Source organism: Stenotrophomonas sp. SAU14A_NAIMI4_8, assembly GCF_003086695.1.
Taxonomy (GTDB): domain Bacteria; phylum Pseudomonadota; class Gammaproteobacteria; order Xanthomonadales; family Xanthomonadaceae; genus Stenotrophomonas.
The window spans coordinates 3,654,224-3,711,894 of the sequence record NZ_CP025999.1 but is presented as its reverse complement, the minus strand read 5'-3'; the positions used below and the strand labels follow the sequence as shown (position 1 = coordinate 3,711,894).

General features: G+C 68.9%; 38 protein-coding genes (2 of these 38 running past the window's edge). 23 read left to right on the top strand and 15 right to left on the bottom strand.

Features of this window, described 5'->3' with window-relative positions:
- The 6 genes from C1930_RS16745 to C1930_RS16720 form a co-directional block, all read left to right on the top strand.
- Nucleotides 1-136, top strand: the 3' portion of a protein-coding gene (locus C1930_RS16745; RefSeq protein WP_108754128.1) for an S-(hydroxymethyl)glutathione dehydrogenase/class III alcohol dehydrogenase. Its footprint begins 974 nt before the window's first position; only the last 136 of its 1,110 coding nucleotides appear in the window; its start codon lies beyond the left edge, outside the window; it ends in the stop codon at nt 134-136.
- A gap of 48 nt (nt 137-184) precedes the next feature.
- The gene (gene fghA / locus C1930_RS16740) at nt 185-1,015 is read left to right on the top strand and encodes an S-formylglutathione hydrolase (RefSeq protein ID WP_108757139.1); all 831 of its coding nucleotides are present in this window, start codon (nt 185-187) and stop codon (nt 1,013-1,015) included.
- A 224-nt stretch (nt 1,016-1,239) separates the two neighbouring features.
- Nucleotides 1,240-2,670, top strand: coding sequence for a GGDEF domain-containing protein (locus C1930_RS16735; protein WP_108754126.1), 1,431 nt, complete (start codon nt 1,240-1,242; stop codon nt 2,668-2,670).
- A gap of 272 nt (nt 2,671-2,942) precedes the next feature.
- Complete coding sequence (locus C1930_RS16730) at nt 2,943-3,542, top strand: ECF-type sigma factor (protein ID WP_108772231.1); 600 nt, start codon at nt 2,943-2,945, stop codon at nt 3,540-3,542.
- Between the two features lie 8 nt (nt 3,543-3,550).
- Nucleotides 3,551-6,367 carry a serine/threonine-protein kinase gene (locus C1930_RS16725; protein ID WP_108772230.1) on the top strand — a complete coding sequence of 939 codons (2,817 nt, stop codon included), beginning with the start codon at nt 3,551-3,553 and terminating at the stop codon, nt 6,365-6,367.
- Between the two features lie 148 nt (nt 6,368-6,515).
- The gene (locus C1930_RS16720) at nt 6,516-21,158 is read left to right on the top strand and encodes an ESPR-type extended signal peptide-containing protein (RefSeq protein WP_108772229.1); all 14,643 of its coding nucleotides are present in this window, start codon (nt 6,516-6,518) and stop codon (nt 21,156-21,158) included.
- A 291-nt stretch (nt 21,159-21,449) separates the two neighbouring features.
- Here the strand turns inward: C1930_RS16720 and C1930_RS16715 are convergent, their stop codons facing one another.
- Nucleotides 21,450-21,890: a universal stress protein gene (locus C1930_RS16715; RefSeq protein WP_108772228.1), complete on the bottom strand. Its 441-nt coding sequence runs from the start codon at nt 21,888-21,890 to the stop codon at nt 21,450-21,452.
- A gap of 142 nt (nt 21,891-22,032) precedes the next feature.
- Here C1930_RS16715 and C1930_RS16710 point away from each other — a divergent pair, with 142 nt between their 5' ends.
- The 4 genes from C1930_RS16710 (at nt 22,033) to C1930_RS16695 (ending at nt 27,183) form a co-directional block, all read left to right on the top strand.
- Entirely contained in the window at nt 22,033-22,941 is a 909-nt protein-coding gene (locus tag C1930_RS16710; protein ID WP_108754876.1) for a LysR family transcriptional regulator, read from the top strand.
- A gap of 259 nt (nt 22,942-23,200) precedes the next feature.
- Nucleotides 23,201-24,715: an MFS transporter gene (locus C1930_RS16705; protein WP_108772227.1), complete on the top strand. Its 1,515-nt coding sequence runs from the start codon at nt 23,201-23,203 to the stop codon at nt 24,713-24,715.
- A 21-nt stretch (nt 24,716-24,736) separates the two neighbouring features.
- Nucleotides 24,737-25,774: an HlyD family secretion protein gene (locus C1930_RS16700; RefSeq protein ID WP_108772226.1), complete on the top strand. Its 1,038-nt coding sequence runs from the start codon at nt 24,737-24,739 to the stop codon at nt 25,772-25,774.
- Nucleotides 25,771-27,183, top strand: a complete 1,413-nt coding sequence (locus C1930_RS16695) for an efflux transporter outer membrane subunit (RefSeq protein ID WP_108772225.1) — start codon at nt 25,771-25,773, stop codon at nt 27,181-27,183. Before C1930_RS16700 ends, C1930_RS16695 begins: the two co-directional genes overlap by 4 nt.
- A gap of 152 nt (nt 27,184-27,335) precedes the next feature.
- On the opposite strand, the gene C1930_RS16690 is transcribed toward C1930_RS16695, so the two are convergent.
- From C1930_RS16690 to C1930_RS16670, 5 genes are all read right to left on the bottom strand, one after another.
- Nucleotides 27,336-27,674, bottom strand: coding sequence for a hypothetical protein (locus tag C1930_RS16690; RefSeq protein WP_108757130.1), 339 nt, complete (start codon nt 27,672-27,674; stop codon nt 27,336-27,338).
- 68 nt (nt 27,675-27,742) lie between these two features.
- Complete coding sequence (locus C1930_RS16685) at nt 27,743-28,684, bottom strand: DegV family protein (RefSeq protein ID WP_108750563.1); 942 nt, start codon at nt 28,682-28,684, stop codon at nt 27,743-27,745.
- A 93-nt stretch (nt 28,685-28,777) separates the two neighbouring features.
- Nucleotides 28,778-29,410, bottom strand: coding sequence for a 2-hydroxychromene-2-carboxylate isomerase (locus C1930_RS16680; protein WP_108757129.1), 633 nt, complete (start codon nt 29,408-29,410; stop codon nt 28,778-28,780).
- Between the two features lie 18 nt (nt 29,411-29,428).
- The gene (locus C1930_RS16675; RefSeq protein ID WP_108757128.1) at nt 29,429-30,691 is read right to left on the bottom strand and encodes an amidohydrolase family protein; all 1,263 of its coding nucleotides are present in this window, start codon (nt 30,689-30,691) and stop codon (nt 29,429-29,431) included.
- On the bottom strand, nt 30,691-32,100 hold the full coding sequence (locus tag C1930_RS16670; protein WP_108772224.1) for an amidohydrolase: 1,410 nt from the start codon (nt 32,098-32,100) through the stop codon (nt 30,691-30,693). The genes C1930_RS16675 and C1930_RS16670 overlap by 1 nt, the downstream gene beginning before the upstream one ends.
- Nucleotides 32,101-32,365: 265 nt before the next feature.
- Here C1930_RS16670 and C1930_RS16665 point away from each other — a divergent pair, with 265 nt between their 5' ends.
- The 3 genes from C1930_RS16665 (at nt 32,366) to C1930_RS16655 (ending at nt 37,232) form a co-directional block, all read left to right on the top strand.
- Nucleotides 32,366-35,752, top strand: a complete 3,387-nt coding sequence (locus tag C1930_RS16665) for an autotransporter serine protease (protein ID WP_108772223.1) — start codon at nt 32,366-32,368, stop codon at nt 35,750-35,752.
- Between the two features lie 119 nt (nt 35,753-35,871).
- Nucleotides 35,872-36,648, top strand: coding sequence for an AMP nucleosidase (locus tag C1930_RS16660; RefSeq protein ID WP_108754113.1), 777 nt, complete (start codon nt 35,872-35,874; stop codon nt 36,646-36,648).
- A gap of 44 nt (nt 36,649-36,692) precedes the next feature.
- A complete protein-coding gene (locus C1930_RS16655) occupies nt 36,693-37,232 on the top strand; it encodes a DUF924 family protein (protein WP_108750569.1) in 540 nt (179 codons plus the stop codon).
- A 110-nt stretch (nt 37,233-37,342) separates the two neighbouring features.
- On the opposite strand, the gene grxD is transcribed toward C1930_RS16655, so the two are convergent.
- A complete protein-coding gene (grxD, locus tag C1930_RS16650) occupies nt 37,343-38,269 on the bottom strand; it encodes a Grx4 family monothiol glutaredoxin (protein ID WP_108754112.1) in 927 nt (308 codons plus the stop codon).
- Nucleotides 38,270-38,328: 59 nt separating this feature from the next.
- On the opposite strand from grxD, the gene C1930_RS16645 reads away from it, so the two are divergent.
- Nucleotides 38,329-39,108, top strand: coding sequence for a polysaccharide deacetylase family protein (locus tag C1930_RS16645; RefSeq protein WP_108772222.1), 780 nt, complete (start codon nt 38,329-38,331; stop codon nt 39,106-39,108).
- A 102-nt stretch (nt 39,109-39,210) separates the two neighbouring features.
- On the opposite strand, the gene C1930_RS16640 is transcribed toward C1930_RS16645, so the two are convergent.
- From C1930_RS16640 to C1930_RS16630, 3 genes are read right to left on the bottom strand one after another with little or no spacing between them, the layout of a single operon-like run.
- A complete protein-coding gene (locus C1930_RS16640; RefSeq protein WP_108772221.1) occupies nt 39,211-39,921 on the bottom strand; it encodes a methyltransferase domain-containing protein in 711 nt (236 codons plus the stop codon).
- Between the two features lie 4 nt (nt 39,922-39,925).
- Nucleotides 39,926-40,543 carry an SGNH/GDSL hydrolase family protein gene (locus C1930_RS16635; RefSeq protein WP_108772220.1) on the bottom strand — a complete coding sequence of 206 codons (618 nt, stop codon included), beginning with the start codon at nt 40,541-40,543 and terminating at the stop codon, nt 39,926-39,928.
- Between the two features lie 3 nt (nt 40,544-40,546).
- On the bottom strand, nt 40,547-41,821 hold the full coding sequence (locus C1930_RS16630) for a pyridoxal phosphate-dependent aminotransferase (protein WP_108772219.1): 1,275 nt from the start codon (nt 41,819-41,821) through the stop codon (nt 40,547-40,549).
- 111 nt (nt 41,822-41,932) lie between these two features.
- Here C1930_RS16630 and rsgA point away from each other — a divergent pair, with 111 nt between their 5' ends.
- The 4 genes from rsgA (at nt 41,933) to C1930_RS16610 (ending at nt 48,365) form a co-directional block, all read left to right on the top strand.
- A complete protein-coding gene (rsgA, locus tag C1930_RS16625) occupies nt 41,933-43,033 on the top strand; it encodes a ribosome small subunit-dependent GTPase A (protein ID WP_199912370.1) in 1,101 nt (366 codons plus the stop codon).
- A gap of 193 nt (nt 43,034-43,226) precedes the next feature.
- Nucleotides 43,227-44,480 carry a flavohemoglobin expression-modulating QEGLA motif protein gene (locus C1930_RS16620; RefSeq protein ID WP_108757121.1) on the top strand — a complete coding sequence of 418 codons (1,254 nt, stop codon included), beginning with the start codon at nt 43,227-43,229 and terminating at the stop codon, nt 44,478-44,480.
- Nucleotides 44,481-44,925: 445 nt separating this feature from the next.
- Nucleotides 44,926-47,217 carry a TonB-dependent receptor gene (locus C1930_RS16615; RefSeq protein WP_108772217.1) on the top strand — a complete coding sequence of 764 codons (2,292 nt, stop codon included), beginning with the start codon at nt 44,926-44,928 and terminating at the stop codon, nt 47,215-47,217.
- A gap of 152 nt (nt 47,218-47,369) precedes the next feature.
- A complete protein-coding gene (locus tag C1930_RS16610) occupies nt 47,370-48,365 on the top strand; it encodes a DUF4274 domain-containing protein (protein WP_108772216.1) in 996 nt (331 codons plus the stop codon).
- Nucleotides 48,366-48,472: 107 nt separating this feature from the next.
- Here C1930_RS16610 and phbB read toward each other — a convergent pair whose 3' ends face one another.
- The 3 genes from phbB to C1930_RS16595 are packed head-to-tail and all read right to left on the bottom strand — an operon-like array spanning nt 48,473 to nt 51,761.
- On the bottom strand, nt 48,473-49,213 hold the full coding sequence (phbB, locus tag C1930_RS16605; protein ID WP_108757118.1) for an acetoacetyl-CoA reductase: 741 nt from the start codon (nt 49,211-49,213) through the stop codon (nt 48,473-48,475).
- Between the two features lie 25 nt (nt 49,214-49,238).
- Nucleotides 49,239-50,567: a CitMHS family transporter gene (locus C1930_RS16600; protein WP_108754875.1), complete on the bottom strand. Its 1,329-nt coding sequence runs from the start codon at nt 50,565-50,567 to the stop codon at nt 49,239-49,241.
- Between the two features lie 57 nt (nt 50,568-50,624).
- Nucleotides 50,625-51,761 (bottom strand): porin, encoded by a 1,137-nt coding sequence (locus C1930_RS16595; protein ID WP_108754874.1) that lies wholly within the window; start codon nt 51,759-51,761, stop codon nt 50,625-50,627.
- Nucleotides 51,762-52,033: 272 nt separating this feature from the next.
- Here C1930_RS16595 and C1930_RS16590 point away from each other — a divergent pair, with 272 nt between their 5' ends.
- From C1930_RS16590 to C1930_RS16570, 5 genes are read left to right on the top strand one after another with little or no spacing between them, the layout of a single operon-like run.
- Nucleotides 52,034-52,723: a response regulator transcription factor gene (locus C1930_RS16590; RefSeq protein ID WP_108751623.1), complete on the top strand. Its 690-nt coding sequence runs from the start codon at nt 52,034-52,036 to the stop codon at nt 52,721-52,723.
- Complete coding sequence (locus tag C1930_RS16585; RefSeq protein ID WP_108772215.1) at nt 52,716-54,101, top strand: sensor histidine kinase; 1,386 nt, start codon at nt 52,716-52,718, stop codon at nt 54,099-54,101. Before C1930_RS16590 ends, C1930_RS16585 begins: the two co-directional genes overlap by 8 nt.
- Nucleotides 54,098-55,153 carry an ABC transporter substrate-binding protein gene (locus tag C1930_RS16580; protein WP_108757116.1) on the top strand — a complete coding sequence of 352 codons (1,056 nt, stop codon included), beginning with the start codon at nt 54,098-54,100 and terminating at the stop codon, nt 55,151-55,153. Before C1930_RS16585 ends, C1930_RS16580 begins: the two co-directional genes overlap by 4 nt.
- A gap of 60 nt (nt 55,154-55,213) precedes the next feature.
- The gene (locus tag C1930_RS16575; RefSeq protein WP_108754101.1) at nt 55,214-55,861 is read left to right on the top strand and encodes a response regulator transcription factor; all 648 of its coding nucleotides are present in this window, start codon (nt 55,214-55,216) and stop codon (nt 55,859-55,861) included.
- Nucleotides 55,862-55,864: 3 nt separating this feature from the next.
- Complete coding sequence (locus tag C1930_RS16570) at nt 55,865-56,317, top strand: DUF695 domain-containing protein (protein WP_108757115.1); 453 nt, start codon at nt 55,865-55,867, stop codon at nt 56,315-56,317.
- A 131-nt stretch (nt 56,318-56,448) separates the two neighbouring features.
- Here the strand turns inward: C1930_RS16570 and C1930_RS16565 are convergent, their stop codons facing one another.
- On the bottom strand, nt 56,449-57,285 hold the full coding sequence (locus C1930_RS16565; protein WP_199912369.1) for an ankyrin repeat domain-containing protein: 837 nt from the start codon (nt 57,283-57,285) through the stop codon (nt 56,449-56,451).
- Nucleotides 57,286-57,349: 64 nt separating this feature from the next.
- Nucleotides 57,350-57,671, bottom strand: the 3' portion of a protein-coding gene (locus C1930_RS16560; RefSeq protein ID WP_108757114.1) for a PAS-domain containing protein. The gene runs 2,327 nt beyond the window's last position; only the last 322 of its 2,649 coding nucleotides appear in the window; the start codon falls outside the window, past its right edge — the gene reads right to left on this strand; its stop codon occupies nt 57,350-57,352.

Here is a 57,671-nt window from a genome sequence, read left to right as displayed (position 1 = left end):
CATGGTGGAAGACGCGATGAAGGGCGATATCGAACTGGCCCCGTTCGTCACCCACACCATGGACCTGGACAAGATCAACGAAGCCTTCGACCTGATGCACGAAGGCAAGTCGATCCGTTCGGTCGTCCACTACTGAACCACGCCAGGCGGCAGGCCGCGCGCCTGCCGCCACCGGGAGCACTCCATGGAACGCATTGAACACCGTGCCTGTTTCGGCGGCTGGCAGGATGTCTATCGCCACACGTCCACCACGCTGGGCTGCGACATGCAGTTCGCCGTGTACCTGCCGCCGCAGGCGGCCACGCAGAAACTGCCGGTGCTGTACTGGCTGAGCGGCCTGACCTGCACCGAACAGAACGTGATCACCAAGGCTGGCGCGCAGCGTTACGCCGCCGAACACGGGGTGATCCTGGTGGCCCCCGATACCAGCCCGCGCGGTGACGACGTGGCCGATGCCGAAGGCTACGACCTGGGCAAGGGCGCAGGCTTCTATCTCAACGCCACCGAACAGCCATGGGCACGGCACTACCGCATGCACGACTACGTGGTGCAGGAGCTGCCGGCGCTGATCGAGGCGCACTTCCCGGCGACCGATGCGCGTGCCATCAGCGGCCATTCGATGGGGGGCCATGGCGCGCTGGTGCTGGCGCTGCGCAATCCCGGCCGCTACCGCAGCGTGTCGGCGTTTTCGCCGATCGTGGCACCCAGCCAGGTGCCGTGGGGCGAAAAGGCCTTCACCGCCTATCTGGGCGACGACCGTGCGGCCTGGGCGCAGTGGGATGCCACCGCGCTGATCGCCGGTGCCAGCGAGCGCCTGCCGCTGCTGGTGGACCAGGGCGATGCCGATGAGTTCCTGCAGACCCAGTTGCAGCCGCAGCGCCTGCAGCAGGCATGCGAAGCGGTGGGCCACCCGCTGACCCTGCGCCTGCAGCCGGGCTACGACCATAGCTATTACTTCATCGCCAGCTTCATTGGCGAGCACATCGCGCACCACGCCAAGGCACTGCGCGGCTGAGGCGAATGCGGCGGGGGAGATAAGAACGCGGCGGTGCTGAGGCGTAGAGTCGAGCTTGCTCGACTGGCGTGGAAAATCAGTCGAGCAAGCTCGACTCTACCGAAGCGGGGCTGTCGAGCGCGCTCGACTCCACCCGGTGCGGCCGGGTTTTCGGCAGTCGATCACGCCCCGCTGGCGGGGCAACGCGCTATGGTGCGCACAGACGGCTTGCCGATGGGGGATCCATGCCGGTAGTGCTTGCGCTGCTGTACGTGCTCTGCCACGGGGTGGTCGTGGCGTTCTGGCCGGGGCCGGCCGGGGAAGGTTCGTTCGTGTTCCTGACCGCCGCGCCGGTGCTGGCGGCGATGGCCTGCCTGTGGCGCGCGCGGCGTGACCGGGCGGCGCTGGGCTGGCGGGCCACCGCATTGGCGCTGCTGCTGTGGGCCGGCGGCATGGCGGTGAACATGGCCGATGCGATCGGTGCCGGGCGTGCCGATCTGACCCCGCGGGTCAGCCTGCTGCTGTATGTGATCTATGGCGTGCCGCTGGTGTTCATCCTGGCCCGCGCCCGCCGCGAGCGCTGGACCATCAGCACCATCGACGGCCTGATGGCGGCGCTGCTGGGCGTGCTGTTCTTCGTGCACACCCTGTCCTTCGCCGACCGCATCAACGTCGATGACACGGCCATGGCCAACATGCGCCGCATGTTCGACATCCAGAACCTGTGCATTGCTGCGTTCGCCTGCGTGCGCTGGCTGGCCGGCGACGTGCCCGAACGGCGCAGCTTCTTCCGCGCGCTGGCGCTGTATGCGCTGCTCTATCTGGGCGTGGCGTACTACATCAACCATTTCACCGCCGAACAGTCCTTCGGTGCCTACAACGACCTGCTGATCGACGTGCCGTTCCTGCTGCTGGCGGTGCTGGCCCTGCGCCAGGCGCCGGCCCCCGGCGGCGTGCTGCACCCGCGCCTGTCGCGGCTGGTCCAGGCCGGTGGACCGATGATCCTGCCGCTGCTGCTGCTGGTGGTCGGGGCGCTGGTGGTGGACCACGCGCGCCCGCTGGCGCTGGCCGGCTTCGTGGTCGCTACGCTGGGTTTCAGCCTGCGCAGCACCCTGCTGCAGATCGACCTGCTGGAAGCGCAGGCACGGCTGGACCAGCTGGCGCGGCAGGACGGCCTGACCGGCGTAGCCAATCGCCGCCAGTTCGATGCGGCGCTGACCAGCGAGTGGAACCGGGCCCGCCGCAGTGGCACCGAAGTGGGCCTGCTGCTGGTGGACATCGACCATTTCAAAGCGTTCAACGACCAGCACGGGCACCCCGCTGGCGACCGCTGCCTGCAGGCCGTGGCCGCGGTGCTGCAGGCCACCGCCAACCGCGCGGCCGACACCGTGGCGCGCTATGGCGGCGAGGAATTCGCGGTGATCGTGCCCGGTACCAGCGTGGAGGGCGTGCTGGCGCTGGCCGAGCGCCTGCGCGTGGCAGTGCAGGCGCTGCAGCTGCCGGAAGGGCGGGTCAGCATCAGCGTGGGGGTGGGGTTCGCCCATCCGCCGGTGATGGCCACGGCCGAACAGTTGCTGGCCCACGCCGATGCGGGTCTGTACGCGGCCAAGCGGGGCGGCCGCAACCAGGTGGCTGCGCTGCCGTCCGGGCCGATGGGCTTCAGCTTCGCCCGGTAGTGGCCAACCAAGGTTGGCACCTACCAGGGCGGGGCATGAACCCGGTAGTGGCCAACCTTGGTTGGCCGCCTTTCCCGGAAGTGCCAACCAAGGTTGGCACCTACCAGGGCAGGCTGGTCAACCGCCGCGTATTGATGGCCGTTTACCAAGGCAGGGCATGAACCCGGTAGTGGGTGAAGGCCGGGCGCCTGTGGGATACTGCCGCCGAATGTGCGGATGATCACATTCGGGCGGGGAGCCCGGATCACCACTGGCGGAATGGGGAAAGGACGATGGCCACGGTGTTCACCGAGGAGCCGGCGCGGCCGGCGGCCGATGCCACGGTACTGCTGCAGCGCTGGCGACGCGGCGACGCGGCCGCGCTGGATGCACTGATGGAACTGCTGTACGGCACGCTGCGGGCGATGGCGGCGGCGCGCGTATCGGCGCGCGGCGGTGATCGCACCCTGCGCCCCACCGCATTGGTGAACGAAGCGCTGCTGCGCCTGCTCGACAGCCGTGCCGACCCGCAGGACCGCCAGCACTTCCTGGCACTGGCCGCGCTGAAGATGCGCGGCGTGGTGGCCGACCATGCGCGCGCGCTGGGCGCGGTCAAGCGCGGTGGCGGCCAGGTTGCGCTGACCCTGTCGGCGGTCGATCACGAAGCGCTGCCGGCGATGACCCTGCAGCAGGATCTGTTCGCGCTGGACCAGGCGTTGCTGCAACTGGAAACCCAGGACCCGCGCGCGGCCCGCGCGGTGCAGTGCATGTACTTCGCCGGCATGGACCGTGAGGCCATCGCCGAAGTGCTGGAGATTTCCGTGCCCACGGTCGACCGTGACCTGCGCTTTGCCCGTGCCTGGCTCAACAGCCAGCTGGGCAGCACGGCCTGAGCACGGCCATGCAGCAGGCCGCGCACTGGGGGCAACTGCGTGAACTGTTCGATGCGGTGTGTGAGCTGCCGCGGGAACAGTGGGGCCCGGCATTGGCGGCGCGCAGCAGCAATGCCGCGTTGATTGCCGAGGTCACCCGGCTGCTGCACGCACAGACCGATGAGCTGATGCGGGTGCGTGCGCCGCTGGAGCGGCTGGCCGAAGACATCGCGCGGCCGGAAGTGCAGGTGGGCGATTGCCTGGGCCCGTGGCGGCTGACCGCACTGCTGGCCGAAGGCGGCATGGGTGCGGTGTTCAGCGCCGAACGTGCCGATGCCCTGTACCGCCGCACGGTGGCGGTGAAGGTGCTGCCCAGCCCGATGGCACCAGCGCTGCGCGCGCACCTGCTGGCCGAGCAGCAGATCCTGGCCGACCTGCAGCACCCGGGCGTTGCGCGCCTGTACGACGCAGGCGAAACGCCGTCGGGTAATCCATACCTGGTGATGGAGCACGTGGCCGGCCTGCCGCTTGACCGCTATCTGCAGGCGCACGCGCCGCCGCTGCGGCAACGTCTGGCGCTGTTCGTGCAGATCTGCCGCATCGTGCAGTTCGCCCACGCACAGCTGGTGGTGCACTGTGACCTGAAGCCGTCCAACGTGCTGGTGGATGACCAGGGCCGGCCGGTGCTGCTGGACTTCGGCGTGGCGCGACTGCTGGGGCAACCGACCGACGAGTCGGCCGACGACGGGCTGCCACGCTACGTCACCCCGGCCTACGCCAGCCCCGAGTTGCTGGGCGGCCAGCGTGTGGGCGTGGCCAGCGATGTGTTCAGCCTGGGTGCCATGCTGGCGGAAACAAGCAGTGGGCAACGCGTGCTGCGCCCGTTGCAGGGCGAGCCGGTGGCGGTGCCTCTACCCAGCGCGCTGGCCCGCACGGCACGCGAACGGCGCGCGCTGCGCGGCCCGTTGGATGCGATCGTGGCACGGGCCTGCGCGATGGTGCCCGAACAACGCTACGCCACCGTGGAAGCGCTGGCCGACGATGTGGAGCGCTATCTGGCATTCCGCCCGGTGCGCGCCGGGCACAGCGGCGCACTGCAGCAGACGCGCTTGTTCCTGCGCCGCAACTGGCGCAGCAGCGTGGCCGCCGCCGGCGTGGTGCTGGTGGTGGCAGGGCTGCTGGTCAGGCTGGACATGGCCGGGCGCGAATCGGCGCGCAACGCCGATATCGCCAACCGCACCAGCGATTTCCTGGTGGCGTCCTTCGATGTGCTGGACCCGGGCACCCGTGGCGGCGCGGCCACCTCGGAACTGAGTGCGCGCGAGCTGCTGGACCAGAGCGTACGCCGCCTGCAGGCCACGCCTACGATGCAGCCGGTGCTGCGTGCGCGGCTGCAGGTGGTGCTGGGCCGCGCCTACATGAATCTGGGCCAGCCGCAGCAGGCCGAGACGCTGTTGCAACAGGGCGCGCAGGCGCTGGCGGCGGCCGGCGCGGCCGATCTGCGCGATGCCGCGCTGGCCTATGCCGACCTGGCCACCCTGCAGGACCAGGCGCGGCAGCGCGACGCAGCCGCGCGCAGCGCCAGCCAGGCCGCTGCGCTGCTGGCCACGGCCACGGCGCCCGATGCGTTGGCACGCGCGCGGGTACTGGCCGTGCAGGCGCAGGTGCGCAGCCGAAGTGCAGGCGGCACCCAGCCGGCCGTGGCCATGTTCACCCAAGCGCTGGGCATGCTGGATGACCAGCACACGCTGGATGCGCGCCGGGTGCGTTCCAGCCTTCGCCGGCAGCTGGCCAGCGTGCAGGCCGCGACCGGCGCATTGCTGGCCGCCGAGCAAACCCTGCGTGCGGCGATCAACGACGATGGTGGCGTCGGTGGTGAAGGCATCGATTACCAGAAGGACCTGCAGCTGCTGTCGCAGGTGCTGTTCGACCAGGGCCGCATCGATCCTGCGCTGCAGGTGATGGAACGCAACCTGGAACTGACCCGGCACATCTACGGTGAACAGAGCAGTTTCACCGCCAGCGCCGAAAGCGCACTGGCCGGGCAGTACCTGGATCTCGGGCGCTACGAAAGCTCGGACCGCCACTTCCGCCACAGCCTGCAGATCAGCGCGGCGATCGACGGCGTGGACAGTTTCGCCTACGCCCGCAAGCTGTTTGCGCACGGCATCATGAAGGAAGCCTACGGCGATACGGCGGCAGCCGAGGCGCTGTACCGGCAGGCGCTGGACCGCCACCAGCGCTTGCTGGGTGCCGACCAGGGCGAAACGCTGGACGTGGAAATGGTGCTGGCGCGGCTGCTGATGCGGGTGGGCCAGCTGCAGGCATCCGACGCGCTGCTGCAGCGCGTGGGCCGGGTCTGGCGGCGCCAGTCCGACCCGGCCAGCCCGGACCGGCAGTCACTGCGCCTGGTGGAAATCGAGTGGATGACCCGCAGTGGCAACCTGGTGGCCGCACGCACCGCGCTGGATGCGTTCCGCGCGCAGCATCCTTCACCGTCGTCGTCGCTGGCGCTGCGCCAGACCATGCAGGAGGCCCTGTTGGCCCAGCGCAGCGGCGCGGCCGATGCGGCCGAACGTGCCGGGGAAGTCGTGCGCGAGTTCTCGCGGCTGTACGGCGCCGATTCGGTGGCCACGGCCAAGTGGCGCATTCCCTACGCCGAAACCCTGACTGACGCGGGCCACATCGCGCAGGCGCGCGCCGAGGTGAAGCGGGCCCAGCCCCGCCTGGGCGAAATCTACGCGGGGTCTGAGTTCAATACGCGCATGCATGCGCTGGCCCAGCGCTGGGCCCAGGGCACGACGGCTGTCGCCCCGCCGCCGGTCGGGGAGAGCGCTGCCCCCTGACGGCCCCCTGTTCACAAACGAAAGTATGAACCATTCATAATTTTCGCAATTTTGTGTGATGGGAATCCCGTTTCTTTTCCGGTTGCTCTGGTGAGACCCCGCGTATGCCCCGCGGTCGGGTCGCTTTCACTCGCCTCCGGATGCTCCCATGAACAAGATCTACAAGCTGGTTTTCAACGCTGCCCTCGGCGTTGTCCAGGTCGTTTCCGAAACTGCCCGCAAGCCCGGCCGCCTGTCGGCAGGGGGCGCTGCCGTCGGCCTGCGCCGTGACGTGCTGGCCATGGCGCTGGCGTTGGGTCTGGGGCTGCTGCCGGGGCTGGCGCTGGCGGCCAACTATTCGATCCGCAATCCGGATGGCAGCTATTCCACGGTCGACCTGATCCTGACCAGCGAAGTGGCCGGCGAAACCAATGACGATGGCGATGTGATCGCCTCGCGCAAGGTGGGCGTGATCGCCACCGATGGCAGCAACGATTACCTGGTGCGCGACATCAAGGGCCTGGGCAGCAGCGTGCTGATCGCCAGTTCCGGCACCGGCGTGGAAACCGATGGCACCGGACAGGCGCAGTCGGTGACGGTGGTGGGCTACCGGCTGGCCGGCAGCCCCGGCACCACCACCCGCGATGTGGTGTTCAACAGCAGCAGCGGCCGCTGGGAAAACAGCAACGGCGATGCGGTGACCATCCTGGCCATGGTTTACGGCAGCACGTCCACCGACGACGAGGGCAACCTGACGGTGACCGAGAACGGCACCGTGGACGTGGCCACGCGCATGCTGGCCGATGGCGATGGCCCCGACCCCACCGACAGCTACGGCAGCGGCACGCTGGTGAAGGTGACGCGGGTGGGCAGCAAGGGCAGCAAGGGCCGCACCGGTGCCCTGTTCGTACCGGCCAAGGCCGGTGGCAACGGCGGCCGTGGGCCCGACATCACCCTGGGCCCGGGCCAGGATTCCAAGCTGCAGATCAACGACACGGTCACCATCAGCAATGGCAACCCCGGCATCCTGATCACCAGCACCGGCGGCAATGGCGGCAACGGCGGCAGCATCTATCTGTCCACCTCCAAGGCCAAGCCCGGCGGTGATGGTGGCTCGGGCGGCAACGTGGATGTCACCGTGGCCGGTTCCGGCAGGATCATCACCACGGCGTCCGGCGGCACGCCGGCGCCGGGCATCGCGGTGCAGAGCCGCTCCGGCCAGGGTGGCGATGGTGGCAATTCCTACGCCGGTGGTGGCGCCGGCGGTGGCGGTGGCACCAAGCAGGGCGGTGACGTGTCACTGACCAGTTCGGTGAACGTGGAAACCCATGGCGCCGATTCGGCCGCGCTGCTGGTGCAGTCGCTGGGCGGCGGTGGTGGCAGCGGCGGCAATTCCTATGGCCTGTTCCCCACGGCGGGCGCCAGCGGTGGTGCCGGTGGCCACGGCGGCAAGGTGACGGTGAACAACAGCGGCACGCTGGTGACCGACGGCGCCGGTTCGGCGGGCATCAACGCGCAATCGATCGGTGGCACCGGCGGCAACGGCGGCACCACCGTGGCGCTGGTGGTGCTGGGCAGTGACAGCAGTTCGATTGGTGGCAACGGCGGCGCGGTGGAGGTGTTCAACAGCGGGGCGATCAGCACCGGCGGCACGGGGTCCGATGGCATTTCCGCGCAGTCGATCGGCGGCGGCGGTGGCCGCGCTGGTACCCAGATCGGTCTGGTCACCCTGGGTGGCAGCAGTGGCGCCGGCGGCAACGGTGGTGCGGTCGCGGTCGACAACGACGGCAACATCACCACCCGTGGCGCCGATGCCAACGGCATCCTGGCGCAGTCGATCGGCGGCGGCGGTGGCAAGGCGGGGTTGAGTGCGGCGCTGGCCGCGCTGGGGTCGTCCGGTGGCGATGCCGGTACCGGCGGCACCGTGCGCGTGGACAACAGCGGGCGCATCCTGACCCTGGGCGAGCGCGCGATGGGCATCCTGGCGCAATCGATCGGTGGTGGTGGCGGCACCGGCGGCAGCAGCCTGGGCGTGTTCGCGCTGGGCGGCGATGGCGGCAAGGGCGGCAATGCCGGCGATGTCAGCGTGACCCACAGCGGCAGCATCGAAACCCACGGCACGTCCGCCGATGGCATCCTGGCGCAGTCCATTGGTGGCGGTGGCGGCAACGGCGGCGGCGCCAGCGCGGTGGCACCGTTCATTGCGTTTGCCTTCGGTGGCAGTGGTGACAACGGCGGCACTGCCGGCAAGGTCTCCACCACGCTGGTGGATGGCGGCAGCATCCTGACCCAGGGCAGCAACGCGGCCGGCGTGCGCCTGCAGTCGATCGGCGGCGGCGGTGGCAACGGCGGCAGCGCTACCGCGGTGTCGGTGGGCGTTGTCGTACCGATCAGCCTCAGTGCTTCCTACGGCGGTTCCGGCGCGGCGGGCGGCAATGGCGGCGTGGTGGAACTGCAGGGCAACGCCGATGTCACCACCCATGGCAACAACGCCGATGGCCTGTACGTGGCCTCGATTGGTGGCGGTGGCGGCAGCGGTGGCAACGCGCTCGGTGTTGCATTGACCGGCGGCAACGCCTTCGCGGTGAGTTTGAACAGCAGCAAGGGCGGCAGCGGTGCCGGTGGCGGCGACGGCGGCACGGTCACCGTCGACAGCGGCGGCACGCGCGGTTCGATCTGGACCGCGGGCGATTTTTCCAACGGTCTGGTGGCGCAGAGCATCGGCGGCGGTGGTGGCTCCGGGGGGGATGCCATCGGCGTGACCGGTGCGGCCAGCGGCGGCATTTCGCTCACCGTGTCGTCCACCCTGGGCGGTACCGGCGGTGCCGGCGGCAAAGGCGGTGATGTCGATGTCACCTACAGCGGGGACATCACCACCGGCGGCACCAGCACGCTCAACACCGATGCCAGCGGGCAGGGTGCAGTGGGCGCGCTGATCCAATCCGTGGGTGGCGGCGGTGGCAGTGGTGGCAGCGTGGTGTCGGTGGCTGCCGGCCTGGGCGCTACCGCCATCAACATCGGCCAGAGCCTGGGCGGCAGCGGCGGTGATGGTGGCAACGGTGGCCGCGTAGATGCCGTACTGGACAGCAGCATCTGGACCGGCGGCGACGATGCGGTGGGTGCGCTGATCCAATCGGTGGGCGGCGGTGGCGGCAACAGCGGCAACAAGATCGACGTGGGCGTGGCGGTGGCGGGCGGCACCGCGCAGTTGTCGCTGGGCATCGGCGCGACCGGCCTGAGCAGCACCGGCGGCAATGGCAGCAACGGCGGCATCGTCACTGGCGACTACCGCGGTGAAGTGACCACGCTGGGGCAGCGCGCCAGTGGCGTGGTGATGCAGTCGATCGGCGGCGGTGGCGGCAACGGTGGTTTCACCGTGGATGCCGACGTGTCGGTGAGCGCAGCGCTTTCGCTGCAGGGCACGCTGTCCATCGGTGCATCCGGGGGCGAGGGCGGCAATGGTGGCGCGGTCACCGGTGCGGTGGATGCCACGGTGATCACCGCCGGCGACCAGGCCACCGGCGTGCTGCTGCAGTCGGTGGGCGGTGGCGGTGGCAGCGGTGGCTTCGATGTGGCCGTGGGCCTGCAGACCGCGGTGATTTCCGGTGCCACTGTCGGCGCCACCATGGGGCTGGGCGGTGACGGTGGCGACGGCGGGGATGGCGGCGCGGTCAGTGGCCAGTTCGCCGGCAGCGCATCGACGCTGGGCGCGCAGTCCGATGCCTACGTGGTGCAGTCGCTGGGCGGCGGTGGCGGCAACGGTGGTTTCGCCGTGGCCGGTGGTCTGGCGATCAGCAATGGCGCAGCGGCGCAGGCCGCCATCGGCATCGGCGGCAGTGGCGGCAAGGGCGGCAATGGCAGCAGCGCGCATGCGGAACTGGACGGCCTGCTGCAGACCTTCGGGGCACAGTCCACCGGCATGCTGGTGCAGTCGGTGGGCGGTGGCGGCGGCAACGGTGCCTTCAGCGTGGGGGGCGCCCTGACCATCGGCAGCACTGGTGCAGGTTCGGCATCGGTGGGCATCGGTGGCAACGGCGGTGACGGCGGTACCGCGGGCGCGGTCAGCGCCACCTTCAACGACAGCACGGTGCTGACCGAAGGTGCCGGCTCGGGCGGCGTGGTGCTGCAGTCGATCGGCGGCGGTGGTGGCAACGGTGGTTTCAGCGTGGGCGGTGGGGTCACCGTCAGCACGGTGGCGGTGAGTGCGTCGGTGGGCCTGGGCGGCACGGGCGGCTCGGGCGGCGTGGCCGGCAGCGTACGTGCCGATGCCACTGATCTGCAGGTGCAGACCTTGGGTGACGGTGCTACCGGCATGCTGCTGCAGTCGGTCGGTGGTGGTGGCGGCAACGGCGGCTTCGTGGTGGCCGGGGGCATCAGTGCCGGTGCGGCATCGGGCGCAGTGTCGGTCGGTATTGGCGGCAATGGTGGCGATGGCGGGCGCGCCGGCGCGGTAACCGCCGATCTGCGCGGCGGTTCGGTCTACACCGTGGGCGACAACGCCTCGGCACTGGTGCTGCAGTCCATCGGCGGCGGCGGTGGCAACGGCGGCTTCAACATCAGCGGTTCGCTGGCCGCCGGCATGGGCAGTGCTGCGGTCAGCGTCGGCCTGGGTGGCAACGGTGGCAGCGGCAACACCGGTGGGCGCGTTATCGGCTACGTCGATCAGGACGTGCAGACCGACGGCGATGATTCCACCGGGGTGCTGGCGCAGTCGGTAGGCGGTGGCGGCGGTAACGGCGGCTTCAACGTGGCGGCCGGCATCAGTGCGTCGGCCAGTGGCGGTGCGGCGGTGTCGGTGGGCCTGGGGGGCAGTGGCGGCAGTGGTGGCAATGCGTCCACCGTGCAGCTGGAAAAGCACGGCAGCGTGCTGACCCGCGGTGATCGTGCCGACGCCGTGGTGGCGCAGTCCATTGGTGGCGGTGGCGGCAACGGGGGCTTCAATGTGACCGGCAGCCTGGCCGCCAGCGGTGGCGGTGCCGGCAGCGTGTCGGTGGGCCTGGGCGGCACCGGTGGCACCGGCGGTACCGGCGCCGCGGTGGGCCTGACCCAGGTCGGTCGTGTTGCCACCGAAGGCGGGCAGTCGCTGGGTCTGCTGGCGCAGTCGATCGGCGGCGGCGGCGGCAACGGTGGCTTCAACGTCAGTGGTGCATTGACCGCCAGCGGCGGTGCCGGCGGTTCGGTGTCGGTGGGCCTGGGGGGCAGCGGTGGCGACGGCGGCAGCGCCGGCGCGGTGACCGTGGACAGTACCGGCCTGGTGTCCACCGAAGGCGACGGCAGCCATGGTGCGCTGGCGCAATCGCTGGGCGGTGGTGGCGGCAACGGCGCCTTCAACATCAGCGGTGGGCTGACTGCCACCGGCAGTGCCGGTGGCTCGGTCACCGTGGGCCTGGGCGGCAACGGCGGCCAAGGGGGCAGCGCCGGCAACGTGCGCGCCACGTTGCAAGCGGCTGCGCCGGACGGTTCGGCCGACGACGGCCGGGTGCTGGCCACGCTGGGCGACGGTGCCTCGGGTCTGGTCGCGCAGTCGATCGGCGGCGGCGGTGGCAACGGTGGCTTCAGCGTGCAGGGCGCGCTGACCGCCAGTGGCGGTACCTCCGGTTCGGTCAGCGTGGGCCTGGGCGGCAACGGCGGTGACGGCGGCAGTGCTGGTGCGGTGGACGGCAGCACCGTGGGCCTGGTCACCACCGCAGGCAATGACAGCCATGGCGTGCTGTTGCAGTCGCTGGGTGGTGGCGGTGGCAACGGCGGCTTCAACGTGAGTGGCAGCCTGACCGCGACGGCGGGCTCGGGCGGTTCGATCAGCGTGGGGTTGGGCGGCAACGGCGGCCAAGGGGGCCTGGCTGGCAACGTGACCGGCAGTGTGCGCGCGCTGGCACAGAAAGAGGGCTATGCGGTGATCACCGAAGGCGACGACGCCATGGGAGTGGTGGCGCAGTCCATTGGTGGCGGCGGTGGCAACGGCGGCTTCGTGGTCGGTGGCGCGCTGACCGCCTCGGCCGGCAATTCCGGTGCCATCGGCGTGGGTGTGGGCGGGCGTGGTGGCAGCGGCAATACCGCAGGCGATGTGCACGTGGACGTGGAAGGCCATGTGCAGACCGCCGGTGATGGCGCGCAGGGCATCCTGCAGCAGTCCATCGGCGGCGGCGGTGGCAACGGCGGCATGACCATCGCCGGTGCACTCAACGCCAGCGCCTCCAACGGCGGCAGCATCGCCATCGGCGTGGGCGGCAGTGGCGGCAGCGGTGGCGATGGCGGCGCCGTGAGCGGCAGCCTGGTCGGCAACGTGGTGACCGCCGGTAGCGATGCCGGTGCGGTGACCTACCAGAGCCTGGGCGGTGGCGGCGGCAACGGCGGCATGACCATCGCCGGCAGCCTGGCCGCGTCGGGCAACGGCAGCGGCAATGTCAGCGCCAGCATCGGCATCGGGGGCAGCGGCGGCACCGGCGGTACCGGCGGTGATGTGCAGGCCGATCTGGACGGCACGCTTTCCACGTTGGGCGACGGTGCGTGGGGCGGTCTGTTCCAGTCGATCGGTGGCGGCGGTGGCAATGGCGGCATGACCATCGCCGGTGCGCTGACCGTGGCCGCCTCGGCACAGAATCAGTTGGCGGTGAGCGTGGGTATCGGCGGCAGCGGTGGCAGCGGCGGCACGGCCGGCGATGTGCAGGTGAACCACACCGGCAATGTGAGTACGTCGGGCAACGATGCGCAGGGCATGGTGCTGCAGTCGCTGGGTGGCGGTGGCGGCAATGGCGGGCTGACCGTGAGCGGTGCCGGCGGCATCAACCTGGGCGATGGCTCGCGCAATCTGGCGGTGTCGGTGGGCGTGGGCGGCAACGGCGGCAGCGGTGGCAGCGCCGGCGATGTCAGCGGCACGCTGGAAGGGGACTACTTCACCGCGGGGAATGGATCGACGGCCGTGCTGGCGCAGAGCCTGGGCGGCGGTGGCGGCAACGGTGGCATCACCGTGGCCGGCAGCATCAGTGCCAGCCTGGGCGACAACGGCGTGGCCAGCATCGGCATCGGTGGCACCGGCGGCAGTGGCAATACCGCCGGCGATGTCAGTCTGCTGCGCCAGGGCAGCACCGTGACCGAAGGTGAGCGCGCAGACGCCATCGTCGCGCAGTCCATCGGCGGTGGTGGCGGCAACGGCGGCATGACCATTGCCGGTGCGCTCAGTCTGGGCGACAGCCGCAACGGCAGCGTGGTGGTGGGCGTGGGCGGCAAGGGCGGCAGCGGTGCCACGGCCGGGGATGTGAGCGTGGATGTGCTCGGCACGGTGGCCGCGCTGGGTGGACTGGGCGACGTGCTCACGCTCGGCAACGGCAGCGCCTTCCAGGTCGATGCCAGCGATCTGTCCAAGGGTTCCAGCGGCATCGTCGCGCAGTCCATCGGCGGTGGTGGCGGCAATGGTGGCATCAACATCCAGGGCGGCCTGGCGGTCGATCCGACGGCGGTGTTCGGCGGTGGCAGCAGCGGCGGTGGCAGTGGCGGATCGTCCGGCGGTGGCAGCGGCAACAGCTCCACCAGCGTCGGCATCGTGCTGGGCATCGGCGGCAATGGTGGTACCGGTGGCCATGCCGGCAAGGTGGCGGTGAACGTGGGCCCGGAAGACACCGACACACCGGTGGTGGTCGCCATCGGTGATGAGCAGTCGGCCATCCTGGCGCAATCCATCGGTGGCGGTGGCGGCAACGGTGGCATCAACATCGGTGCAGCGGTCAGCACCGGCAGCAGCATCACCGTGGGTCTGGGCGGCAACGGTGCCGATGCCGGCCGCGGCAACGATGTGCAGGTCGATGCCAGCGCCGATGTGTTCGCCTTCGGCGATCACGCACGCGGCATCCTGGCGCAGTCGATCGGTGGCGGCGGTGGCGCCGGTGGCATCAACATCAGCGCGGCACTCAGCAAGCCCTCGTCGCAGAACAGCGCTTCGCTGGTGGTGGGGCTGGGCGGGTCCGGCGGTACCGGCAACACCAGTGGCGTGGTGGACGTGACCCACATGGGCAGTATCAACGTGGTGGGCAGCCATGCCAGCGCACTGCTGGCGCAGTCGATCGGCGGTGGTGGCGGTGCCGGTGGGCAGAACATTTCCGCCTCTGCCAGCCAGGGCGCGCAGCGCCTGGCGGTGTCGGCCGGCATTGGCGGCGACGGCGCCGAGGGCGGCGATGCCGGTGCGGTGTACGTGCAAAGTGGCGGCGGCGACATGTTCGTCAATGCCAATGGGGCCGACGAGGTGGCGCAGGGCGGCACCGGCATCCTGGCGCAGTCGATCGGTGGCGGTGGTGGTGCCGGCGGTGGCAGCATCAGCGGTCTGTATTCGTCGGCGCAGGTGCCGATCAGCATCGGTATCGGCGGCACCGGTGGCAGCGGCGGCAATGCCGGCGCCGTCAGCGTGCTGCGGGGTGATGCGGCGGCCTGGGGCAGCGGCACGACGCCGGCGCTGAACCTGTTCGTGGGCGGCGACCATGCCACCGGCATCCTGGCGCAGTCGATCGGCGGTGGCGGCGGCAACGGTGGCGGCACCCTGGTGCTGGAAAAGCATTCCGACAGTTCGGGTTCCGGCTCAGGTTCGGGCTCGGGTTCGGGCAGCGGCACGGGCACTGGAAATGGCAGCGGCAACCAGCAGCGCACCACGGTGGCGGCCAGCCTGCAGATCGGCGGCGGTGGCGCCGGTGCCGGCAGTGGCGCCGCGGTGGAGGTGACCAGCATCGGCAACATCATCACCGACGGCCTGGCGTCGTCGGCCATCGTGGCGCAGTCGATTGGCGGTGGCGGCGGCAACGCCGGCCAGAACGTGCGCAAGGCCAGTGGCCTGGATGATGTGGATGTGGGCCTGAAGGTCGCGCTGGGCGGTGCGGCCGGTGCGGCCGGCACCGGGGGCGATGTGACGGTGCGCAGCCAGGGCAATCTGCTGACTGCGGGTGCATCGGCTTACGCGATCCTGGCGCAGTCGATCGGTGGCGGTGGCGGCAACGCGGCGGTGGACAACACCGGCGATGCGGCGGGCCAGAACAGCCTGGCCTTCACCCTGGGCCGCCAGGGCGGCGGAGGCGGCAGCGCCGGTACCGTGCAGGTAGCGCTGGAACAGGGCGTGCTGCAGACCGCCGGTGACGGTGCAACGGCGGTGCTGGCGCAGTCCATCGGTGGTGGCGGCGGTACCTCCAGCAGCACGTCGGTGGCCGTGGCGGTGGCCGGGTCCAGTGGCAGTTCCGGCGGCAGCTCGGGCGGCGGCACGGGTTCTGGAACGGGCACGGGCACGGGCACGGGCGGCAGCAGCAACAGCGCCGATGAACCCGATGCACTGGCGCTGGATATCAGCCTGGGCGTGGCCGGTGGCAAGGGCGCCGCCGGCGGCGCGGTGGTGGTCAGCAGCGTGGCCGATTCGCAGATCCTGACCAGCGGCGACGACGCGCGCGGCATCGTCACGCAGTCGGTGGGCGGCGGCGGTGGCACCGGCGGCAGTGCGGCCAGCAAGGGCGGCACCGCGACCGTGGCAGTGAACCTGGCACTGGGCGGTGCCGGCGGTGAAGCCGCCACCGGCGGCCGCGTCGACCTGGACCTGGGCGGCGTGATCGAGACCCGTGGCGACCGCGCCGACGGCGTGCTGGCGCAGTCCATCGGCGGTGGTGGTGGTCTGGCGGGTTCGGCTTCGGCGACCTCCACGTTCAAGCAGGGCGGCACGGGCAGCGGCCAGGGCAGCGGCAGCGGTGGAAGTACCGGCGGCAGCAACAACAGCAGCGGCTCTGGCACCAGCGACGCGGCCACCAGTGTGGCGCTGAACCTGGCCCTGGGCGGGCAGGGCGGCGACGGTGCGACCGGCGGTGATGTGAGCGTGGCCCACGGTGGCACGGTGATCACCTGGGGCGACGACGCGGTGGGCATCAATGCCCAGTCCGTCGGCGGCGGTGGCGGTGTGGGCGGCCAGAGTTCGGCCAAGGGTGAAGCGTCGGCCAGCAGCGCACTGACCCTGGTGATGGGCAACATCGCGCTGTCCGGCGCGGGCGGCACCGGTGCATCCGGTGGCGCGGTAAGCGTGGAAAACAGCGGTCGCGTACAGACGGCGGGCGCGCGCTCGGTGGGTATCGGCGCATTGTCGGTCGGCGGTGGCGGCGGCAGTGGCGGGGTGGCATCCAGCGAATCGAAGGTGGACACCGACAAGGACGAGACCGGTTCAACCACGGTGTCGTTGCAGCTGGCGCTGGGTGGCAGCGGCGGTGATGGCGGTGTCGGCGGCGACGTGGCCGTGTTCAACGTGGCCACGGCCGGCCGTGACGATGCACCGGTGGTATTGACCCTGGGTGACAGCGCGCACGGCATTCACGCGCGCTCGATCGGCGGCGGTGGCGGTGATGCCGCGATGGCGTCCAGCCGCAGCGCGCAGAGCGGGGGCGGCACGGCGGTATCGCTGGACCTGGCATTGGGCGGCAGCGGTGGCACCGGCAACACCGGCGGCAACGTGCAGGTGCGCAACGAGGGTTACGTGATCACCGGCGGTGACACCGCCCATGGCGTGTTCGCGCAGTCCATCGGTGGCGGTGGCGGCAGTGCCGGGGTGACCGTGGCCGACGCGGCCAGTGCCGGTGAAGGCAGCATGGGCCTGGCACTGGCGCTGGGCGGCGAAGGAGGCAGCGGCGCCGCCGCCGGCAACGTGCAGGTGGACAACAGCGGTTGGATCAGCACCGTTGGCGCACGAGCATTCGCGATCTTCGCCCAGTCGGTGGGCGGTGGTGGCGGCGATACCGCACTGACCCTGGCCAACCGCAACGAGGTGGACAGTGGTGATGAGGATGCCGACAGCAGCACGGGCAACAGCAACAACAGCCAGGCGCAGCAGGGCAGTGGCGCGCTGCAGTTGAACCTGGCACTGGGCGGCAGCGCCGGCGACGGCGGTACCGGTGGCAATGTGAGCGTGAGCAACCGGGTGCAGGCCGGCGTGGCCGACAGCGGGGTGATAAGCACCACGGGTGAGGGCGCACACGGCATCTTCGCCCAATCCATCGGCGGCGGCGGCGGCAGCGCGTCGCTCACCGTGGCCAGCGTGGCCAATGCCGTGGAAGGTGCGACGTCGCTGAACCTGGCGCTGGGCGGGCAGGCTGGCAGCGGCAACCGCGCCGGCAGCGTGGAGGTGATCAATGACGGCCTGGTGCAGACCCGTGGTGACGCGGCCTACGGCATCCTGGCGCAATCCATCGGCGGCGGTGGTGGTGATGGCGGCCAGTCGGTGGCCATGACCGCAGCGGCGCTGCAGGGCGGTGCGGTGGATGCCAGTGTGCTGGCCGGTCTGTCCGGTGCAGCGAATCTGTTCGCAGGCAACAGCGGCGACTACTTCATGGCCGTGGGTGGCCACGGCGGTGATGGCGGCGACGGCGGCGATGTGCGGGTGGTCAACAACGGCCGCATCGTTACCTTCGGCGCCGATGCCGATGGCATCGTGGCGCAGTCGATCGGTGGCGGCGGCGGCAACAGCCGCCTGGGCTTCGGCAGCATCGATGGCGGTGGCGGCCTGTCGCTGGCCGGGGTGCTGCTCAGCCAGCTGGGCGGCAGCAACCTGGACGGTGGCGGCAAGGCCGGCACGGTCTCCGTGGAAAACAATGGCAGCATCAGCGTGTCGGGTGCCGGTGCGGTGGCCGTGCGCACGCAGGCCATCAACGGTGGCGGCGGCGTGCTCGACCAGACGTTCACCGGTGTGGATCTGTCTGCGGCAGCGGCGGATGCGGGAACTGGCAGCAGCGCAGCGTCCGGCATCGGCAGTGTGCTGGGCAGCCTGCTGGGCAGCCGGGATGCCACCAACACCAGCGGCGGTGATGTGGATGCCGGATCGAAGGGCGACTACGCCATCGCCGGTGACTTCTCGCTGGGCGAACTGACCCAGTCGATCGGTGGCGGTGGTGGCAGCAGCCTGACCCGCGTGCTGGGCGGTACCGACAGCGTCGCGCCGCGCGTGGCGTTCACTGCGGCCAGCGCCGGCAATGGCCTGTCGCAGGCCCTCGCGCAGGCGCAGCCGACGGCACCGGCGCTGGTGTTCGCCGCCAGCCTGGGTGCAATCGGCGGCAGCAACAACAACGGTGGTGCACTGCGCCTGAGCCACGACGGCATGATGCTGCTGGAAGGCAGCCAGGGCGTGCTGGCCCTGCACCAGTCCATTGGTGGCGGCGGTGGCGAAATCCGCGCGCAGCTGGAAGGCGGCGGTAGCGCCGTGCAGCTGCAGTTGCAGATGGGCGCCAGCGGCGCGCAGGACAGCCGGGGTGGCGCGCTGGCGTACACGCAGCGCGGGGATGTGGCCGTGGCCGGGCAGGACACGCAGGGGCTGCTGCTGCAGAGCATCGGTGGCGGTGGTGGCGTGGCGCGGGTGAGCCTGGATGCACCGGGTGCGGCGCAGGCGCAGGCGCGATTGGGGGCCGACGGCGGTGCCGGACTGGATGCCGGAGCCGTGGACATGCAGGTGGCCGGCAATGTGCTGGACCTGTCGGCCAATTCGGTCGCCCTGCTGGCGCAGTCGATCGGCGCCGGTGGTGGCATGGCCCTGTTGTCGCAGGGCATCGGCGCCGATGTGCAGTTCGGCGCACGCAATGGCGCGCAGGGCGATGGCGCTGCGGTCAGCATGGATGTGCAGGGCAGTGTGGTCACCACCGGCGACAACAGCTTGGGCGTGGTGGCGCAGTCCATCGGCGGCGGCGGTGGTCTGCTGATGCAGTCCGCTGACACTGCCGCCATCGGGCTTTCCGCCGACAACCAGGGCGATGCCGGTGCGGTCAGCGTGCAGGTGCAGGGCGATGTGCTGGGCCTGGGCGCGCGCAGCGTGGGCGTGCTGGCGCAATCCATTGCCGGCGGCGGTGGCTGGGTGGCCGGGGTGGGCTCGGCGGCTGCGGGCGGGCAGGGCAGCGCAGCCGCGGTGCGCGTGGCGGTGAGCGGCGATGTGCTGCAGAGCGGCACCGACGCGGTGGGCGTGCAGGCTGCCAGCCTGGGCCGCGATGGCCGCGGCAACATCGACGTCGCCCTGGCCGGTGCCGTGCGCGGTGGCAGCGGTGCCGGCGCGGGCGTGGTGATCGAAGGCGGCGCCGACAACCACATCGTGGTCGAGCGTTCGCTGTCGTCGGTGTCGACGCTGGCTGCGTTGGCCGGTGAAGGCAACGACCTGTTGCAGAACCAAGGCAGCCTGTACGGCAATGTCGACCTGGGCAACGGCAGCAATCGGCTGTTGAACGAAGCCGGCGCACGCCTGGTCACCTATGACCGCCTAGCCATCGGCCAGGGCAGTGGCGTGGCCGCGCTGACCAGCGCAACGTCGGGCACGTTGGTGAACCGTGGCGATCTGCATTTCGGCCTGGCCGCACCGCAGTTCCCGATCGATCTGGCCGCCGGTGCGGTGCATGCCAACGTGGATGATGCAGCGGCCGCAGCGGACAACCTGCTGCTGGGCGCACGGGTGATCAGCCAGGTCGCCCTGACCGGCAACTTCGTGCAGGAGAGTAGCGGTGCGCTGTACATGGATGTGGCGTTCGGTTCGCCAGCGTCTGATCGCCTGATCGCAACCGGCTCGGTTGCGCTGGCCGGCACCGGCTACTTCACCCTGGCCTCGTTGTCGAACGCACAGTGGTTGCCGATCCTGTCGGCCGCGCAGGGCAGCCGCGATGATGGCTTCCAGATGCAGGACACGCTGGCGCTGACCTTCAAGGCCAGCTACCGCGCCGATGGCGTGCACCTGTCCTACGATCCGCACTTCCAGCAGGCGTGGCTGCGCGACAACCAGAATGCGCTGGCGGCGCACATGAACAGCGCACTGCTGACTGGCAGCAGCGATGGCATTGGTCGCCTGATGGCCCTGCTGGGCAACTACAAGGCCGGTGATGAAGCTGCCTACCGGCAGGTGTTCGACCTGATCAACGCCGATGGCCTGGGCTCTACGCTGTACAACCAGGTGCAGGTGCAGCGCGGGTTTACCGGCAGCCTGTTCGGGTGTGGCCGTACGCTGGAAGACGGCCGCTGCGTGTGGGGCGGCATCAGCAGCTACGATGCGCACCGCGATCGCACCGCTGCCGATCTGCCGATTTCGCTGTCAGGCAGCTACGCGCGCTTCGGCATCGATGGCACCCTGCAGGGACCCTGGTCGATTTCCACCGCGTTCGAGTTCGACCACTTCTCGCAGATCAGCGTGGACGATGGCCAGACCCGCAGTCGCGGTCGTGGCGTGAACCTGGGCGTGGGCTTCGAGCACGATGTGGACAACGTGCAGAGCCGCCTGAGCCTGGCCGCTGGCTGGTCGTGGTATGACACCACACGGTTGTCGCCGGTGTTCGACGACAACGCACAGGCCACATCGTCACCGCGCACCGGCTACGTGAGCCTGGGCGCAGGCATCGGCACGCGCCTGGGCAGTGGCGGCTGGTCGCTGCAGCCGCGGGTGGACGCGCGCTACACCCTGCTGCACCACGACGGCCTGCGCGAACAGGGCATGGGAGACATCGGCTATCGCGCGGGTGCCCACAACCAGAGCCTGTTCTCCGTGGTGCCCAGCGTGAAGCTGGGTTACGAGCAGGCAGTTGCGAAGAGCCGTTTCGGTGTGTCCACCCAGGTGGCCTACGAAGTGTCCACGCGCACTGCAGTGAACCTGCCGGTGTCGCTGATCGGGGCCAATGCCGATGCCAGCGCCGCCGACATCCAGATTCCGATTGCCAGCCCGGCACTGAACTGGCGTTCGCGCCTGTACTACGGCAACGAGCGGGTGACGGTGGGCATGCAATACGGCGTGCAGCACGGCAGCCGCGTGGGGGGCGAAGTGTATGGCGTGGACCTGCGGGTGAAGTTCTGAGGTAGTGGCCAACCTTGGTTCGCCGTCTACCAGCGCAGCGCATGAACCCGGTAGTGGCCAACCTTGGTTGGCCGCCGTTCCCGGAAGTGCCAACCAAGGTTGGCACCTACCAGAGCCGGGCATGAACCCACGAACGCCAACCAAGGTTGGCACCTACCAGAGCGGTGCATGAAACCGGTAGTGGCCAACCTTGGTTGGCCGTCGTTCCGATGAGTGCCAACCAAGGTTGGCACCTACCAGAGCCGGGCATGAACCCGTCAACCAAGGTTGGCACCTACCAGAGCGGGCCGGTCAACCGCCGCGCGTTTCCACCAGCACCGGGCACGGTGCGTGGTCCAGCGTCCACTGCGCGACCGAGCTGTCGAGCAGGCGCTGCAGCCGCGACAGGTGGCGATGGCCGATGACGATCAGATCGGCGCCCAGCTCGCGGGCCTGGGCGCTGATCACTTCGCCCGGGTCCCCGGCCGGCAGCAGCGAGCGCGCATCCACGCCGCGTTCGCGCAGCTGCGCCGTGGCGTCCTGCAGCAGGCCTTCGGCCTTGGCCCGCTGGCGGGCGGCCGCCGGGTACTCGCGGCGGTCGGCGTCGCTGGCGTCAGCGGGCAGGGCGAACTCGGGATCGAGCACACACAGCAGGTGTACAAGGCTGCGCGGCCCGGCGACGTGGGCGACCAGGTCCAGCAGCGGGTCGTGCTGGCGGCCGCCATCGAGGGCGACCAGCAGGGTGGTGAACATGGGGAGGACTCCTTGGCAGGCGGTGATGGTCGCCCATGCCGCAGCGCGCACCCATGCCGTGCGGCGCAGGCAATGCGTGCAGTGGATGCAATCGACTTCGGGCTGGAGTGTCGTAGAGTCATTCCAATTGTTGGAGACCGCCATGCCCCTGCCCGACCTGAACCTGCTGCTGGCCCTGGACGTCCTGCTGGACGAAGGCAGTGTCGCCGGGGCTGCGCGGCGCATGAACCTGAGCGCGCCGGCGATGAGCCGCACCCTGGGGCGGATCCGCGAGGCGCTGGGCGACCCGGTGCTGGTGCGCGCCGGCCGCGGGCTGGCGCCGACCCCGCGCGCACTGGAGCTGCGCGAGCAGGTGCGTGATGTGATCGAGCAGGCGCACCGGGTGTTCAACGACGGTCGCGAAGTGGACATGCTGACCCTGGAGCACACCTTCAGCATCCGCGCCAACGACGTGTTCATCGGCAGCTACGGCGGCCGCCTGCGCGAGGTGTTCCGTCAGCAGGCACCCGGTTGCACCCTGCGCTTCATGCCCGAAGGCGATACCGACGATGACGCGATGGTGCAGGGGCGGATCGACCTGTACATCAGTACCGCCGGCAAGCACACGCAGGAAACCAAGGTGCAGAACCTGTTCACCACGGCATTGCTCGGCGCGGCGCGCGAGGATCATCCGCTGTTCGACGGGGATATCACCGCCGAACGGTTTGCCGCCTGCGATCACATTGCCGTCTCGCGGCGTGGCATCGCCCATGGGCCGATCGATGACGAACTGGCGCAGATGGGCCTGCGCCGACGGGTGGCGATGGTCATTCCCACCTTCCATGGCGCGATCTTTGCGGCGGCCGCTTCGGACCTGGTGCTGCCGCAGATGCCGAGCGTGATGCTCGATCGCATCACCTACATGGGGCTGCCACTGCGCATGTTCCCGCTGCCGGTGTCGGTACGCACCGTGGCCCTGGTGCAGGCCTGGCACCCGCGCATGGACAACGACCCGGCGCACCGCTGGCTGCGCCGCGCGATCAAGAGCATGTGCGACGCCGACGCCCCGTAGAGTCGAGCTTGCTCGACTGCTTTGCCTGATCCCGCGCACGGCAGTCGAGCAAGCTCGACTCTACCAGGCACCGGCCCATCGATCCGGTCGATCAACGCATCATCCAACACTCTTGTATTCGTGCGTTGCACGCACGACTGGCATCGCACCCACGCCATTTTTCGCAGCAGTAGGCCTGCCTAGACTGCGCTCCCCACCTTCACGGAGCGCACGCCATGTCGCTTCACCTGCCGTGCGCTGCACGGATCGAGCCGCGCCGATGAGCGCGGTCACCTTGCCCAGCACGCCTGCCGCGCCCGTTCCCGCCGCCTTCGATCGCCGCATCGTGGTGGGCCTGTGCGGCGTACTGCTGGTCGTGCTGCTGTCGGGCTTCAACGAAAACGTCACCAAGGTCGCGCTGGCCGACATCCGCGGTGCGATGGGTTTCAGCGTGGATGAAGGCAATTGGATCACCGGCATCTACAGCGCCATGTCGGTCAGTGCGATGGCGTTCGCACCCTGGTGCGCGGTGACCTTCTCGTTGCGCCGCTTCGGCTTGGTGATGATCGCGGCCTTCATGCTGCTGTGCGTGTTGTGCCCGCTGGCGCCGAATCTGCCCTCGTTCCTGCTGCTGCGTGCGCTGCAGGGCCTGGCCGGCGGTGCGCTGCCGCCGCTGCTGATGAGCGTGGCGCTGCGCTTCCTGCCGCCGGGCATCAAGCTGTACGGCCTGGCCGGCTATGCGCTCACTGCAACGTTCGGGCCCAGCATGGGCACGCCCTTGGCGGCGCTGTGGGTCGAGCATGCGGGGTGGCAGTTCGCGTTCTGGCAGATCGTGCCGTTCTGCGTGGCCGGCATGCTGATGGTGGGCTGGGGCTTGCCGCAGGACCCGCTGCGGCTGGAACGCTTTGCCCAGTTCAACGGCGTGGGCCTGGCCCTTGGGTTTCCGGCGCTGGTGATGCTGGTGCTGGGGCTGACCCAGGGCGCGCGCCTGGGCTGGTTCGATTCGCCGCTGATCACCGCGTTGCTGGGCGGCGGCGCGGGCCTGCTGGTGCTGTTCTTCGTCAACGAATGGTTCCACCCGCTGCCATTCTTCAAGCTGCAGTTGCTGGCCCATCGCAACCTCAGCTATGCGCTGGTGACCTGCATGGGCGTGCTGTTCGTGCTGCTGGCGGTGATCTCCATCCCGTCTGGCTTCCTGGCCAGTGTGCAGGGCTACCGTCCGCTGCAGACTGCACCTATGTTGCTGTGGGTGGCGCTGCCACAGGCGCTCGCATTGCCCCTGGTGGCCACCCTGATGAACCAGCGTGCGGTGGATTGCCGCTGGGTGCAGGCGGCCGGACTGCTGCTGCTGGCAGTGGCGTGCCTGCTGGGCGCGCAGCTGGATGTGCAATGGAACCGCGACAACTTCCTGTGGGTGCAGCTGCTGCAGGTAGTGGCGCAGCCGATGGCGGTGCTGCCGTTGCTGCTGCTGGCCACCACCGGCCTGGCGCCGCAGGACGGCCCGTATGCCTCGGCCTGGTTCAACACCGTCAAAGGCTTCTCTGCAGTGTTCGCCGGGGGCGTGCTCGATGCGGTCGGGCAGTCTCGGCGCCACTTCCATTCCACCGCGCTGGTCGACCACCTGGGCAACCAGCCGTGGCTGCCGGCCGGTGCCGATCTGCCCGCGCGCCTGCATGCCCAAGTGCAGGCGCTGACCTCGGCGGACCTGTACTGGCTGGTCGCACTGGTGGCCCTGGGCTGCCTGCCGCTGCTGCCGTGCGCCACCCGCGTCCATCCGCCACGTGCCGTGGCCTGACCCCTTTTGCAAGGAACCCCCATGACCGTCAACAAGACAACCCTCAACGCCGGCCTGGCCCTGGGCGTGCTGGCCTTGGCCATCGGCGGCTGGCTGCTGCTGCGCGATGGCCGCTACCAGCGCACCGACAACGCCTATGTCAATGCGGATTTCACCGTGGTTGCGCCGAAAGTGGCCGGCTTCGTCAGCAGCGTCGAGGTGCAGGACAACCAGACAGTGAAAGCCGGCGACGTGCTGGCCCGCATCGACGACCGCGACTACCAGGTGGCGCTGCAGGCCGCACGCGCCGACCTGGCCAATGCGCGTGCACAGCTGGCCAATGCCCAGGCGGCGCTGGCCCAGCAGGGCTCGCTGATCGAACAGGCGCGGGCCAGCGTGGACGTCAGCCAATCCGAACTGACCCTGGCCCGTGCCGATCAGCAGCGCTACCGTGCACTGGCCAGTGACGGCGCCGGTACGGTGCAGAACGCGCAGCAGGCGGAGTCAAAGCAGGCCGTGGCCCGTGCCCACCTGCAGCAGGGCCAGGCCGCGTTGAGCACCGCCCGCCAACGCACCGACATCCTGGCCGCGGGCGTGCAGGCCGCGCAGGCGGCAGTGCAGCGTGCCGAAGCGGCGCAGGCACGTGCCGAGCTGGACCTTTCGCATACCGAACTGAGGGCGCCGATTGATGGCGTGGTCGGCCGGCGTGCGGTACGCGTGGGTGCCTACCTGACCCCGGGGACCGCGGTGGCGGCCGTGGTGCCGCTGCAGCGTGCCTTCGTGGTCGCCAATTTCCAGGAAACGCAGATGACCCGCATGCACGCGGGGCAGCCGGTGGAACTGACCGTGGATGTGTTTCCCAGCACCTCGCTGCGTGGACACGTCGACAGCATCGCACCCGCCACCGGCGTGACGTTCGCTGCGGTCGCGCCGGAGAACGCCACCGGCAACTTCACCAAGGTGGTGCAGCGCATTCCGGTGAAGATCGTGCTGGAACCGGGCCAGCCGCTGTTGGACCAGCTGCGTGCCGGGATGTCCGTGGAAGCCCGCGTGGACCTGCAGGGCGGGGAGGGCGCATGAGCGCGCGGAATGTGAAGCAGGCCCTGGCCAGCGCGTCGCTGTGCGTGGCACTGGCGGCCTGCACGATGGGCCCGGATTTCGTACGCCCGCAGGCTGCGCTGCCGGCACAGTGGCAGGGCGATGCGGTGGCCACCACGGCCATCGACGATGACGCAGCCTGGTGGGCCGGTTTCGATGATCCGCTGCTGGGGCAGCTGGCCCAGCAGGTGCTGCAGTCCAACCTGGATCAGCAGCTGGCCGCCAATCGCGTGCAGCAGAGCCGGGCGGCACGTGGCATCAGTGCCGCCGATCGCCTGCCGTCGGTGGCGGCCACGGCCAGCGGCGTGCGCGCGCGCAACAGCGAAGTGGGCCTGAGCGATCCTTCCGGTAATGCCGGGCGCGATGACTACGGCCTGTTTCAGGCCGGCATCGGCCTGAGCTGGGAACTGGATCTATGGGGCCGCGTGCGCCGCCAGGTGGAGGCGGCCGACGCGCGCGTGCAGATGGCCGAAGAAGATGCGCATGCGGTGCGCATCGCGCTGTTGGCTGAAACCGCACGCAGCTACCTGCAGTTGCGCGCGACTTCGCAGTTGCTGGCGATCACCGAGCACAACCTGGGCATTGCCGCCGACATTCAGCGGCTGACCGAAGCACGCCAGCGGCAAGGCGTCGCCACGACCCTGCAGGTGTCGAGTGCGGCAGCACAGGTTGCCGCACTGCAGGCGCGCATCGCCCCGCTGCGGCACCGCCAGTCACAGCTGCGCAATGCACTGGCATTGCTGCTGGCCAGGCCGCCGCAGGCGCTGGATACCCTGCTGCAGGACGCGCGTGCCGACTGGCCGGCATTGCCTGCCGTTGCGGTGGGCCTGCCCAGTGAACTGGCCGAACGCCGCCCGGACATCCGCCGTGCCGAAGCGGCGTTGCATGCGGCCACGGCGAACATCGGCGTGGCCAAGGCCAGCTTCCTGCCGCGTATCACCTTGAACGGCGATGCCGGGTTCCAGGCAAAACAGCTTGATGACCTGGACGGATGGGATGCCCACCGCTTCAGCATCGGCCCGTCGATCAGCCTACCGATCTTCCAGGGCGGGCGGTTGCAGGCCAATCTGGCGCTCAGCCGCCTGCAGCAACAGCAATCGGCGCTGCAGTTCCAGCGCACGGTGCTGCAGGCCTGGCATGAAGTGGGCGATGCCATCGATGGCTACGCCGCCGAACAGCAGCGCAGCACGCAGCTGCAGGTGGCGGTGGCGCAGAGCGAAACCGCGCTGGGTGCCGCGCGCCGCCAGTACCAGGCCGGCGTGGTGGATATGCTGGATGTGTTGAGTACCCAGCGCATCGCGCTGGACAACCAGGCTGCGCTGGCCAACAGCCAGGCCACGGCCGCCATCGCCCGGGTGGAGCTGTACCGCGCGCTGGGCGGTGGCTGGTAGCGCGTGGCCAGAGCCGGGCATGAACCCGGTAGTGGCCAACCTTGGTTGGCCGTCGTTTCCGATGAGTGCCAACCAAGGTTGGCACCTACCAGAGCGGTGCATGAACCCGGAAGTGCCAACCAAGGTTGGCACCTACCAGAGCGGCGCGCTGCTTAGCGCACGTCGCGCAGTTCCCAATGGTGGCCGGCCAGCAGGCGCAGGCGCTGCTTGAACACATCGCTGTCGATGCGGGTGGTCGCCACCAGGTTGATGCGCAGGTCCTTCTGTTCGCCGGTCACCGTGGCGTCCGGGTCGGTCACGCCCCACTGCGGCTCCACCGCATCGGGATCCGGCTGCTTGGCCTTCCAGCGTTCGAACAGGGTGCCCGTGCGCAGCGCGTCCTGCAGTTCTTCGGCGAAACCGCCGGCGCTCTGCGAGTGGAAGGACAGGTCGGGGTCGTTGCCGCGGGCCTTGGACGGGTCGGGCAGGCTGATGTGGTACTGCGCAGGCATGAGGGTTCTCCTTCAGAGGTGGCAAGGCTGGCACAGTGGCGGTGCAATGCGCGTGTAGGCGCGGCCCGTCAATCGAAGGCGTGCGGGCCGTCGGCGAAGCCCACCGTCACCGCGCCCTTGCCCACGTTCACCATGCCGGTCAGGCTCATCACCGCTTCGTACACGGCCACGCCGTGCGCGGCACAGGTTTCCTTCAGCGCCGCATAGCCGGGCAGGGCACGCAGTTCGTCCAGTTCACCGCCGTAGCTCACGCACACCGTGGGGGTCATCAGGCCGGCACGCACGCGCTTGCCGACCACGCCGAACAGCTTCTGCACCGCATTGTCGAAGCCCTTGATCTTGGCCACCGGGCCGGTTTCGCCGCGGTACCCGTGCAGCACCGGCTTGATGTCCAGTGCGCTGCCCAGCGCGGCGCTGATCAGGCCCACGCTGCGGTCGCCCTTGTGCCGGGCGCGTGCGCGCATGTAGTACAGATCGCGGGTGACCATGTAGCCATGCACGTTGCCAGCCAGCGCTTCCAGCCGCTCGCGGATCTGCTGCACGCTGGCGCCGCTGTCGCGCAGGCGCACCGCTTCGATGGCGGTGACCGCCTGCGCGGCGAACAGGTTCTGGGTGTCCAGCACGCGCAGCGCGAACGGCGAATTGAAGCCCGCCGCCTGCCGCACCGGTTTGTAGTCGTTGAGGATGGCGAAGCTGGCCTGCAGCGCGTTGTCGTGGATCGGGCTGCGGGTCTTGGTGATGGTCATGCAGAACACGTGGTCGTAATCGATCACCAGCTGCTGCAGGAACAGATCGCGGATCTGGTTCACGCTGAAGGGAATGGTTTCCGCTTCGGCACCGTGCTCGGCCACGTGCGCGTGCAGGAAGCTGAGCGTGGCCTGCTCATCACGGTGGTCGGCCAGCACCGCTTCGCCAATGCGCACGGTGATCGGCAGCAGCACGATGTTGTGCGCGGCAATGAAGTCCTGCGGCAGATCGCAGGCCGAATCGACGACGATTCCGATGCGCATCCGGCTCCCCCTCCAGGGCGGTTGTAGGTTCGGAAAGTGTGAAAACTATCTCAAAACCAAGCCGGGCGCGCGAGGGAATTACGCCATGCCTGTTCAGCGATTGCGCTGTACCGCCACTGGAAGCGTTATCACGTGCTGCCATTCCGGCTGCTGCAGCAGGCCGGGGTCGGCCAGCACCGCGGCCATCATCGGATGCGCGTCGTTGCCCCAGAACAGTTCGCCGTCGATGGACAGGGTCGGCACGCCGAACACGCCGGCGTCGATGGCCGCGTCGGTGTTGCGGCGCAGCTGTTCCTTGATGGCCGGGTCAGCCAGGGCGGCTTCCACGTCATCCACGCCCAGCCGCTGCGCCGGTTCGCGCAGGGCCTGGGCGCTGTCGGCGCTGTTGCCGTCGCGCCAGATCCAGTCGAACAGCACATCCACCGCCTGCGCGCTGCCACCGGCGGCCAGGCACAGGCGCAGCACGGCCAGCGGGTTGAACGGATGCCCCGGCGGAAAGCGCAGCGGCGTGCCTTCGGCCTGCGCGGTCCACAGCAGCTGGCGGTAGATGAAGCGGCGCTTGGCCGGAATCTCGGCCGGCCCCAGGTTGCCCAGGTGGTGCAGGATCGCGCCGAAGGCAATCGGCACCGGCTGGATGCGGGTGAACTGCGGCAACTGCTTCAGCTTCTGCCAATGCAGGTAGGAATAGGGCGAAACGAAGTCGAAGTACCAGCGCAGGGTGGCCATCGGCGTTATCTCGGTCGGTCAGGGCGGGGTGGTGCGCTGCAGGTAGCGGTCACGCAGTTCGGTCTGGCGCGAGCGCATGGGCATGGCGCGGCCGCCCAGCCAGACCTGCTCGGCATAGTGGGCCACATCCAGCGGGTCGCCTTCCCACAGCACCAGGTCGGCGCGCTTGCCCGGTTCGATGCTGCCGATCTGGTCGGCCACGCCCAGCACCTGCGCCGGTACCCGGGTCAGGCCGGCCAGGCCATCGGCCCAGGGCAGGCCGTTGGCCACCGCATTGCCGGCCAGCTGGCGCATCTTGCGCGCGTTGTGCGAAGCGTCTTCGCGCTGGGCGAAGGCCACCGGCACGCCGGCACGCTGCAGGCGCGCGGCGTTTTCCAGGCTGGCGCCGATCTGGTCGAAGGTGCTGGGCAGGTTGCCCAGCGCATCCACGAACACCGGCACCTGCGCAGCGGCCAGTTCCGGCGCCAGCTGCCAGGCTTCGGCACCGCCGGCAATGGCGATCTTCACCTTCTCGCGCGCGGCCCAGCGCAGCAGTTGGCGGATGTCGGCGGCGCGGTCCACCTCCACCACGATGCGGCCCTGGCCCCCCAGGTAGCGGGCCAGCGTGCGCCGCCCGGCCGGGGTCAGCAGCGCATGCGGTGAATCGGCCGGGACCTGGCCGCGGGCCTCGTCCACCATCTGCTGCAGCAGCATCCACTGGGCGGCACGCGACTGCCCGGTCAACTCGGCTGCGGCCGCACCCAGGCGCAGGTACAAGGCACGTGGGCCGATCGGGTCGGCACTGCCGTCCAACCGCACCACGCCGCCCTGGCCGGCCACGAAGCCACCGCCGGTATGCGCGCCCAGCGCGGTGAAGCCGATGCCATCCAGGCGTGCCACCGGCACCAGCACCGAGGCCGGGTTGTAGGCCAGGGTGACGTCGAATTCCGGGCGCAGCGGCTGCTCGCCGATCTTCAATGTGCTGTCCACCGTGCTCGATTCACCGGACACTTCCTCGATGCCGATCTCGGTGATGCCGCCGAACAGGGCCGGGGTCAGTGGGCGACCATTGGCCTCCACCACCGTTACCCCGGCCGGCGCGGCCAAGCCCGGCCCGACCGCGCGGATCAGCCCGCCCTGTACCAGCACGTCGCTGTTCTGCAGGCTGCCGCGCGCGCCGGCGGTATGCACCGTGGCATTGCGCACCAGCAGGTCCTGCGCCGACGCCGTACCGGCCAGCAGCAGCAACAGCGCGGCGGTAGCGCCGGGCCATGGCCGGCGGCGTTTGTTCAACATGCCCATCAGCGCACCTCCTGGCCAAGCTGGAAATCAGAACGCGGCGTGGCCTCGGGCACGCTGCGGTCATACAAGCGCCGCCCATCGATGAACACCTTTTCGGCCAGGGCATAGGAACTGAAGGGGTTGCCATTCCACACCACCACATCGGCCATCTTGCCGGCCTCCAGGGTGCCGGTCTGGCCCTCGATGCCCAGTGCCTTGGCCGCGTTGGCGGTCATCCAGGTGATCGCCCGTTCGGGTGCGATCGCCGGCATCTGCGCGCGCCGCGCGGCGGCGATCACTTTGGCCGCTTCCTGGTTCAAGCGCTGGATGCCTTCGGGGGAATCGGAATGGACGATGGCGCAGCTGTTCTGCGGCCGGTCCACCAGCGCGATGTTCTCGGCAATGCCATCGAAGGCTTCCATCTTGAAGCCCCACCAGTCGGCCCACAGCGCGCCGCAGACGCCGTCGGCGGCCAGGCGGTCGGCCAGCTTGTAGGCTTCCACGCCGTGGTGGAAGGCGGCGACCTTGAAGCCGAATTCCTTGGCCAGGTCGAGCATGGTGGCCATTTCGTCGGCGCGATAGCAGTGGATGTGCACGCGGATGTCGCCCTGGATCGCCCCGGCCAGCGTGTCCAGCTTCAGATCGCGCTTGCCGCCGGCATCACCGGCGCTGTCGCCCTTGTCGCTGCCGAACCAGCCCTTGCGCTTGGCCGGCTTCGGGCTGTTCTTGGCGATGTAGTCGGCGGCATCGATGAAGGCGGCGCGGTAGCCGGCCACGTTGCCCATGCGGGTGCCGGGGGCCACGCCCTTGCCGCCGCCGTAGACGCGCTTGGGGTTTTCGCCGCAGGCCATCTTCAGGCCCCACGGCGCACCGGGGAATTTCATCGCCTGGTAGGTGGTGGCGGGCACGTTCTTCAGCACCACGCCGCGCCCGCCCACCAGATTGGCCGAACCGGGCAGCACCTGCATGCTGGTCACGCCACCGGCCAGCGCGGCCTGGAAGCCGGGGTCCTGCGGCCACACCGAATGCTCGGCCCAGACGTTGGCGGTAACCGGTGCGGTCATCTCGTTTCCATCGCTGTGCGCGCCCACGCCGGGGCTGGGGTAGACGCCCAGGTGCGAATGCACGTCGATCAGGCCGGGGGTGACCCACTTGCCCTGCGCATCGATGCGGGTGACGCCCGCATCGGCCTGCAGCTGCGGGCCGACCGCCACGATGCGGCCATCGCGCAGCAGCACGTCGGCATTGTCCAGGCGCTGGCCGGTGCCGGTCAGCACGGTGGCGTTATGGATCAGCACCGGCGCGCCCGACTGGGCCCGGTAGGTGCTGGGGTAGGGGTCGGCCACGAAGCGCGACGCACCCACGGCCGGCGCCGAAGTCAACGAAACCAGCGCCAACCCTAGAGCAGCGCGCAACACCATCGAAGCCATGCAGATTCCCCAAACCCCCACGTGAATCCAGCGACGCTATCCGTCGTCGGTGCCACTTGCCAAGTGACGTTGGGCAGGGGCCGAGAAGAGCGGGGTAGGAATTTCCCTATACAGAAATTGTGAATCAAGCATTAATTTTTTGTGATGCCTGCCGCTACCACCCGGTGGGTTAGCGCGCGCTGATCCGCCGCGAGGGTGTTCTTTCCACTGCTCCATGACGGAGCTGCACCTGAAACATTCCATGGAATCAAGGACGTAACTGCAGATGACTGTCTCCCCGTCGTACCGTTCCACCGCTTCCCGCCGCTCCATCCTCCCCTCTCCCCTGGCTTCGGCCATCGTTGGCTCGCTGCTGATGGCCGCCGCCCTGCCGGCCCTGGCCCAGGACAGCAACGCAGACGCGCTGTTGCGTTACCAAGCGCAGCGCAGCCTGCAGGCCGCGTTTGCCGCCCCGGTCCTGACCGCTTCGCCGTCGCTGAAAATCACTGCCGCCGATGTGGAAGTCGATCCGGAACCCATCATGGGCACGCCGGGTGATGCCGCCAGCTGGCGCACCACCGAATTCAACAGCGACTGGGGCCTGCAGGCGATCAACGCCGATGTGGCCTACGCACGCGGCCTGACCGGCACCGGCATCCGCCTGGGCGTGTTCGACAGCGGCACCGGCCTGGACCACGACGAGTTCGCCGGCAAGGATCACCGCAGCATCCACTTGGCCGATGTGCTGGCCGATGGCAGCCTGTGCGCACGCGAAGTACTGGATGGCCCGGATGCCTGCTTCGCCAGCGACGGTGACCAGGTGGCCGTGTCCTACCAGGTGCTCGACCCGGACTACGCTGCGCTGCTGGAACGAAACGGCTTCTACGAAGGCCTGAGCTACAACGTGCACGGCACCCACGTGTCGGGCACCATCGCCGCCAACCGCGATGGCAATGGCACCCACGGCGTGGCCTTCGGCGCCGATCTGAGCGTGGCCCGCCTGTTCTCCAACAGCGCCACCTACCTGTCGGTGGTGAACATCGGCGGCAACCTGTACCTGGACGAGCAGACCATCGCCGCCATCCAGGCTGATGATTCGATCTACCCGCAGCTGTACGCGCAGATGAACGAACAGGGCGTGCGCGCGATCAACCACAGCTGGGGCCTGGCCAACGAGCCGACCACCGCTGAAGACCTGGACCTGTACCAGTCGCACCCGGTGTTCGCCGCCAGTCTGGCGGCGATGGCCGAAGGTTCGCGCAGCAGCGGCCTGATCCAGGTCTGGGCCGCCGGCAACACCGATGCGCCCAACACCTCGCCGGAAGAAGCACCGATCGCTGGCATGTATGCCTCGCTGCCGCGTGCCATCGCCGACATCGAGCCGTACTGGCTGGCCGTGGTCAACGTCAATGAAGACCTGGAGCTGAGCAACCGCTCGATGCGCTGTGGCCTGGCGGCGAACTGGTGCCTTGCCGCGCCGGGTTCGAACATCAACTCGACCGTGTACGGTCCGGATTCGGTGATCGAAGGCGATTTCTACGATGACAACGGCAACCTGGTGGTGGACATCATCAGCCAGACCCCGTCGTCCGATTACCAGGAACTGAGCGGCACCTCCATGGCCGCCCCGCACGTCACCGGCGCGCTGGGCCTGCTGTTCGAGCGCTTCCCGTACCTGGACAGCGCGCAGGTGCGCGACGTGCTGCTGACCACCGCCACCGACCTGGGCGCCGAAGGCGTGGACGATGTCTACGGCTGGGGCCTGATGAACCTGGCCAAGGCCGTGGAAGGCTACGGCTCGCTGCGCGTGGACACCGACGTGGTAATGAACCAGAAGGCCGGCGGCCTGAAGGTGTGGGAAGGCGATGCATGGGACGACTGGACCAATGACATCGGCGGCCCGGGCAAGCTGACCAAGAGCGGCATCGGCTGGCTGCGCCTGAGCGGCGACAACAGCTTCAATGGCGCGGTGGTGCGCGAAGGCGTGCTGGAACTGGACGGCGTGAACACGCTGACCAGCGCCGTGGACGTGACCGGCGGTACCTTCCTGCTCAACGGCACCCTGCAGAACACCGCGCTGAACAGCCTGGGCGGCAACAGCCGCATCACCACCACCGGCGTGCTGGACGGCTCGGACCTGACCGTCACCGGCGGCGTGGTGTCGTTCAACGGCGTGCAGACCGGCGGCAGCACCTTCGTCGGTGAAAAGGGCACGCTGAAGGGCGTGGGCCAGCTGGGTGACACCACCGTGGCCGGCATCATCGCCCCGGGCAACTCCATCGGTACGCTCACCATCAACGGTGACTACGTGCAGACCGCCACCGGCGTGTACCAGGCCGAAGTGGCCCCGGGCAGCCGCAGCGACCAGCTGCACGTGACCGGTACCGCCACCCTGGGCGGCACCCTGGTGGCGCTGCCGGAACCGGGCATCTACTACCTGGGCGAGCAGTTCAACTTCATCCAGGCCGACGGCGGCGTGAACGGTCAGTTCGCCACCACCGATTTCAGCGCCTTCTCGCCCTTCATGCAGTTCAGCCTGGCCTACACCGCCGCTGGCGCGCGCATTGAAGTGACCCGCGGCAACGCGCTGGCCACCTCGGCCACCACCGCCAACCAGCTGGCCGTGGCCACCGTGGCCGACGGCCTGGCGGTCAACCAGGGCCTGCCGCGTCCGCTGACCATGCTGTTCCCGGAACAGGTGGGCAGCGCACTGGACAGCCTGAGCGGCGAACTGCACGCCGCCACCAGCGTGGCCCTGCTGGAAAGCAGCCGCTACGTGCGTGATGCCGCGCTGGCCCGCCGTGCCGGTGCCGCTGCACCGGGTGCCGAAGGCGGCGACGCCACCGGCGTGTGGGTGCAGGCCCTGGCCGGCAGCACCACCCTGGACGGCAACACCAACACCGCCCGCACCGAAGCCAACAGCAACGGCCTGCTGGTCGGTGCCGACCGCGAGTTCGGCGGCTGGCAGGTGGGCGTGCTGGCCGGTACCGGCCGCACCGACGTGAAGCAGGGCGAAGGCCGCCGTGCCAAGTCGAAGGTGGACAACACCCACTTCGGCGCCTACGCCAGCCACAACTGGGGCGGTTTCGGCCTGCGTGGCGGCCTGGCCTGGAGCGAACACGAGGTGGACAGCACCCGTGAGCTGGCGTTCGCCGGTTACAGCGACACCCTGAGCGCCCGTTACGACGCGCGTACCCGCCAGGCCTTCATCGAAGCGGCCTACCGCTTCGGCGGCCGCGAGGCCGGCCTGGAGCCGTACCTGCAGGTGGCCCGCGTGGAAGTGGACACCAAGCACGTGAACGAGCGTGGCGGTGCCGCGGCCCTGCAGGGTTCGGTGGATGAGGTGCGCACCACCCTGGCCACGGCCGGCGTGCGCTTCGACAAGGGCCTGAAGGCCTCGTTCCAGCAGGACAGCTGGCTGCACGTGCGTGGCGCGGTGGCCTACCGCCACGCCAGCGGCGACCGCAACCCGGCGGCCCGCCTGGGCTTTGCCAGCGGCGGTGACAGCTTCGTGGTCAACGGTGCGCCCATCGCCGACAGCGCGGTGGTGGCCGAACTGGGCCTGTCGGCCTGGCTGACCGCCAAGCAGCAGCTGGAACTGGGCTACAGCGGCCAGTTCGGCGACGAAAGCCGCGACCACGGTGCCAACCTGCGCTGGTCGGTGCGCTTCTAAGCCACCGGTTCCCGCAGGGAAACCAGAGGGGGGCGGCCGCAGGGCCGCCCCCTTTCTTTGTGTGGCAGGGCAGGTGCAGCGTTGCCTACAATGGCCCCCCCTGCAGCACCGGACCGGGCATGAAGAGCAAACAGGAAATCGTCGACAACTGGCTGCCACGCTATACCGGCGTGCCGCTGGACCAGTTTGGCGAGCACATCCTGCTGACCAACTTCGGCGGCTACCTGCACACCTTTTCCGAACTGACCGGGGCGCCCATCGTCGGCCTGGACCGGCCCATGGCCAGTGCCACCATCGATGGCATCACCCTGATCAACTTCGGCATGGGCAGCCCCAACGCGGCCATCATCATGGACCTGCTGTCGGCGGTGATGCCCAAGGCGGTGCTGTTCCTGGGCAAGTGTGGCGGCCTGAAGCGCAAGAACGCGCTGGGCGACCTGGTGCTGCCGATCGCCGCCATCCGTGGCGAAGGCACCTCGGGCGACTACCTGCCGCCGGAAGTGCCGGCCTTGCCGGCCTTTGCCCTGCAGCGTGCGGTGTCCACCATGATCCGCGACCTGGGCCACGACTACTGGACCGGCACGGTGTACACCACCAACCGCCGGGTCTGGGAACACGACGAGGCCTTCAAGGAACGGCTGCGGGCCATGCGCTGCATGGCCATCGACATGGAAACGGCCACCGTGTTCGCCGCCGGCTTTGCCAACCACATTCCCAGCGGCGCCCTGCTGCTGGTGTCCGACCAGCCGATGATCCCGGACGGGGTGAAGACCGAGGCCTCCGATGCCAAGGTCAGCTCCCAGTTCGTGGAAAACCATATCCAGATCGGTATCGAGGCGCTTAAGCTTATCCGGCGCAACGGCAAGTCGGTCCGCCACCTGCGCTTTGACGAATGATTGATGACGGCCTGGCGCGGCGCGCGGGGCCCTGGGAGTAGGTGATGGACGTTGCCGCGCAAGTGGTGGAATTCTGGAGCGAGGCCGGCCCGGCCAAGTGGTTCGCGCGCGACGATGCGTTCGACGCGCGTTTCCGCGAACGCTTCCTGGACGAGCATTACGCCGCCGCGGCGCGTGGCCGCGAACACTGGCTGGGCAGTGCCGAAGGCGCGCTGGCGCTGATGCTGCTGCTGGACCAGTTCCCGCGCAACTGCTTCCGCGGTACCGCCCATTCCTATGCCACCGATGGCCTGGCCCGGCACTACGCCATGCGTGCCATCGAAGAAGGCCTGGACCTGCAGCTGGTGCCCAAGCTGCGCGCCTTCATCTACCTGCCGTTCGAACATTCCGAAGATCCGTTCGACCAGGATCGTTCGGTGGCCATGTTCGACGTGCTGGGCGACAAGGAATACCTGCAGTACGCCGAACTGCACCGCGACATCATCCGCCGCTTCGGCCGCTTCCCGCACCGCAACGCCGTGCTGGGGCGCATTCCCAGCCCGGAAGAGCTGGACTACCTGGCCGAAGGTGGCTTCGCGGGATAGACCCACGCCCTGCGTGGATGCAAAAAAAACGCCGGCAGATGCCGGCGTTTTCTGTGCTGGGGTCAGATCCCTTTCCGCAGGAAAGGGCTCTGACCCCGTGCCGGCGCCGATCAGTACTTCGGCACGCCGTTGTCCACTTCGTCCGACCAGGCATCGATGCCGCCGGTCACGTTGAACACCTTGGTGAAGCCCAGGGTGCGGAACTGTTCGGCAGCCTGCGCGCTGCGGCCACCGTGGTGGCACAGGAAGGCCAGCGCGGTGTCCTTGGGCAGGGCTTCCAGCTCGGCGCGGCCGTTGCCATCGAAGCTCTTGAACGGCACGCCCACCGCGGCGATCGCGCGTTCGTCGGCCGGGCGCACGTCCACCAGGGTCACGTTGCCAGCGCGCACCAGATCGTCGGCGTCGCGCACGCTGATTTCCTGCACCGGCTTGGGCGCATTCGGGTTGTCGATGGCCAAGCCCTTGCCGCGGATATCGTCCACCCAGTCGATGGTGATGCCGTCGGCGCGGCGCGCGCTGGACAGATCGAACTGCACGCGCAGGCCGTTGGATTCGGCAGCGATGGCGCTGTCGTCATGCGGGGCCAGCTGGAAGTTCGGCTGGAAGCGCGCATCGATGGTCAGCTGCAGCGAGGCGCCGGGGGCATCGGCCAGCGCGCCCTTCAGCATTTCCACTGCGGCCGGGGTGACGGTGATGCGCGGCGGCGTGCGGTCCGGTGCGGCCAGGCCCAGCACGCTGCTCAGTTCGCCGCTGGCGGCCATCTGCAGCACGATGTCGCTGCCGCCGACCAGTTCGCCGTCGATGTACAGCTGCGGGATGGTCGGCCAGTCGCCGTAGGCCTTGATGCCTTCACGGATCTCCTGGTCGGCCAGCACGTTCACGTGGGCGAAGTCCACGCCCAGATCCTGCAGGGCGCCCACGGCCTTGGCCGAGAAACCGCACTGCGGCATGGACGGCTGGCCCTTCATGAACAGCACGACGCGGTTGGCGTTGAGGAGGGATTCGATGCGCGAACGCAGGGCGGGATCGAGGGACATGGCAGTCGTGGTCCGGGAAATTCGAATCGCTCATTCTACGCCCCATGGCATCATGGGGCATGACCAACGCAGGAACATTGCATCGCGTCCCGTCCCGGCCCTGGCGCTGGCTGCCCTGGCTGGTGGCGTCGCAGCTGGCCGTGATCCTGCTGTGGTGGTGGGCCGGCTGGGTGTGGGGGTTGCCGTTGATGGTGGCCAGCCACGCGCTGTTCCTGGTGCCGGTGTTCCTGCCCAACAGCCGCTTCTACGCACCGGTGCTCGACCGCCTGCCGGCCACCGGCAACAGCGTCTGGCTGACCATCGACGACGGCCCCAGCGCCGAGACCCCGGCCGTGCTGGACCTGTTGGATCGCCACCAGGCCAGGGCCACGTTCTTCCTGGTGGGCGAACGCGCATTGGCGCATCCAGCCCTGGTGGCCGAGATCCTGCGCCGCGGCCACGACCTGGGCAACCACAGCCACACCCACCCGCAGACCCGTTTCTGGCGGCTGGGCCCGGCGGCGATGCGGGCCGAGATCGAGGCCTGCCACCATGCCCTGCAGGCGGTCGACGGCCGGCCCGTGCGCTGGTACCGCTCGGTGGTCGGCATGACCAACCCCTTCGTGGCCCCCGCGTTGAAGGCGCTGGGTCTGGTGCGGGTAGGCTGGAGCGCGCGCGGCTTCGACGGCGTGGGCTGCACCCCCGACGGCGTGCTGGCGCGCCTGCTGCCCGATCTGCAGCCCGGTGCCATCGTGCTGCTGCATGAAGGCGCCGCGCACGGGCACAACCTGGCCATCATCGAACGGGTGCTGCAGGTGTTGGACGAGCGTGGCCTGAAGGCCGAACTGCCGGCCGGGTAACGCACTCGCCGGAAATCCGCGCGTGCCGCCGAACACCCGGTAGCGCCGGGCCATGCCCGGCGAGCGCAGCGGCCCGCAGGTAATCCGCCGGGCAGGGCCCGGCTAGCGCTGGGCCACCAGCAGCCAACTGTTGAACGGTGTGCGCCCATGCAGCGGACGCACCTGGCCGACCTGCAGGCCGCAGTCGGCCAGGGTGGCGCGCAACTGCGCCGGGTCCGGGTAGTGTCGCGGGCGCGTGCCCATCCAGCCCACCAGCCAGGCCAGCCGGTCGGCCACCCGGGTGGTACGGTCGCGGCGGTCGCCGGTCGCCAGTGGCGTGCGCAGCAGCAATCGCGCACCGGGGGCCACGCGCGCGCTGGCGGCCTTCAGCAGCTGCAACTGCGGCTGCGCATCCAGATACTGCAGCACGTCCAGCAGCAGCACGTGGCCGTGTTGTGCCGGCAAGGGGGCCTGCACATCCAGGCAATCGAACTGCGCATCGGCAAGGCCGGCGCCGGCGCGCTGGGCACGGGCGATCTTGGCGGCGTCCACATCCGCACCCAGATACGGTGCGCGGCGGCCACGCTGGCGCAGCACATGGGCGAACAGGCCCAGCCCGCAGCCCAGATCCAGCAGCGGCTGGCCATCATCGGGCAGGTGCTGCAGCACCCCGTCGTACAGCGGATCGCTGCCCAGCTTGCCGCGGGTGTAGTAATAATCGCGGCGGTTGCCCCAGGCCTGCGCAGGCCGGAAGGCTTCGGCAATCGCCCGCGCCTGTGAGGCATCGAGCGGTGAACAGTGCAGCGGTGTGCCGTTCCGTGGCGTGCCGTCCATGGGTTCAGTCGGCTCCAGCCAGCATGCGAGTGGCCACCGGCAGTGCCCGCGCGCTCCACAGCGCATACATCGCCGCCGAAGGGTGCAGCCCGTCATCGGCAATCATCGCCGGGTCGTGGCCGTGCGCACGGCTGATGTCGGTGATATCCACGAACGCCACGCCGTGGGCTGCACAGATCGCGGCAGCGGCCGCATTGAAGGCATCGGTCTGCGCGGCTACCTGGGCCAGGTCGCGGCCACTGCCGGCGCCGAACGGGGTCACGCCCCAATCGGGGAAGGCCAGCACCAGCACGCGCTCGGCGCGCCCGCCGGCAAAGCCGATCGCGCGCTGCAGAAGGGCTTGGAACTGCACGCGGTACTCGTCCAGCGCGCGGCCCCGGTACTGGTTGTTCACCCCGATCAGCAGGCTGACGAAGTCAAACGGACCCTCCGGCGCGGCCGCATCGATGCCCGCATCCAGTTCGTCGGTGGTCCAGCCGGTGGTCGCGATGGTCTGTGGTTCGGCCAGTGCCACGCCCTCGGCCCGCAGCGCGGCGGCCAACCGGTGCGGCCAGCGGCCATCAACGTCCACCGCTTCGCCGATCGTGTACGAATCGCCCAGCGCCAGGTAATGCAGCGCCACGGCTCAGGCCACCGAACGGCGTGGCTTCAGCGGCACGACCTTGGTGGCGTCCTCGGCGCGGCGGGTCAGCACCCGGTCGATGCGTGCGAATACATCGCGCATCACCGAGGCTTCCGGCAGCAGGGTCACGCGGAAGTGGTGGCGGTAGGGCACGTTGAAGCTGGAGCCCGGTACCACCAGCACGCCTTCGTTGTTCATCAGGTCCAGGGCGAAGGTGTGGTCGTCGAAGCCCTTGGCGGCGGCGCCGACCACGGCCGGGAACGCGTACAGCGCGCCGGCCGGGGCAACCAGCGACAGGTGTTCGCTGGCCTCGCAGGCCTCGATCACCGCACGCCGGGTTTCATACAGACGACCGCCGGGGGCGCACAGCTCGGAAATCGTGTCCGGGCCGTTCACCGCCGCGTCGATCGCGTACTGGCCCGGCACGTTGGCGCACAGGCGCAGCGCGCTGAGCAGGTCCAGCGCGGCGCGGAAGTCACCCAGGCGCGCATCGTCGCCGCTCAGGTGTGCCCAGCCCACGCGCCAGCCACAGGCACGGTGCACCTTGCTCAGACCGCTGAAAGTCAGGCACGGGTGGTCGCCGGCCAGCGGCGCGACCGGCTGGAACACCGCGTCGTCGTACAGGATCTGGTCGTAGATCTCATCGACCAGCAGCAGCAGGTTGTGGCGGCGCGCGATCTCGACCACGCGCTCCAGCAGTTCGCGCGGGTAGCTGGCGCCGCTGGGGTTGTTCGGGTTGATTAGCACGATGGCACGGGTGCGCGAAGACACCAGCGTCTCGATCTCGGTCGGGTCGGGCTGGAAGCCGTTTTCCGGCGCGCAGCGGTAGTACACCGGGCGGCCGTCGTTGAGGATGGCCGCGGCCGACCACAGCGGGTAGTCCGGCGAGGGCACCAGCACTTCATCGCCCGGGTTCAACAGTGCGCGCAGCGACAGGTCGATCAGTTCGCTCACGCCGTTGCCGACGAACACGCGGTCCGGATGCGCATCGGGCGCACCGCGGCGCGCATACGCGGCGGCAATGGCTTCGCGCGCGACCGGCAGGCCCTGCTGGTGGGTGTAGGGGTCGGTACGGCCCATGTCATCGGCAATCGCGCGCTGCAGGTGCTCGGGCGCACGGAAACCGAAGTTGCCGGGGTTGCCGATGTTCAGCTTGATCAGCTTGCGGCCCTGCGCTTCCAGCTCCCGCGCTCGCCGGGCCAGTTCTCCGCGGATTTCGTAGCGCACTTCGGAAAGGCGCTCGCGGATGGCCAGGGGCTTGGGCGAGGGGGTGGACATGGGGGCTGGGCCGTCGTAAGGCATGGGGCTTCCATCCTACCGGAATTGGTGCAGCGCATGGCAAGGGCGCAGGCCCCGCCGTTGCTGGGCTGGCCGGGTAGAATGGCGGCGATGACCCAGACCCCCGATTTCACCGCCCTGCAGACCATCGGCTGGCCCTGGCCGGGCCCGCCGCAGCAGGCCGACTGGCAGGCCGCCATGGCCGCGCACCCGCAGGCCCGCCCGGCGCGGGTGATCGAACAGCACCGCACCCACTACGTGGTGGCCGATGGCCCGGACGCGTCGATCAAGGCCGAATCGCTGCCGGAATGGCAGCGCCCGCGTTTCCCCAGCCATGAACGACCGGCGGTCGGTGACTGGGTGCTGCTGGACGGCATCCGCATCGTCGCCCTGCTGCCGCGGCGTACCGCGATCAAGCGCGGTGCCGCCGGCGAGCATTACCACCAGCAGGTGATTGCGGCCAACATCGATACGGTGTTCATCGTCTGTGGGCTGGATGCCGACTTCAATCCGCGCCGCATCGAACGCTACCTGCTGCTGGTCGGCGGCGGTGGTGCCGAACCGGTGGTGGTACTGACCAAGGCCGACCAGACCGAATACAGCGAAGATGCGCTGGCGGTGCTGGAAGAGCTGGAAATGCAGGGCATTGCCCTGCACGCGATCAATGGCCTGGATGCCGACAGCGTGGCCGTGCTGCAGCCGTGGCTGGGGCCGGGCCGCACGGTGGTGCTGGTGGGGTCGTCGGGGGCGGGCAAGTCCACCCTGACCAACACCCTGCTGGGCGAGCAGCGCATGAAGACCAATGCGGTGCGCGCCAACGATTCGCGCGGCCGCCATACCACCACCCACCGCGCGCTGATGCCGCTGCCGACCGGCGCCTGCCTGATCGATACCCCTGGCATGCGCGAGCTGAAGCCGACCGGCGAAGAGACGCTGTCCGAGGGAGGCTTTGCCGATATCGAAGCGCTGGCCGAACAGTGCCGCTTCAATGACTGCAAACACCAGCAGGAACCGGGCTGTGCAGTGCGCGCGGCGATCGATGCCGGCGAAATTGAAGAAAGCCGCCTGCTGAACTACTTCAAGTTGAAGGAAGAAGTCGCCGCAGCCGCAGCGAAGCTGGCCGTGCGCCAGGCCGAGACCGCGCAGGAACGCGGCGGCAAGAAGGGCAAGGGCCAGCAGTTCCGCCCGGCCAGCAAACCGCGCCGGCGCTGATCGCGCGCGGCGGGGTCGGATCCCATTGCACCGCAATGGGCTCTGACCCCGGCAATGAACCTGTCCGCAGCCCGTCTTCGGCGCGTGCCAACCAAGGTTGGCACCTACCGGGGGTCCACCTTTGCCTGCTTTTGGTAGGTGCCAACCTTGGTTGGCACGAACCAAAGCAAGGGCAGGGCGCTATAGTCCGCCCATGGAACCCACCACAATGCTGGACCCCGATGTGGCCCACCATGCCGCGCTCGATGCGCGCCTGGTCGAGGCTGTCGGCGGCATCCGCCTGCTGGGGCTCACCAGTTGGCCGGCCACCGCGCAGGCGCCGTTCCTGGCCAGCGTGGCACGTGGCCAACCGGTGCTGCCGCAGGTCGATTACCCACGGCTGGATTTCAGCGAAGAACGCCGTGCCCTGGAAGCCATCGCCAGTGCATGCGACGACAGCCATCCGTTGGGGCACTACGTGCGCCAGTCCGCGCAGAGCTGGGACCTGGCCGCGCAGCTGCTGGAAGGATTGGGCACCGCCACCGTTGACCGCTGTTCGGTGCAGCTGTTCGGCGCACCCGAGCAGCCGTTGCCGGGCAACGGCCCCAGCACGCGCGAAGCGGCGCGGCACTTCATCCAGATCGCCGCGGAACTGGACCACGAACTGCTGGCCCCGGAAGAACAGGTGCCGGTGTCGGCCATCGCGCTGCAGCTGCAGCTGCAGAACGATCTGGACGCCTTCTTCGAATCGCGCATCATCCAGGTGCAGCTGGACCCGGATCTGGTGTCGAAGGCCGCGGCCGGTCCGACCCGCATCCGTCTGCGCACCACCGCGCGTTTCAGCGCCTACGACCGCGCGCAGCTGTTCCACCACGAAGCGCTGGTGCATTCGCTCACCGCGTTGAACGGGCGCGAGCAACCAGTACTGCCCAGCCTGGGCCTGTCCTCGCCACGGGTGACCGCTACCCAGGAAGGCCTGGCCACGTTTGCCGAACAGATCACCGGCAGCATCGATATCGAGCGGCTGAAGCGCATCAGCCTGCGCACCGAGGCCATCGCGATGGCACGCGAAGGCGCGGATTTCATCGAGGTCTACCGCTACTTCTGCGATGCCGGGCAGAACCCGGAAGAAAGTTTCGCCTCGGCCCAGCGCGTGTTCCGCGGCGTACCGCCCAGCGGCGGCCTGGCCTTCACCAAGGACACCGTGTACCTGCGCGGCCTGGTGTCGGTCCACACCTTCTTCCGCCACATGCTGGCCCAGGATCGCCTGCAGGTCTGCCGCTGGTTGTTCGCCGGCAAGATGAGCCTGACCGACGCCATCGCCTTTGCACCGCTGTTTGAAGCCGGCGTACTGAAGCCCCCACGCTGGCTGCCGCACTGGGTCAGCCGCGCCAACGGCCTGGCCGGCATGCTGGCGTTCTCGCTGTTCGCCAACCGCATCCGCATGGACCAGCTGGCCCCAGAGTAAATGGCGTACGACAGCAGTAGATCCACGCCATGCGTGGATGAATCCGTCAAACATCGATAAACAACATGGGGTCGGAGCCCGTTGCTACGCAACGGGCTCCGACCCCATGCCCTCCCGGCAGATCGCGGAAATCTGTCGAAGGCGGGGTGGGTCCGGTTGCGGGGGCGTGAGCCGCATGGATGCGGCGACCGAGGCTACATGGACGTATTTACGGCGTCCCCCGCAACCGGACCCACCCCGCCCTCCCACGGAATGCACGCTTTTGACGTTGCAGTGAGCAGGTGCAGGGCGGCAGCCCTGCCGACACACCCACCCCCACAAACGAGACGCGCGTCACCGCCCGCAGCACGCGCGCCGCTTCGTAAACAACCTTTCATCTTCCATTCGCATAGTGGCGGCGCGCCGCGCGCAGACGCGCCGGTCTTCCCCCATGCAATGGACTCACATGCAGACCCGATACCTGACGATCGCCGTGGCGATCGCGCTTTCCGCCGCCGCCAGCACCCATGCCGCCGAAACCACCGACGCCAGCACCGATGCCGCGCTGAGCGCGCAGACGCTGGACACCGTCTCGGTGATCGGCCAGGGCGAAACCCGCCAGGTGCAGCGCATCACCGCCGTCGACAAGCAGGTGCTGCCGCCGGGCACCAGCGGCCAGAAGATCCTCGACCGCCTGCCGGGCGTATCGGTGCAATCCAACGATGCGTTCGGCGCCAATGAAGAATCGCAGACCATCAGCCTGCGCGGCTTCGACAAGAGCCGCCTGGGCTACACGCTCGATGGCATTCCACTGGGCGACAACAGCTACGGCAACTACAACGGCCTGAGCATTGCCCGCGCGATCATTGCCGAAAACCTGGCCGGCGCTGAACTGTCGCAGGGCATCGGCTCGCTGGGCGTGGCCTCCACCAGCAACCTGGGCGGCACCATCCAGTACTTCTCGATGGATCCGTCCACCGAATTCGGCGGACGCGCCAGCGTCACGGTCGGTGACAACAACCAGCGCCGCGGCTACCTGCGCGTGGATACCGGCGACATCAACGGCTTCTCGGCCTACGTGTCCGGCGTGCACCAGGACCAGGACATGTGGGCCGCGCCGTACCAGAACCAGACCACCCGCCAGTTCAATGCCAAGGCGGTATGGAACGTCGGCGACCATCGCTTCGGTGCGTTCGTGGCGACCTCGCGCGCCAGCCAGGCCAACTATGCCTACCTGTCCAAGGACATGCTGGCGCGTGGCCTGGGCTGGGACTGGAACATCTACGCACCGGACTGGGACCGCGCAGTGGCCGCAGCCTACTGCGCGCCGGGCACCCGTGACCCGGCCAAGTGTGCCTTCAGCGGCGGCGTCAACAGCATCGACGATGCCTACTACCAGAGCCGCGCGCTGCGCGATGACAACCTGTACTCGGTCGATGCCGACCTGCGCCTGGGCGAGCAGGGCCGCCTGAAGCTGATGGCCTACCACCACGACAACCGTGGCCAGGGCCACTGGTGGGCGCCGGGCCAGCCGTCCTACCCGGGCACCGACCGCATGCTGCCGATCTCGATCCGCAGCACCAACTACACCATCAACCGCGATGGCCTGACCGCCGCGCTGTCGTGGACGGTCGGCATCCACGAGCTGGAAGCCGGCCTGTGGTACGAGCAGAACGACCATAACGTGTCGCGCAATTTCTACTACATCAGCGGGCCGTTCCTGGACGATCTGTATCTGCAGAATCCCGACCGCCTGCTGTTCAACCAGGACTTCGACATCCGCACGCAGCAGTTCTACGTGCAGGACCGCATGCGCTTCCTCGACCAGCGCCTGACCGTGGACGTGGGCCTGAAGAGCCCGAACACCCGCATGCGCGCCACCGCGAAGGGCGGCGTGGAAACCAGCATCGCCTCGGGCACGCTCACCGCCAAGGAATCGGTGCTGCCGCAGCTGGGCGTGGGCTTCAAGCTCAACGCCAACAACGAGCTGTTCGCTTCGTACGCGGAAAACATCGCCGCGTTCGTGGGCGGTGGCAGCGGCGGCCCGCTGCAGGTGTCGCCGGAATCGTTCGCGGCCAGCGCCGGCCTGGAGCCGGAAAAGTCCAAGAGTCTGGAAGCCGGCTTCCGTACGTTCGGTGAGAAGTACCAGGCCTCCATCGCCGCCTACAACGTGAAGTTCGACAACCGCCTGCTGTCGCTGAACCCGTGCTCGAGCATCGAAGTCGGCACGCGCCCCGAGTGCGTGACGCGCTTCATCAACGTCGGTTCGGTGAAGAGCCATGGCGCCGAGCTGACCTTCATCCTCAAGCCCATCGACGGTCTGCAGTGGTACAACGCGCTGTCCTGGAACAAGACCACCTACGAGGACGACTACACCTCGGGCGGTGCGATCGTACCGGTGGCCGGCAAGATCACCGTGGACACGCCGCAGCGCATGGCGTCCAGTGAGATCAGCTGGAACCGTGATGGCTTCTTCGCCAGCCTGCGCGCCAAGTACACCGGCAAGCGCTACTACACCTACACCAACGACCAGTCGGTGCCGGGCGTGACCACCTTCGATGCCGGCGCCGGCTATGACTTCGGCCCGGGTCTGGGCCTGCGCAACGTGCGTGTTTCCTTGAACGCCACCAACCTGACCAACAAGCGCTACGCCGGCCAGTTGAGTTCGTTCGCCCCCACCGACCCGAACGGCACGCGCTACGCGATCCACGCCAGCGCACCGCGCCAGGTGTTCATGACCGTCGCCGCCGAGTTCTGATGCGATGGGGTCAGAGCCCTTTCGCGCGCGAAAGGGCTCTGACCCCGATTCGGGGCATGGGCGGGGTCGGATCCCTTTCGCCTGCGAAAGGGCTCTGACCCCGGTGCAAGGTGCCGCTAGACTGCACGGGCATTGAGCAACGGACACCCCACGTGACCCCCGACGACTACCACGCGTCCTGCAGCCGCCTGCTGCAGGACTACCTGCACACCGCTTCGCCCGAACAACGCCACATCTACGTGGCACGGCGCAACTACGACGACAGCCCCGACGTGCTGGCCTGGCTGGCAGAGCAACACGATCTGGACCGTGCCACGGCACTGCTGATGCACGCATCGCTGGGCGCCGGCCGGTTCGCCCAGTACGCAGGCGTCAGCGAGGTGCCTGGCCACGAGCAGGCGGCGTACGCGCTGGCCCGTCGCATCGAGCAGCGGTGTCTCGATGGCTTCTACGCCGACCATGGGCTGGACTTCGATCCGTTTGCCGAGGCGGTCGATGATGCGTACGACGATGGCCTGCCGTTGCCGATCGCGCAGCAGCTGCACGATCTGGCCGCGGCGTTTGAACCCGAACGCGGCCCGGCACTCGGTGATGCCACCGCAGGCGAGGTCGATATCTGGGCGGAGGTGGTGCCTCCAGCACTCTCACCCGTAGCAACCGCGTCGGATCCGGGCTGGCCGTTGCTCGCTTCGTTCCTGCAACACGCCACGCCGCAGCAACGCCACCAGCTGATGCTGTTCGCCGACACCCACACGCTGTCCGATGCGCTGCAATGGCTGCTTGAACAGCCGTCGTTGGCCGCATCCAGCGCACTGGCGCTGTACTGGAACCTGGGGGCGGCCTGGTACGTGCCGTTTGCCACGGTCGACGATGTGCCTGCATCGCACCGGCACACCGCCGCGGTGCTGCGCGGCATCGAACAACGGCTGGCCGGGGGCGGCTACGCCGACCAGGGCCTGGGCTTCGACCTGGCACAGAACCGGCCGCGTTTCCCGGCCCGTTGGCCCGGCCGGCCGGTGCTGCGCGCGATTCCCGAGGCGATGTGGTTGCCGCGCGACGGCCAGATCGTGCAGGAGTCCGACGAGGTGGATTTCATCTCCGGCCTGCCGGAGGAGGTGGCTGGCGCACTCGCGCAGGCGCGCGGGTAGACCGCAGAGCGCATCGGGGTCAGATCCCTTTCGCGCGCGAAAGGGCGCTGACCCCAGGGATGACCGAGCATCCACGCACGGCGTGGATCTACTGCTACGCGCGGGGGTCAACCCATGTACAAGCCACCGTTGACCGCGTAATCGGCGCCGGTCACGTACGAAGCCTCGTCCGATGCCAGCCAGCCCACCAGCCCGGCCACTTCCTCCGGGCGGCCCAGGCGGCGCACCGGCACCGACGCGGCCAGCCGGTCCAGTACATCCGGCGGGAAGCTGCTGATCGCCTGGCTGGCGATGTAGCCGGGCGACAAGGTGTTCACGGTCACCCCGCGCGAGGCCACTTCGGCGGCCAACGCCCGGCTGAAACCGTGCATGGCGGCCTTGGCCGTGGCGTAGTTCACCTGGCCGATCTGCCCCTTGTGGGCGCTGACCGAACCGATGTTGATGATGCGGCCCCAGCCGCGCGTGGCCATGCCATCGACCACCTGCTTGGTCAGGTTGAACAGCGCGTTGAGGTTGGAGGCGATCACCGCGTTCCAGTCCTCCACGGTCATCTGCCGGAACAGCAGGTCACGGCTGCCGCCGGAATTGTTCACCAGCACATCGATCTCGCCCACTTCCGCGCGTACCTTGGCAAACGCAGCGCTGGTGGAGGCCCAATCGGTGGCGTTGCCTTCCGAGGCGATGAAATCAAAGCCCTGTTCGCGCTGTTCGCGCAGCCAGTTTGCCTTGCGCGGCGAATTCGGTGCGCAACCAGCCACCACGGTGTGGCCGGAACGGGCCAGGCCCTGGCAGATGGCAGTACCCACGCTGCCCATGCCGCTGGTGACGTAAGCAATTCGAAGCGTCATTGCAGAGAACTCCCTGGTACGTGGATCAGGCGGCGAGGGGATACAGGGCAAACAGCAGGCCACCGGCCATCAGCAGCAGCGAAATGGCGATCGCCCACTTCAGCGTGAACTTCTGGTGGTCGGCGAATTCAACCTTGGCCAGGCCCACCAGCAGGTAGGTGGACGGCACCAGCGGGCTGAGCAGGTGCACCGGCTGCCCGGCCAGCGATGCGCGGGCCATTTCCACCGGGGTGATGCCGTAGTTGCCAGCGGCCTCGGACAGGATCGGCAGCACGCCGAAGTAGAAGGCGTCGTTGGACATGAAGAAGGTGAACGGCATCGAGGCCAGCGCGGTGATCACCGCCAGGTACGGGCCCCAGGCATCGGGAATGATCGCCAGGAAGCTGTGCGACATCGCCTCGACCATGCCGGTGTTGTTCAGGATGCCGGTGAAGATGCCTGCCGCGAAGATCAGCGATACCACCGACAGCACGTTGCCGGCATGGTTGACCACGCGGCGGCGCTGCTCGGCCAGGTTCGGGTAGTTGATGACCAGGGCGATGGCGAAGCCGACCATGAACAGCACCGGCATCGGCAGCACGCCGATGATCAGCGCGGTCATCAGCGCCAGGGTCAAGGCCAGGTTCACCCACAGCAGCTTGGGCCGCTTGATGTCTTCGGCGTCTTCCACCGACGGCAGCGCGGTGTTGTCGTCGGAGACGGTGCTGTCCATCCAGCTGCCGCCCTGCGGCAGGGTGACCACGCCCAGCCGGCGGCGTTCCTTCATGCCCAGGTACCAGGCCAGCACCAGCACACCGGCGCAGGCGATCACCATCGACGGAATGAGCGGCACGAACACATCGGCCGGGTCCACGTGCAGCGCGGTGGCGGCACGTGCAGTGGGCCCGCCCCACGGGGTCAGGTTCATCACGCCGCCGGCCAGGATGGTCACGCAGGTCATGTTCAGCGCGCTCATGCCCAGACGCTGGTACAGCGGCAGCATGGCCGACACGGTGATCATGTAGGTGGTCGAGCCATCGCCATCGAGCGAGATCAGCATGGCCAGCACCGCGGTGCCGAGCACGATCTTCATCGGATCGCCCTTCACGAAGCGCAGGATCACCCGCACCAGCGGATCGAACAGGCCCGCATCGATCATCACCCCGAAGTACAGGATGGCGAACATCAGCATCACGCCGGTGGGCGCGATCTTCTTGATGCCTTCCAGCATCATTTCGTCGATGTTGGCGCCGAAGCCGCCCAGCAGGGCGAAGATGATCGGAATGGTGATCAGGGCGACCAGCGGCGACAGTCGTTTGCTCATGATCAAGTACATGAACGTAATGACCATGCCAAAGCCGAGGATGCTCAGCATCATCTGCGGACTCCTAATGAAGACAGGACGTGGGGAAGGGGAGGGGAAGGGGGAGGCTTAGAAGTCGAACTGCAGGCGGCCGGTGACCGCGCGCGTGCGGTCCACCGTGATGCCGGCCAGGCGGTCGCGGTTGCGGCTTTCGATCACGTTCAACATGAAGCGCAGGTTGTCGCGCAGGTACCAGTTGCCGCCCAGCGTCCACGCCTCGGTGCTGCCGCGGCGCAGGTCCGGCGCGCCATCCAGGTGCTGTGCGCCCCACATCTGGTCGTAGCGCAGCGCCACTTCGAACGCGCCGGCCTTGTGGCGGATGTCCTTCACCCGGGCGAAGCGGCCGGTCTTGCGGTCGTAGGCGCGGCTTTCGCCGGTCACGAACCAGCTCAGCATGCCGTAGGCCGCCATCACGTCGCCGCGCTGCGCACCGTCATCGAACGTGGCGCCACTGAATTCGCCCTGCCAGGACAGTGGACCGCGCACCTGCGCGTACTCCAGCGACCACTTGTTGACGTCGGTATCGCGTCCGGCGGAGAAGTCGACCAGGGTCAGGCGGCTTTCATCGGACAGGTGCCCGGCCGGGCGCGGGCGGATCTTCAGCCCCGGTGCACCGCTTGCGCCAGGGTTGTCGTAGGCCTCGCGGGCCAGCGACAAGCCCAGGTGCAGCACGTCACCATCGCGGGGGGCAGGGGCCCAGGTCACGCGGCCACCGGCGGCGCGGCCCTTCACCTGCCAGGCGTCGATGCTTTCCAGGCTGTAGACGCTGGCCGCCCAGGTGAAATCGCCCGGATTGGCCTGCCAGGACGCGCCCAAACGGTACAGCGGCGCCAGCGTGGTGCCGGCATTGCCGCGCTCCAGGAAGCTGCCGTAGTTGGAACCGGTGCGGTCATCCAGCGAGAAGTACTGCTTGAACTGGCCCACGGTCAGGCGGCCGGCGCTGCCGAAGCCGCGGCTCAGGTAGACGTCCTTGGCCTCCACGCGGTCGCCGGAAAAGTCCGCTTCCATCTTGTAATCGACCACGAAGAACTTGCCCGACACATCCAGCCAGGCGCGGCGTACTTCGGTGTCGTCCTTGTTCGGGGTGCCACGGTCGTCGTTGTCGAACGTGGCGAAATCCAGGTGCAGGCGGCCGCCGACGGTGGCGGTGACCGGCCGGTCGTCCTCGGCAAAGGCCGGCGCGGCCAGCGCAGCCAGGGCCATCATGGCGGCGGGGCGCTGCCAGGCAAACTTCAGTTCCACAAACCCTCCCAGGTGCGCGCCAGGCGCGCGGCAATCGTGGGCACCGGATGGTGCGCGGCCGCAGTCTGGGTTGCGTTAGCTGTCATCGTCCTGTCAGCGGTTTGTGCGGTGCAGCGTAAACGCGGCCGCCGCGCCCCCGGTAGCGCCGGGCCATGCCCGGCGGAATGCACCCGCCACACGCCATCGCGCCGCACGCGGTAGCATTCGCTTCCCCCCGCGTCCCTCTGTTCCCGCCGATGCGCCTGCTGCTGGTCGAAGACAACCCGGACCTGGCCGATGCCATCATCCGCCGCATGCGTCGCAGTGGGCATGCCGTGGACTGGCAGGCCGACGGCCTGGCCGCCGCCAGCGTGCTGCGCTACCAGAGCTTCGATCTGGTGGTGCTGGATATCGGCCTGCCCAAGCTGGATGGCCTGCGCGTGCTGGCCGGCATGCGTGAACGCGGTGACAGCACCCCGGTGCTGATGCTGACCGCGCGCGATGGCATCGAAGACCGCGTACAGGCGCTTGACGTGGGCGCCGATGACTACCTGGGCAAACCCTTCGATTTCCGCGAATTCGAAGCGCGTTGCCGCGTGCTGCTGCGTCGCGCGCGCGGCCAGGCAAGCGAAGTGGTGCAGGTGGGCGGCTTCCAGTTCGACAACGCCGCCCATCGCGTCACCCTGGACGGGGAACCGATCGAACTGCCCAATCGCGAATACCGCCTGCTGGAAATCCTGGTGGGCCGCATGGGCCAGGTGGTGGGCAAGGACGAGATCGGCAACGGCCTGTTCGGCTTCGATGACGAGGCCGGCCCGAACGCCATCGAGCTCTACGTGGGGCGCCTGCGCAGGAAGCTGGCCGACGCACCGGTGCGCATCACCACCGTGCGCGGCGTGGGCTATCTGCTGGAACCCACCGACGGCGGCAATGACGGCGATGGCTGAGCGGCGCGCCACGGCGCCGGGTTCCCTGCGGCGCACGCTGCTGCTGTATCTGGGCGGATTGCTGGCGGTATTCTCGGTGGCGCTGTTGTTCGCCGCGCGCGACTACGGCCAGCGCGCCGCCAACCGTTCCTACGATCACCTGCTGGTGTCCTCGGCGCTGTCGATTGCCGATTCGGTGGCGCTGGTCGATGGCCAATGGCAGGTGGACCTGCCCTATGCCGCGCTGGACCTGCTGTCGATGGCCGCCGAGGACCGCGTGTTCTACCGGCTGACCGACAGCCGCGGCAACCTGATCACCGGCTACGGCGACCTGCCGTCGCCGCCGCGCCGCCCGGGCCTGCAGCCGCAGTTGTTCGATGCCGCTTACAGCGGCGAAACCGTGCGCTTCGTGGTGGTCAGCCGCAGTTTCGCGGCGGCGTCTGCGCAGGGCGATGTGCAGGTGCAGGTGGGGCAGACCCGGCGTGCGCGCGAAGCGCTGGCGCAGGACATGGTCAACCGCGCCCTGCTGGCCATCGGCGTGTTGTCCGGCCTGCTGCTGGCCCTGGTGGCCTTCGGCGTGCACCGCGCGTTCCGCCCGCTGGTACGGGTGGAGCGCGAGTTGTCGCGGCGCGAGCCGTCCGACCTGAAACCGCTGGATGCGCGCGTACCGCGCGAAATGGACCAGATGGTCGCAGCGTTGAACCGCTTCATGGAGCGGCTGTCCAGCAGCAACGAAACGCTGCGCGCGTTCATGGCCGAGGCCGCGCACCAGATGCGCACGCCGTTGGCAGCGCTGCGCGCGCAGGCGCAATTGGCGCTGGACGATGATGATCCGCAGGACATGCGCCGCAGCCTGCTTGCGATCGAACGCAATGCCACCCACATGAGCCGCCTGCTGAACCAGCTGCTGAGCGATGCCAGCGTGATCCATCGTTCCCACCTGCAGCGCTTTGCGGCCGTGGACCTGGCCGAGACCGTGCACCAGGCCCTGCATGAAGCGCTGCCGCAGGCGGGGCCGGCGCCACGCGTGCAGTTGGCCATGACCGCCGAACCGGTGCAGGTACAGGGCGATGCGCTGCTGCTGCGCGAGGCCATCAAGAATCTGGTCGACAACGCACTGAAGTACGGTGGCGACGGCGCGCTGCAGATCGCGCTGACCGTGGAAGGCGGGCAGGCCGTGCTGACCATTGCCGACCATGGCCCCGGTATCGCCGCAGCCGATGCCGGACGCGTGTTCGAACGCTTTGCGCGTGGCGAGGGCGCGGCGGCCGGCGGCGCCGGCCTGGGCCTGGCCATCGTCAAGCGCGTGGTGGACAGCCACAACGGCCACATCGACCTCAGCAACCGCCCCCAGGGCGGCCTGGTGGCCACCATCCGCCTGCCCCGGAGTACCGCATGATCCGCCTGTTCGCCGCCGCGCTGACGCTGTTGTTGGCCGCCCCCGTACTGGCTGCGCCCGGCGATGTACGGCGCTTTCCCGCGCAGGGCGCGGCGACCGCGCAGCTGCGCATCCACGGCACCACCGATATCGAAGTGTTTGCCGAGGTCATCGCCGATTACCAGCGTCTGCACCCCGGCACCACGGTGGTCTACGAAGACATCATCACCCAGGACCTGTACGCGCGTTACCTGCACGACCGCAGCGGCCCGGATTCGCCGGACCTGCTGATTTCCAGCGGTATGGACCTGCAGACCAAGCTGGTGAACGATGGCCACGCGGTGCCGCACCGCTCGGCGCAGACCGCCGCACTGCCGACCTGGGCGCAGTGGCGCAGCGAGGCCTTCGGCATCAGCTACGAACCGGTGGTGATGGTCTACAACACGCGCGCACTGCCGGCAGCCAAGGCGCCGCGCACGCGCCGGCAACTGCTGGACCTGCTGCGTGCCGAGGGCCTGCCGCTGCGTGGCAAGGTCGGTACCTACGATATCGAACGCAGCAGCGTGGGCTACCTGCTGGCCACCCAGGATGCGCAGCGTGGCAGCATCGCCGGCGCGCTGCTGGGCGCGCTGGGCGACAACGCGGTGGTGCGTGAAGAACGCACCGGCGTGCTGCTGGACCAGGTGGCCAGTGGCCAGTTGTCGCTGGTCTACAACGTGCTGGGCTCGTATGCGCAGGCGCGCATCGATGCCGGCGCGCCGCTGGCCATCGTCGAACCCGAGGATTACACCTTGGTGGTGCTGCGCACGGCAGTGATTCCGCGCACCGGCGCGCACCCGGAAGAGGCCGGGCGCTTCCTCGATTACCTGCTGTCGCCGCGTGGCCAGCAGGTGCTGTCGCGCGAGGCGCGGCTGATGCCGATCGTCACCGGCAACACGCGCAGCGACGATGCGCCGGGCCGCAGCCGGCGCCCGATCCAGCTCGGCCCGGGGCTGCTGGTCTACCTGGATGCGCTGAAGCGCCGCCAGTTCCTGGATGCCTGGCGCAGCAGCGTGGAACCGGCCGGGCGCTGAGCCCGTGGGCGCGCCGGGACACGCCCGGCGGATGCGCGGCAGTGCCCGTACAATGGGCCCATGAGCGAATACACCATCCTGATCGCCGATGACCACCCGCTGCTGCGTTCGGCGGTGGTGCAGTCGTTGCGGCAGAGCCTGCCGCTGGCCCAGGTGCGCGAAGTGGCCAGTGCCGATGCGCTGGCACAGGCGCTGGACGCCCAGCCGGATGTGGACCTGGTGCTGCTGGACCTGACCATGCCCGGCGCGCATGGCTTTTCCGCGCTGCTGCACGTGCGCGGCTCGCACCCGGACATCCCGGTGGTCATCCTGTCTTCCAACGACCACCCGCGGGTGATCCGCCGCGCCCAGCAGTTCGGCGCCGCCGGTTTCATTCCCAAGTCCGCCCCGGCCGAAACCATCGGCGAAGCGGTGCAGGCGGTACTGGACGGCAGCCTGTGGTTCCCGGCGATGGCGCCGGAGCGCAGCGAATCCGACGCCCTGCTGGCCGCACGCCTGGCCCAGCTCACCCCGCAGCAGTTCCGCGTGCTGCTGTGCCTGGCCGATGGCCTGCTGAACAAGCAGATTGCCTACGAACTGGGGCTGGCCGAAAACACCGTGAAAGTGCACGTGACCGCCATCCTGAAGAAGCTCGAATGCCACAGCCGCACCCAGGCCGCCGTGCTGGTGAAGGCGCTGGAGCCGGAAGGCGACGCGGGCGGGATCTGACCGATGCGGGAAACCCCGGTACCGTTCTACACCCTCATCAACACGGTCATCGGCGAGGCACCGGCTGTGGTCGTGGTCAATACGGCGCTGCGCACCGATGCCGTTCGAACCCTGTTCCCCTGGCACCTGCGGATTGGCATCGCCTGCCGGTCGCTGGGCGATAACGGCATGCCCACCCCGGAGGAACTGGAGGTGGTCACGCGCTTGGAAACGCTTATCGATTCAAGCGTCGGAGCGGAGGGCAATGCCGTTTTTCTCGCGCGCATCACCGCCCGGGGCGAGCGCGTGCTGCTGTATCGGGTACATGATCCCGAACAGGCGAATGACCGCCTGCAGCAATTGCTCGCAATGCCCGGGCCGGCGCGGCCATGGGAGTTCCAGATGGAACACGATGTCGATTGGACCCTGGCAGCGCCCGAGCTTGACCTGCCGCTGCAGGATCCCGGAGTCAACTGAACCTCGCAGCGCTGAGCCATGCTCGGCTGCCGCTTCTGTAGAATCGAGCTTGCTCGACTGGGCGGAAAAGCAGTCGAGCAAGCTCGACTCTACAAGGCAACAGCAGTCGAGCACGCTCGACTCTACGCCCGTCAGGCGCTGAGCGAACGCAGATCGATGCAGGGGCGCATGCGCTCGGTGCCATCCCATTCGGCAGGCAGGCCGACGCTGGCGAAGGCATCGACGATGGCATGGCCGATGCGCTCCATGGCCGCGCTGTCGGGCGGGCCCCAGAAACCAATCGACAGATCGCTGGTGCGCTTGGCGCGCTTCATGTCATCGCCGGAATAGAAGCAGAAACCCTTCAGGCCTGCTTCTGTTCCACCACGACGCCAGAACAGTTCATTGGTGTCGTCGGCAGCGTCGTCGCGGGTATCGCCGCATCCGCGGGTGGTGACGATGCCTGCCGCTTCCAGAATGGCAAACGCGTCCTTGATCTTCGCCTGTGCCAGTTTCCATGCCGCAGCGGACATCTTCCGGTCCGGTTTGCGCACGACCACCGGGGGAACGGCGTGGCCGGTCAGGGCGGACAGCAGAGATTTCACCTGCGGCGACCAGGCGTTTTCCACGATGTGGTTGCCATGCGCGTCGCGGACATCCGGCTGTGCGCCGGCGTCCACCAGCAGTTGCACCGCTTCGGGGCCGTCCGGCGAGAACTCTGCCGCCAGGAACAACGCCGTGCGTCCACCCGCGCCGACGTGCTCCAGCGGACTGCCGGCATCGATCAGCAGACGCAGCGTGGCGAGCGTGTGTTCCATCGGCGCGCGGTCCTGGCTGGATGCGGCCCGCTCCAGCGCGGTAAAGCCAAAGGCATCCACCGCGTGTACATCTGCGCTGGCGGCGAGAAAGGCCGCCGTGGCCTGCGTGTCGGCGGCCCATGCGGCGGCAAACAGATCAGCGGGGCGCTCGGCCTTGGGGGATTTCGGCACGATCCATCCTTAAAACGTTGCAATGACCGCCGATTCTAGGCGAAGCAGTCGAGCAAGCTCGACGCTACCCGCGGTGGCGCAGCAGCAGCTGGGTCATCAATGCGCGCAGGGCCGGGGGCCGCACTGGCTTGGGCAGGAAGCCCCAGCCCTGTTCTGCGGCATGTGCCTTCAGGGCTTCATCGCGTTCGGCGGTCACCAGGATCACCGGTGGCCGCGCCTGCCACAGTCTGCACAGCGCTTCGTACAGGTCCGGGCCGTGCCACTGGCCCATGCGCACGTCCAGCAACAGCAGCTGCGGCACGTTCAGCGCGCTGGCGATTTCCAGCGCGCCCTGCGGGCCGTCGGCCAGTTCCACGTTGCAGCCCCAGCGCTCCAGCAGGGCGCGG

Excerpts from the sequence above, each read along its gene's own strand:
- fghA (WP_108757139.1), top strand. The coding sequence starts at position 185 with ATGGAACGCATTGAACACCGTGCCTGTTTCGGCGGCTGGCAGGATGTC.
- C1930_RS16735 (WP_108754126.1), top strand. The coding sequence starts at position 1,240 with ATGCCGGTAGTGCTTGCGCTGCTGTACGTGCTCTGCCACGGGGTGGTC.
- C1930_RS16730 (WP_108772231.1), top strand. The coding sequence starts at position 2,943 with ATGGCCACGGTGTTCACCGAGGAGCCGGCGCGGCCGGCGGCCGATGCC.
- C1930_RS16725 (WP_108772230.1), top strand. The coding sequence starts at position 3,551 with ATGCAGCAGGCCGCGCACTGGGGGCAACTGCGTGAACTGTTCGATGCG.
- C1930_RS16720 (WP_108772229.1), top strand. The coding sequence starts at position 6,516 with ATGAACAAGATCTACAAGCTGGTTTTCAACGCTGCCCTCGGCGTTGTC.
- C1930_RS16715 (WP_108772228.1), bottom strand. The coding sequence starts at position 21,890 with ATGTTCACCACCCTGCTGGTCGCCCTCGATGGCGGCCGCCAGCACGAC.
- C1930_RS16710 (WP_108754876.1), top strand. The coding sequence starts at position 22,033 with ATGCCCCTGCCCGACCTGAACCTGCTGCTGGCCCTGGACGTCCTGCTG.
- C1930_RS16705 (WP_108772227.1), top strand. The coding sequence starts at position 23,201 with ATGAGCGCGGTCACCTTGCCCAGCACGCCTGCCGCGCCCGTTCCCGCC.
- C1930_RS16700 (WP_108772226.1), top strand. The coding sequence starts at position 24,737 with ATGACCGTCAACAAGACAACCCTCAACGCCGGCCTGGCCCTGGGCGTG.
- C1930_RS16695 (WP_108772225.1), top strand. The coding sequence starts at position 25,771 with ATGAGCGCGCGGAATGTGAAGCAGGCCCTGGCCAGCGCGTCGCTGTGC.
- C1930_RS16690 (WP_108757130.1), bottom strand. The coding sequence starts at position 27,674 with ATGCCTGCGCAGTACCACATCAGCCTGCCCGACCCGTCCAAGGCCCGC.
- C1930_RS16685 (WP_108750563.1), bottom strand. The coding sequence starts at position 28,684 with ATGCGCATCGGAATCGTCGTCGATTCGGCCTGCGATCTGCCGCAGGAC.
- C1930_RS16680 (WP_108757129.1), bottom strand. The coding sequence starts at position 29,410 with ATGGCCACCCTGCGCTGGTACTTCGACTTCGTTTCGCCCTATTCCTAC.
- C1930_RS16675 (WP_108757128.1), bottom strand. The coding sequence starts at position 30,691 with ATGGGCATGTTGAACAAACGCCGCCGGCCATGGCCCGGCGCTACCGCC.
- C1930_RS16670 (WP_108772224.1), bottom strand. The coding sequence starts at position 32,100 with ATGGCTTCGATGGTGTTGCGCGCTGCTCTAGGGTTGGCGCTGGTTTCG.
- C1930_RS16665 (WP_108772223.1), top strand. The coding sequence starts at position 32,366 with ATGACTGTCTCCCCGTCGTACCGTTCCACCGCTTCCCGCCGCTCCATC.
- C1930_RS16660 (WP_108754113.1), top strand. The coding sequence starts at position 35,872 with ATGAAGAGCAAACAGGAAATCGTCGACAACTGGCTGCCACGCTATACC.
- C1930_RS16655 (WP_108750569.1), top strand. The coding sequence starts at position 36,693 with ATGGACGTTGCCGCGCAAGTGGTGGAATTCTGGAGCGAGGCCGGCCCG.
- grxD (WP_108754112.1), bottom strand. The coding sequence starts at position 38,269 with ATGTCCCTCGATCCCGCCCTGCGTTCGCGCATCGAATCCCTCCTCAAC.
- C1930_RS16645 (WP_108772222.1), top strand. The coding sequence starts at position 38,329 with ATGACCAACGCAGGAACATTGCATCGCGTCCCGTCCCGGCCCTGGCGC.
- C1930_RS16640 (WP_108772221.1), bottom strand. The coding sequence starts at position 39,921 with ATGGACGGCACGCCACGGAACGGCACACCGCTGCACTGTTCACCGCTC.
- C1930_RS16630 (WP_108772219.1), bottom strand. The coding sequence starts at position 41,821 with ATGTCCACCCCCTCGCCCAAGCCCCTGGCCATCCGCGAGCGCCTTTCC.
- rsgA (WP_199912370.1), top strand. The coding sequence starts at position 41,933 with ATGACCCAGACCCCCGATTTCACCGCCCTGCAGACCATCGGCTGGCCC.
- C1930_RS16620 (WP_108757121.1), top strand. The coding sequence starts at position 43,227 with ATGGAACCCACCACAATGCTGGACCCCGATGTGGCCCACCATGCCGCG.
- C1930_RS16615 (WP_108772217.1), top strand. The coding sequence starts at position 44,926 with ATGCAGACCCGATACCTGACGATCGCCGTGGCGATCGCGCTTTCCGCC.
- phbB (WP_108757118.1), bottom strand. The coding sequence starts at position 49,213 with ATGACGCTTCGAATTGCTTACGTCACCAGCGGCATGGGCAGCGTGGGT.
- C1930_RS16600 (WP_108754875.1), bottom strand. The coding sequence starts at position 50,567 with ATGCTGAGCATCCTCGGCTTTGGCATGGTCATTACGTTCATGTACTTG.
- C1930_RS16595 (WP_108754874.1), bottom strand. The coding sequence starts at position 51,761 with ATGATGGCCCTGGCTGCGCTGGCCGCGCCGGCCTTTGCCGAGGACGAC.
- C1930_RS16590 (WP_108751623.1), top strand. The coding sequence starts at position 52,034 with ATGCGCCTGCTGCTGGTCGAAGACAACCCGGACCTGGCCGATGCCATC.
- C1930_RS16585 (WP_108772215.1), top strand. The coding sequence starts at position 52,716 with ATGGCTGAGCGGCGCGCCACGGCGCCGGGTTCCCTGCGGCGCACGCTG.
- C1930_RS16580 (WP_108757116.1), top strand. The coding sequence starts at position 54,098 with ATGATCCGCCTGTTCGCCGCCGCGCTGACGCTGTTGTTGGCCGCCCCC.
- C1930_RS16575 (WP_108754101.1), top strand. The coding sequence starts at position 55,214 with ATGAGCGAATACACCATCCTGATCGCCGATGACCACCCGCTGCTGCGT.
- C1930_RS16570 (WP_108757115.1), top strand. The coding sequence starts at position 55,865 with ATGCGGGAAACCCCGGTACCGTTCTACACCCTCATCAACACGGTCATC.